The sequence below is a fragment of the Pseudomonas sp. BN414 genome (genome assembly GCF_029871275.1).
Lineage (GTDB): Bacteria > Pseudomonadota > Gammaproteobacteria > Pseudomonadales > Pseudomonadaceae > Metapseudomonas > Metapseudomonas resinovorans_C.
Map to the genome: position 1 here is coordinate 1 of NZ_SSOL01000050.1, position 56337 is coordinate 56337.

At 64.2% G+C, this 56337-nt stretch carries 52 protein-coding genes and 1 pseudogene (1 of these 53 only partly in view); 35 read left to right on the plus strand and 18 right to left on the minus strand.

Annotated features, from left to right (window positions below):
• The 5 genes from pqqE to E8E95_RS09725 form a co-directional block, all read left to right on the plus strand.
• A partial coding sequence (pqqE, locus tag E8E95_RS09705; protein WP_280349637.1) for a pyrroloquinoline quinone biosynthesis protein PqqE occupies nucleotides 1-1020 on the plus strand: 1020 nt, incomplete at its 5' end.
• Complete coding sequence (locus E8E95_RS09710; RefSeq protein WP_280349638.1) at nucleotides 986-2830, plus strand: prolyl oligopeptidase family serine peptidase; 1845 nt, start codon at nucleotides 986-988, stop codon at nucleotides 2828-2830. The genes pqqE and E8E95_RS09710, both read left to right, overlap by 35 nt.
• Nucleotides 2831-3207: 377 nt before the next feature.
• Entirely contained in the window at nucleotides 3208-4371 is a 1164-nt protein-coding gene (gene ercA, locus E8E95_RS09715) for an alcohol dehydrogenase-like regulatory protein ErcA (RefSeq protein WP_280349639.1), read from the plus strand.
• The gene (locus tag E8E95_RS09720; RefSeq protein ID WP_280349640.1) at nucleotides 4355-5692 is read left to right on the plus strand and encodes a hybrid sensor histidine kinase/response regulator; all 1338 of its coding nucleotides are present in this window, start codon (nucleotides 4355-4357) and stop codon (nucleotides 5690-5692) included. Before ercA ends, E8E95_RS09720 begins: the two co-directional genes overlap by 17 nt.
• Nucleotides 5693-6177: 485 nt before the next feature.
• On the plus strand, nucleotides 6178-7878 hold the full coding sequence (locus E8E95_RS09725; RefSeq protein WP_280349641.1) for an ABC transporter ATP-binding protein/permease: 1701 nt from the start codon (nucleotides 6178-6180) through the stop codon (nucleotides 7876-7878).
• Here E8E95_RS09725 and E8E95_RS09730 read toward each other — a convergent pair.
• The 7 genes from E8E95_RS09730 to E8E95_RS09760 all read right to left on the minus strand — a co-directional run bounded on the left by E8E95_RS09730 (nucleotide 7864) and on the right by E8E95_RS09760 (nucleotide 13205).
• Entirely contained in the window at nucleotides 7864-8991 is a 1128-nt protein-coding gene (locus E8E95_RS09730; RefSeq protein WP_280349642.1) for a cellulase family glycosylhydrolase, read from the minus strand. The genes E8E95_RS09725 and E8E95_RS09730 overlap by 15 nt on opposite strands.
• A 119-nt stretch (nucleotides 8992-9110) precedes the next feature.
• Complete coding sequence (locus tag E8E95_RS09735; RefSeq protein ID WP_280349643.1) at nucleotides 9111-9623, minus strand: DoxX family protein; 513 nt, start codon at nucleotides 9621-9623, stop codon at nucleotides 9111-9113.
• Complete coding sequence (locus E8E95_RS09740) at nucleotides 9620-10396, minus strand: DNA-binding domain-containing protein (RefSeq protein WP_280349644.1); 777 nt, start codon at nucleotides 10394-10396, stop codon at nucleotides 9620-9622. The genes E8E95_RS09735 and E8E95_RS09740 overlap by 4 nt, the downstream gene beginning before the upstream one ends.
• Nucleotides 10393-11256, minus strand: a complete 864-nt coding sequence (locus E8E95_RS09745) for a DUF692 domain-containing protein (RefSeq protein ID WP_280349645.1) — start codon at nucleotides 11254-11256, stop codon at nucleotides 10393-10395. Before E8E95_RS09745 ends, E8E95_RS09740 begins: the two co-directional genes overlap by 4 nt.
• A gap of 24 nt (nucleotides 11257-11280) precedes the next feature.
• The gene (locus tag E8E95_RS09750) at nucleotides 11281-11592 is read right to left on the minus strand and encodes a DUF2282 domain-containing protein (RefSeq protein WP_280349646.1); all 312 of its coding nucleotides are present in this window, start codon (nucleotides 11590-11592) and stop codon (nucleotides 11281-11283) included.
• A 183-nt stretch (nucleotides 11593-11775) separates the two neighbouring features.
• Nucleotides 11776-12411 carry an SCO family protein gene (locus E8E95_RS09755; RefSeq protein WP_280349647.1) on the minus strand — a complete coding sequence of 212 codons (636 nt, stop codon included), beginning with the start codon at nucleotides 12409-12411 and terminating at the stop codon, nucleotides 11776-11778.
• The gene (locus E8E95_RS09760; protein ID WP_280349648.1) at nucleotides 12408-13205 is read right to left on the minus strand and encodes a multicopper oxidase domain-containing protein; all 798 of its coding nucleotides are present in this window, start codon (nucleotides 13203-13205) and stop codon (nucleotides 12408-12410) included. Before E8E95_RS09760 ends, E8E95_RS09755 begins: the two co-directional genes overlap by 4 nt.
• A gap of 317 nt (nucleotides 13206-13522) precedes the next feature.
• Between E8E95_RS09760 and E8E95_RS09765 the strand changes: the two genes are divergently transcribed.
• The 3 genes from E8E95_RS09765 to E8E95_RS09775 all read left to right on the plus strand — a co-directional run bounded on the left by E8E95_RS09765 (nucleotide 13523) and on the right by E8E95_RS09775 (nucleotide 16739).
• The gene (locus tag E8E95_RS09765; RefSeq protein WP_280349649.1) at nucleotides 13523-13990 is read left to right on the plus strand and encodes a hypothetical protein; all 468 of its coding nucleotides are present in this window, start codon (nucleotides 13523-13525) and stop codon (nucleotides 13988-13990) included.
• Nucleotides 13991-14614: 624 nt separating this feature from the next.
• Nucleotides 14615-15061, plus strand: coding sequence for a hypothetical protein (locus E8E95_RS09770; RefSeq protein ID WP_280349650.1), 447 nt, complete (start codon nucleotides 14615-14617; stop codon nucleotides 15059-15061).
• Nucleotides 15062-15359: 298 nt separating this feature from the next.
• Nucleotides 15360-16739 carry an aldehyde dehydrogenase family protein gene (locus tag E8E95_RS09775; RefSeq protein WP_280349651.1) on the plus strand — a complete coding sequence of 460 codons (1380 nt, stop codon included), beginning with the start codon at nucleotides 15360-15362 and terminating at the stop codon, nucleotides 16737-16739.
• A gap of 199 nt (nucleotides 16740-16938) precedes the next feature.
• Here E8E95_RS09775 and E8E95_RS09780 read toward each other — a convergent pair whose 3' ends face one another.
• Entirely contained in the window at nucleotides 16939-18372 is a 1434-nt protein-coding gene (locus E8E95_RS09780; protein WP_280349652.1) for a PLP-dependent aminotransferase family protein, read from the minus strand.
• 301 nt (nucleotides 18373-18673) lie between these two features.
• Here E8E95_RS09780 and E8E95_RS09785 point away from each other — a divergent pair, with 301 nt between their 5' ends.
• On the plus strand, nucleotides 18674-18934 hold the full coding sequence (locus E8E95_RS09785) for a hypothetical protein (RefSeq protein WP_077527223.1): 261 nt from the start codon (nucleotides 18674-18676) through the stop codon (nucleotides 18932-18934).
• A 231-nt stretch (nucleotides 18935-19165) separates the two neighbouring features.
• On the opposite strand, the gene E8E95_RS09790 is transcribed toward E8E95_RS09785, so the two are convergent.
• Nucleotides 19166-19735, minus strand: coding sequence for a MarR family winged helix-turn-helix transcriptional regulator (locus tag E8E95_RS09790; RefSeq protein WP_280349653.1), 570 nt, complete (start codon nucleotides 19733-19735; stop codon nucleotides 19166-19168).
• Between the two features lie 106 nt (nucleotides 19736-19841).
• On the opposite strand from E8E95_RS09790, the gene E8E95_RS09795 reads away from it, so the two are divergent.
• From E8E95_RS09795 to E8E95_RS09835, 9 genes are all read left to right on the plus strand, one after another.
• Complete coding sequence (locus E8E95_RS09795; protein ID WP_120650993.1) at nucleotides 19842-20072, plus strand: glutaredoxin domain-containing protein; 231 nt, start codon at nucleotides 19842-19844, stop codon at nucleotides 20070-20072.
• A 13-nt stretch (nucleotides 20073-20085) separates the two neighbouring features.
• Nucleotides 20086-20340, plus strand: a complete 255-nt coding sequence (locus E8E95_RS09800) for a DUF2024 family protein (RefSeq protein WP_280349654.1) — start codon at nucleotides 20086-20088, stop codon at nucleotides 20338-20340.
• Between the two features lie 10 nt (nucleotides 20341-20350).
• Complete coding sequence (locus tag E8E95_RS09805; protein WP_280349655.1) at nucleotides 20351-20623, plus strand: Rho-binding antiterminator; 273 nt, start codon at nucleotides 20351-20353, stop codon at nucleotides 20621-20623.
• 182 nt (nucleotides 20624-20805) lie between these two features.
• A complete protein-coding gene (gene pcaQ, locus E8E95_RS09810; protein WP_280349656.1) occupies nucleotides 20806-21735 on the plus strand; it encodes a pca operon transcription factor PcaQ in 930 nt (309 codons plus the stop codon).
• Nucleotides 21736-21852: 117 nt separating this feature from the next.
• Complete coding sequence (gene pcaH, locus E8E95_RS09815; protein ID WP_280349657.1) at nucleotides 21853-22572, plus strand: protocatechuate 3,4-dioxygenase subunit beta; 720 nt, start codon at nucleotides 21853-21855, stop codon at nucleotides 22570-22572.
• Nucleotides 22573-22584: 12 nt separating this feature from the next.
• Nucleotides 22585-23190: a protocatechuate 3,4-dioxygenase subunit alpha gene (pcaG, locus tag E8E95_RS09820; RefSeq protein WP_280349658.1), complete on the plus strand. Its 606-nt coding sequence runs from the start codon at nucleotides 22585-22587 to the stop codon at nucleotides 23188-23190.
• A complete protein-coding gene (gene zapE / locus E8E95_RS09825; RefSeq protein ID WP_280349659.1) occupies nucleotides 23180-24280 on the plus strand; it encodes a cell division protein ZapE in 1101 nt (366 codons plus the stop codon). Before pcaG ends, zapE begins: the two co-directional genes overlap by 11 nt.
• A 14-nt stretch (nucleotides 24281-24294) precedes the next feature.
• The gene (locus E8E95_RS09830; RefSeq protein WP_280349660.1) at nucleotides 24295-25224 is read left to right on the plus strand and encodes an AEC family transporter; all 930 of its coding nucleotides are present in this window, start codon (nucleotides 24295-24297) and stop codon (nucleotides 25222-25224) included.
• A 604-nt stretch (nucleotides 25225-25828) separates the two neighbouring features.
• On the plus strand, nucleotides 25829-26461 hold the full coding sequence (locus E8E95_RS09835) for a malonic semialdehyde reductase (protein ID WP_179059578.1): 633 nt from the start codon (nucleotides 25829-25831) through the stop codon (nucleotides 26459-26461).
• Nucleotides 26462-26518: 57 nt separating this feature from the next.
• Here E8E95_RS09835 and E8E95_RS09840 read toward each other — a convergent pair whose 3' ends face one another.
• Nucleotides 26519-27868: an NHL repeat-containing protein gene (locus tag E8E95_RS09840; protein ID WP_280349661.1), complete on the minus strand. Its 1350-nt coding sequence runs from the start codon at nucleotides 27866-27868 to the stop codon at nucleotides 26519-26521.
• Between the two features lie 561 nt (nucleotides 27869-28429).
• On the opposite strand from E8E95_RS09840, the gene E8E95_RS09845 reads away from it, so the two are divergent.
• The 11 genes from E8E95_RS09845 to E8E95_RS09895 all read left to right on the plus strand — a co-directional run bounded on the left by E8E95_RS09845 (nucleotide 28430) and on the right by E8E95_RS09895 (nucleotide 41328).
• Nucleotides 28430-29272 (plus strand): IclR family transcriptional regulator C-terminal domain-containing protein, encoded by an 843-nt coding sequence (locus E8E95_RS09845; protein ID WP_077527236.1) that lies wholly within the window; start codon nucleotides 28430-28432, stop codon nucleotides 29270-29272.
• A 382-nt stretch (nucleotides 29273-29654) separates the two neighbouring features.
• Nucleotides 29655-31004 (plus strand): MFS transporter, encoded by a 1350-nt coding sequence (locus E8E95_RS09850; RefSeq protein WP_280349662.1) that lies wholly within the window; start codon nucleotides 29655-29657, stop codon nucleotides 31002-31004.
• 164 nt (nucleotides 31005-31168) lie between these two features.
• The gene (locus E8E95_RS09855) at nucleotides 31169-32131 is read left to right on the plus strand and encodes an AraC family transcriptional regulator (RefSeq protein ID WP_280349663.1); all 963 of its coding nucleotides are present in this window, start codon (nucleotides 31169-31171) and stop codon (nucleotides 32129-32131) included.
• A gap of 254 nt (nucleotides 32132-32385) precedes the next feature.
• On the plus strand, nucleotides 32386-33744 hold the full coding sequence (gene benA, locus E8E95_RS09860; RefSeq protein ID WP_077527239.1) for a benzoate 1,2-dioxygenase large subunit: 1359 nt from the start codon (nucleotides 32386-32388) through the stop codon (nucleotides 33742-33744).
• The gene (gene benB / locus E8E95_RS09865; protein WP_077527240.1) at nucleotides 33741-34229 is read left to right on the plus strand and encodes a benzoate 1,2-dioxygenase small subunit; all 489 of its coding nucleotides are present in this window, start codon (nucleotides 33741-33743) and stop codon (nucleotides 34227-34229) included. Before benA ends, benB begins: the two co-directional genes overlap by 4 nt.
• 10 nt (nucleotides 34230-34239) lie before the next feature.
• The gene (gene benC, locus E8E95_RS09870) at nucleotides 34240-35253 is read left to right on the plus strand and encodes a benzoate 1,2-dioxygenase electron transfer component BenC (protein WP_280349664.1); all 1014 of its coding nucleotides are present in this window, start codon (nucleotides 34240-34242) and stop codon (nucleotides 35251-35253) included.
• Between the two features lie 103 nt (nucleotides 35254-35356).
• Nucleotides 35357-36133 carry a 1,6-dihydroxycyclohexa-2,4-diene-1-carboxylate dehydrogenase gene (locus E8E95_RS09875; protein WP_280349665.1) on the plus strand — a complete coding sequence of 259 codons (777 nt, stop codon included), beginning with the start codon at nucleotides 35357-35359 and terminating at the stop codon, nucleotides 36131-36133.
• A gap of 179 nt (nucleotides 36134-36312) precedes the next feature.
• Nucleotides 36313-37644, plus strand: a complete 1332-nt coding sequence (locus E8E95_RS09880; protein ID WP_280349666.1) for an MFS transporter — start codon at nucleotides 36313-36315, stop codon at nucleotides 37642-37644.
• A 37-nt stretch (nucleotides 37645-37681) separates the two neighbouring features.
• Nucleotides 37682-38896: a benzoate/H(+) symporter BenE family transporter gene (locus E8E95_RS09885; protein WP_280349667.1), complete on the plus strand. Its 1215-nt coding sequence runs from the start codon at nucleotides 37682-37684 to the stop codon at nucleotides 38894-38896.
• A gap of 158 nt (nucleotides 38897-39054) precedes the next feature.
• Nucleotides 39055-40284 carry an OprD family porin gene (locus E8E95_RS09890; RefSeq protein ID WP_280349707.1) on the plus strand — a complete coding sequence of 410 codons (1230 nt, stop codon included), beginning with the start codon at nucleotides 39055-39057 and terminating at the stop codon, nucleotides 40282-40284.
• Nucleotides 40285-40464: 180 nt separating this feature from the next.
• Complete coding sequence (locus E8E95_RS09895; RefSeq protein WP_280349668.1) at nucleotides 40465-41328, plus strand: methyl-accepting chemotaxis protein; 864 nt, start codon at nucleotides 40465-40467, stop codon at nucleotides 41326-41328.
• A gap of 12 nt (nucleotides 41329-41340) precedes the next feature.
• Here E8E95_RS09895 and E8E95_RS09900 read toward each other — a convergent pair whose 3' ends face one another.
• The 4 genes from E8E95_RS09900 to E8E95_RS09915 form a co-directional block, all read right to left on the minus strand.
• Nucleotides 41341-42519, minus strand: coding sequence for an NAD(P)/FAD-dependent oxidoreductase (locus E8E95_RS09900; protein ID WP_280349669.1), 1179 nt, complete (start codon nucleotides 42517-42519; stop codon nucleotides 41341-41343).
• Nucleotides 42520-42693: 174 nt separating this feature from the next.
• On the minus strand, nucleotides 42694-43677 hold the full coding sequence (locus E8E95_RS09905) for an MDR family oxidoreductase (RefSeq protein WP_280349670.1): 984 nt from the start codon (nucleotides 43675-43677) through the stop codon (nucleotides 42694-42696).
• A 64-nt stretch (nucleotides 43678-43741) separates the two neighbouring features.
• A complete protein-coding gene (locus tag E8E95_RS09910; RefSeq protein ID WP_280349671.1) occupies nucleotides 43742-44374 on the minus strand; it encodes a TetR/AcrR family transcriptional regulator in 633 nt (210 codons plus the stop codon).
• A 190-nt stretch (nucleotides 44375-44564) separates the two neighbouring features.
• Nucleotides 44565-45452: an alpha/beta hydrolase gene (locus E8E95_RS09915; RefSeq protein ID WP_280349672.1), complete on the minus strand. Its 888-nt coding sequence runs from the start codon at nucleotides 45450-45452 to the stop codon at nucleotides 44565-44567.
• Nucleotides 45453-45629: 177 nt separating this feature from the next.
• On the opposite strand from E8E95_RS09915, the gene E8E95_RS09920 reads away from it, so the two are divergent.
• Entirely contained in the window at nucleotides 45630-46208 is a 579-nt protein-coding gene (locus E8E95_RS09920) for an ABATE domain-containing protein (protein WP_280349673.1), read from the plus strand.
• Nucleotides 46209-46448: 240 nt separating this feature from the next.
• On the opposite strand, the gene E8E95_RS09925 is transcribed toward E8E95_RS09920, so the two are convergent.
• Entirely contained in the window at nucleotides 46449-46982 is a 534-nt protein-coding gene (locus tag E8E95_RS09925; protein ID WP_077527252.1) for an Rrf2 family transcriptional regulator, read from the minus strand.
• A 331-nt stretch (nucleotides 46983-47313) separates the two neighbouring features.
• Here E8E95_RS09925 and E8E95_RS09930 point away from each other — a divergent pair, with 331 nt between their 5' ends.
• From E8E95_RS09930 to E8E95_RS09950, 5 genes and pseudogenes are all read left to right on the plus strand, one after another.
• Nucleotides 47314-48516, plus strand: coding sequence for an NAD(P)/FAD-dependent oxidoreductase (locus E8E95_RS09930; RefSeq protein ID WP_280349674.1), 1203 nt, complete (start codon nucleotides 47314-47316; stop codon nucleotides 48514-48516).
• A gap of 103 nt (nucleotides 48517-48619) precedes the next feature.
• Nucleotides 48620-48892 carry a hypothetical protein gene (locus tag E8E95_RS09935; protein ID WP_280349675.1) on the plus strand — a complete coding sequence of 91 codons (273 nt, stop codon included), beginning with the start codon at nucleotides 48620-48622 and terminating at the stop codon, nucleotides 48890-48892.
• Between the two features lie 139 nt (nucleotides 48893-49031).
• Nucleotides 49032-50558, plus strand: a complete 1527-nt coding sequence (locus E8E95_RS09940) for an NAD(P)/FAD-dependent oxidoreductase (protein WP_280349676.1) — start codon at nucleotides 49032-49034, stop codon at nucleotides 50556-50558.
• A 72-nt stretch (nucleotides 50559-50630) separates the two neighbouring features.
• Nucleotides 50631-51411, plus strand: a pseudogene (locus E8E95_RS09945) (SDR family NAD(P)-dependent oxidoreductase).
• 17 nt (nucleotides 51412-51428) lie between these two features.
• Nucleotides 51429-52187 carry an SDR family oxidoreductase gene (locus tag E8E95_RS09950; RefSeq protein WP_280349677.1) on the plus strand — a complete coding sequence of 253 codons (759 nt, stop codon included), beginning with the start codon at nucleotides 51429-51431 and terminating at the stop codon, nucleotides 52185-52187.
• A gap of 119 nt (nucleotides 52188-52306) precedes the next feature.
• Here the strand turns inward: E8E95_RS09950 and E8E95_RS09955 are convergent, their stop codons facing one another.
• The 3 genes in view from E8E95_RS09955 to E8E95_RS09965 are tightly spaced (each overlapping or abutting the next) and all read right to left on the minus strand, a layout consistent with a single transcriptional unit that may run on beyond the window.
• The gene (locus E8E95_RS09955; protein WP_280349708.1) at nucleotides 52307-54403 is read right to left on the minus strand and encodes an HlyD family efflux transporter periplasmic adaptor subunit; all 2097 of its coding nucleotides are present in this window, start codon (nucleotides 54401-54403) and stop codon (nucleotides 52307-52309) included.
• The gene (locus E8E95_RS09960) at nucleotides 54403-55743 is read right to left on the minus strand and encodes an HlyD family efflux transporter periplasmic adaptor subunit (protein ID WP_280349678.1); all 1341 of its coding nucleotides are present in this window, start codon (nucleotides 55741-55743) and stop codon (nucleotides 54403-54405) included. Before E8E95_RS09960 ends, E8E95_RS09955 begins: the two co-directional genes overlap by 1 nt.
• Nucleotides 55736-56337 carry the 3' portion of an efflux RND transporter periplasmic adaptor subunit gene (locus E8E95_RS09965; RefSeq protein WP_280349679.1) on the minus strand. It continues 178 nt past the right edge of the window, so 602 of the gene's 780 nt are visible here — the last part of the coding sequence; the start codon falls outside the window, past its right edge — the gene reads right to left on this strand; it ends in the stop codon at nucleotides 55736-55738. Before E8E95_RS09965 ends, E8E95_RS09960 begins: the two co-directional genes overlap by 8 nt.

The following is a 56337-nucleotide window of genomic DNA, read 5'->3' on the forward strand; positions in this document are numbered from 1 at the left end:
GGCGAGGAGCTCACGACGGCGCAGTGGATCGAGGTGTTCCGCCAGGGCCGCGAACTGGGCGCCGCGCAGCTGGGCTTTTCCGGCGGCGAGCCGCTGGTGCGCCAGGATCTTGAGGAATTGATCCGTGCCGCCCGCGAGCTGGGTTACTACACCAACCTGATCACCTCCGGCATCGGCCTCACCGAGGCGCGCATCGAAGCCTTCAAGGACGCCGGGCTGGACCATATCCAGATCAGCTTCCAGGCCGCCGACGAGGCGGTGAACAACCTGCTGGCCGGCTCGCGCAAGGCCTTCGCGCAGAAGCTGGCGATGGCCCGCGCGGTGAAGGCGCAGGGCTACCCGATGGTGCTGAACTTCGTCATCCACCGGCACAACATCGACCAGATCGAGCGGATCATCGAGCTGTGCCTGGAACTGCAGGCGGACTTCGTCGAACTCGCCATCTGCCAGTTCTATGGCTGGGCCGAACTAAACCGCGCCGGGCTGCTGCCGACGCGCGAACAATTGCAGCGCGCCGAGCGCATCACCAATGAGTATCGGGCCAGGCTGGCGGCGGAAAAGCACCCCTGCAAGCTGATCTTCGTCACCCCGGACTACTACGAGGAACGCCCCAAGGCCTGCATGAACGGCTGGGGCAGCCTGTTCCTCGATATCACCCCGGACGGCACCGCGCTGCCGTGCCACAGCGCGCGCCAGTTGCCGGTGCAGTTCCCCAATGTGAAGGAGCACTCGCTGCGGCACATCTGGTACGAGTCCTTCGGCTTCAACCGCTTTCGCGGCTATGACTGGATGCCCGAGCCGTGTCGCTCCTGCGACGAGAAAGAAAAGGACTTCGGCGGCTGCCGCTGCCAGGCCTTCCTGCTCACCGGTGACGCCAGCAATGCCGACCCGGTCTGTTCCAAGTCGCGCCACCATGGCCAGATACTGGCGGCCCGGGAAGAAGCGGAGCATGCTCCTCGGACCCTGGAGCAACTGACCTACCGCAATGAGCGAACCTCGAACATCATTTGTCGCGCCTGAAATCCGTCCCTTCGGCTTCTGGGACAGCCCCTGGAGCGCGGAATGTGCTGTCGCCGCAAGCCGCGACTTCGCTGAACTGCGCTGTAGCCCGGCGGGGCTGTTCTGGACGCTGTTCGACCCCGCTGATGGGCGCACCACGCTCTGGCGCTGGCAAGCGGGGGAGGCGAGTTGCATCACGCCCGATGGCCACTCGCTGCGCAGCCGGGTCTACGAATATGGTGGTGGTGCCTTCTGCCTGGTGCCGGGCGGGGTGGTGTTCGTCAATGAGACTGACCAGCAGCTCTACCTCCAGCCGTTCTCCGGGGCTCCGGCTGTCCTGACGCGAAATCCCGACGCTCGCTACGGCGATCTCTGGAGCGCGGAGCAGTGTGTGCTGGCGGTGGAGGAAGAACAGGGCACCCATCGGCTGGTGGCGATTGCTCTGGCTGACGGCGAACGTCAGGTGCTGGTCGAGGGCGCCGATTTCTATGCCGCGCCACGTCTCAGTCCGGATGGACAGACCCTCGCCTGGATCGACTGGAGCCGTCCTGCGCAGCCCTGGACGGAAACACGGCTTTGCCTGCGCCGGCGTAATGGGGATGCCTGGGGACCGATCAACGTTGTGGCAGGAGCGGATGGCAGTGAATCCCTGCAACAGCCACGCTTCGATACCGAGGGGCGCCTGCACTGCCTGAGCGATTGCAATGGCTGGTGGCAGCCCTGGGCGCTGGAGGGCGATCAACTGCGCCCCTTGCCGGCTGCCCACGCCGATCACGCCCCGGCGCCTTGGCAACTGGGTTTATGCAGCTACCTGCCAGAGGCGGGGCTGCGGAGTTGGTTGGCCGATGACCAGAGCGATCTGGTCGGCGACGACTGCCAGTTGCTGGCGACCGGATACAGTCGCTTTCGGCAGTTGGCTGCGGACGAAGGGCATTACTACTGCATTGCCGCCGGGCCGGAAAACGCCAGCGCCGTGCTGGCCATCGACCGCAAGGATGCGAGTGTCCAGGTGTTGGCTGGCGGCGGCACGGAACTGTCGGCCGACGAAATCGCTCGGCCCCGACCGTTGCAGTTCGCCGTGGGCGATGGAGAGAGTGCTCACGGTTTCTTCTATCCGCCCTGCAACACAACCCATCGCGGTCCGGAAGGCGAGTGTCCGCCATTGCTGGTGTTCTGCCACGGCGGCCCGACCTCCGCCTGCCAGCCCGTGTTCGACCCGCGCATCCAGTTCTGGACCCAGCGCGGCTTTGCGGTGGCCGACGTCAATTACCGGGGCAGCAGCGGTTTTGGTCGCGCTTATCGACAACGACTGGCTGGCGGTTGGGGCGAACTGGACGTGGAAGACGCCAAAGCGCTGCTGATGCACCTCGCCGGGCTGGGGCTGGTGGACCCTGAGCGGGCCTTCATTCGTGGCTCCAGCGCCGGTGGTTTCACCACGCTCCTGGCGTTGGTCGGGGACACGCCATTTCGCGGTGGCGCCAGTTACTACGGCGTGAGCGACCCGCTGGTTTTGCGCGAGAAGACTCACAAGTTCGAGGCCGACTATCTGGACTGGCTGATCGGCGATCCTGAACAGGACGCTGAGCGCTACCGGCAACGTACGCCGGTTTTACGGGCGGGCGAAATCGGTGCACCAGTGATCTTCTTTCAGGGCGGCCAGGACGCGGTAGTGGTGCCAGAGCAGACCGCCAGCATGGTTGCAGCCTTGAAGGAAGCGGGTCGGCAGGTGGAGTGCCATGTCTACCCGGAGGAGCGCCACGGATTCCGCCAGGCCACCAACCTGGCCCATGCGCTGGAGGCGGAGCTGGCGTTCTATCGGGGGCTGATGTAGGCCGTGATCGGTTTCCTGTGGGGGCGAATTCATTCGCCAAGGGCAGCGCAGCTGCCCCCTGGAAGGCGGAAGGGCGAACCTGCGGTCCGCTTAGCGATTGAAATCGCCCCCACAACTGAAATCGCCCCTACAACCGGTAGCGGAATGTCAGGGGGGGCCGAGCCCGCATTGGTTTTCCTGTAGGAGCGAATTCATTCGCGAAGCAGGCCGAAGGCCTGTCTATCGGCGTTAAAAGCAATCGCGAATGAATTCGCTCCCACAAAGGCAGGAATGGAGGATGTGGGGCCAAGGAAAGCTCCCAAGGTCTGATTGAAAAGCCCCGTGAATCCAGTAGGCTGGGTCCTACTCACCGCATAACTACAAGAAAGAGCCGTTTGATGCGTCACGATATCAGCTCGCTTCGCAAGTTCGTTTCTCCCGAGATCATTTTCGGCGCCGGCTGCCGGCACAATGTCGGCAACTACGCCAGTACCTTCGGCGCCCGCAAGGTGCTGGTGGTGTCCGACCCCGGCGTGCAAGCCGCGGGCTGGGTCGCTGATGTGGAGGCCAGCCTCCAGGCCCAGGGCATCGATCATTGCCTCTACACCCAGGTATCGCCCAACCCCCGCGTCGAAGAGGTGATGCAGGGGGCCGACTTCTACCGCACCATGGGCTGCAACGTGATCGTCGCCGTGGGGGGCGGCAGCCCGATGGATTGCGCCAAGGGCATCGGCATCGTGGTTGCCCATGGCCGCAGCATTCTCGAATTCGAGGGCGTGGACACCCTCACGGTGCCCAGCCCGCCGCTGATCCTGATCCCGACCACCGCCGGCACTTCGGCCGACGTTTCGCAGTTCGTGATCATTTCCAACCAGCAGGAGCGGATGAAGTTCTCCATCGTCAGCAAGGCGGTGGTGCCCGACGTGTCGCTGATCGACCCGGAAACGACCCTGAGCATGGACCCGTTCCTCTCGGCCTGTACCGGCATCGACGCCCTGGTTCATGCCATCGAGGCCTTCGTTTCCACGGGACACGGTCCGCTCACCGACCCCCATGCGCTGGAAGCCATGCGCCTGATCAACGGCAATCTGGTGGCGATGATCGCCAATCCCCAGGACATCGCCCTGCGCGAGAAGATCATGCTCGGCAGCATGCAGGCCGGGCTGGCCTTCTCCAACGCGATCCTCGGCGCCGTGCATGCCATGTCCCATAGCCTTGGCGGCTTCCTCGACCTGCCGCATGGCTTGTGCAACGCGGCTCTGGTCGAGCACGTGGTGGCCTTCAACTACAGCGCCGCACCGGAACGCTTCAAGGTGATCGCCGAGACCTTCGGCATCGATTGCCGGGGCATGACGCAGAACCAGGTACGCCAGCGCCTGGTGGAACACCTGGTGACGCTGAAGCGCGCGGTGGGCTTCCATGAGACCCTCAGCCTGCATGGCGTTGGCACATCGGACATTCCGTTCCTTTCGCGTCACGCCATGGACGACCCTTGCATCCTCACCAACCCGCGCGAATCCAGCCAGCGGGATGTCGAGGTGGTGTATGCCGAGGCCCTCTGACGACCCGCGCGATGCCCTGACCGGGCTGCTTGGCCTGGGCAGTCACTCCGCGCGCAAGAGCCATTACCCCGAACTGCTGGCACGCCTCGAAGAGCTTGAGGCCGAGCGCAACCGCTACCAGACCCTCAACGACGAACTTGAGCAACGCGTGCTGGACCGCACCCGCGAACTCCAGGCACTGAACGAACAGTTGCGCGAGGCCCGGGATGCGGCCGAGGCGGCCAACCTGAGCAAGGACAAGTACCTGGCCGCTGCCAGCCACGATCTGCTGCAACCGCTGAACGCTGCGCGCTTGCTGGTTTCCACCCTGCGCGAGCGCGAGCTGCCGGCGTCCGAGCACAAGCTGGTGGAGCGCACCCACCAGGCCCTGGAAGGGGCCGAGGACCTGCTGACCGACCTGCTGGATATTTCCAAGCTGGACCAGGCCGCGATCAAGCCGGATGTGGATGTCTACCAACTGGACGAGGTGCTGGGCCCGTTGGCCTCGGAGTTCGAGAGCGTCGCCGAAGCCGCCGGGTTGGGGCTGCGTGTGCGCATTCCGCACCTGAGCATCAGCACGGACTTCCGCCTGCTCACGCGCATCCTGCGTAATTTCCTCAGCAATGCCTGCCGCTACACCGAGCGCGGACGCGTCCTGATGGGCGCCCGTCGCCGTGGTGATCATCTGCGCCTGGAAGTCTGGGACAGTGGTCGTGGCATTCCGGAGGACAAGCTGCAGGCGATCTTCCTGGAGTTCAACCAGCTGGATGTCGGTCGTGCGGCGGAACGCAAGGGCGTTGGGCTCGGTCTGGCGATCGTCGACCGGATTGCCAGCATGCTGGCGTATCGCGTCGAGGTTAGATCGCAATTGGGGCGAGGCTCGGTGTTCAGTATCGAAGTGCCATTGGCCACGTCGCAGCCCGAGACGAGGGCCTTGGTGGAGCCACGCTCCGTAACCGGCGATCCACTGCCCGGTCAGCGCCTGTTGGTAGTGGATAACGAACCCGACATTCTCGAAAGCATGTCGGCGCTGCTGGGGCAGTGGGGCTGCGAAGTGCTGACCGCCACTGACCTGGCCACCGCCCAGGAGGTGCTGGAAGATCAGGCCCCGGACCTGATCCTGGTCGACTATCACCTGGACCACGGCATGGTCGGTTGCGATGTGATTCTGGCCCTTCGCCAACGCTTCGCGCGGCAAATACCGGCGGTGATCATCACCGCTGACCGCAGCGACCAGTGCCGACGAAAGCTGCAGAGCCTCGGCGTGCCATTGCTGAACAAGCCGGTCAAGCCGGGCAAGCTGAGGGCGGTGATCAGCCAACTGATCGGCAGTGCCGGCTGAAGCAACGGCCCATCCGGCAGGTCCGTCGATCCACCTTTTTTGGCCAGAGGCGCTCGACGGTCTGGAAAAAAACGGTGGATCAGATTCCGTGTGCTTGAATCAACCTTAACGGCGTTGCCATGCAACGAAGCGGACGAGCCGAGATCAGAGGCTCTGTCCTCGTCTGTCCCTGCGATGCAGCCACGCCCCGCGGCAGACCCTCGCCGAGAGCCAACCATCGGCAGGGCAGACAACGCGCTCCCCGGAGTTCGCTGAGTAACCTGAGGCTACGGCCTCGAGCAGCAGGGGGTCAGATGATGCTTCGTATGCTGAACAGGGCGGCAACACAGGCTCGCCCGCGATGGGGAAAAGGCTGCGTCGCCTGTGCGCAGCGCAAGGGGGGGGCTGACTCTTCCAGATCGCCTGTTCGTCCTTTCTCTGAATCGAGTGGCAGCTAGATGTTCCGGCCGGCGGCAAGGTCGCGCTGGCAGTTCCTGCATCTGGTCATGCCGTACTGGAACTCAGCCGAGAAATGGAAGGCGCGTGGCTACACCCTGGCGCTGCTGCTGCTCACCCTGGCCCAGGTCGGGCTGGTGATCTGGACCAACTACTGGAACCGCGCGCTGTTCGATGCCCTGGAGGCCCGGTCGCTGAATCGTCTGCTGATGCAGATCGGCACCTTCGTGGTGATCCTCCTGCTGACGGTAGGCGTCACGGCGATGCACATGCGGGTCAAGCGCTGGTTGCAGCTGGACTGGCGGCAGTGGCTGACGGAACGACTCATCGACAAGTGGATGGCGCGTGGGCATCACTACCAACTGCAGCAGACCCATGGCGAGCATGACAACCCCGACGGGCGCATCGCCGAAGACATCCACGTCGTGACCGAAAGCGCGATTTCGCTGACCCATTCGCTGGTTTACTCGCTGCTGATCCTAAGCACCTTCGCCAACATCCTGCTGACGGTCACCGGCAGCGTGCAGTTCCCCGGAACTGGCCTGATGGTTCCGGGCTACATGCTGATCCTGGCGGTGGCCTACGCCGGCGCCGGCACAGTGTTCGGCATGCTGCTCGGGCGCCCGCTGATCCGCGCCACCAACAAGTTGCAATCGGCGGAAGCGGACTTCCGTTTCGGACTGGCCCATGCGCGGGAAAGCTCCGAGTCCATTGCACTGATGCAGGGCGAGGAAGCGGAGCGCCGGAGTTCGGCGAGCCAGTTCGCTGAACTGGGGCACCGCTGGTATCGGCAGACCATGGCCTATCTCGGCATCGTGTCGTTCTCGTCGGGCTATGGTGTGCTGCTGCCGGTATTCCCGATCCTCGTCATGGCGCCCCAGTTCATTTCCGGCGCCATGACCCTGGGCGTCCTGATGCAGGCCGCGCAGGCATTCCACCAACTGACCTCGGCGCTCTCCTGGCCGATCGACAACCTGGCCGAACTGGCGCGTTGGCGAGCGTCGGCCGACCGTGTCATTAGCCTCTACAACGACCTGCAGGACCTGGAAGACCAGGCCGCCCAGCCGCAGCACCGGATTTGCCTGACGCAGTCGCAGCAGGCCGAAATCGTGCTGCGCGACCTGTGCATTGCCAACCCCGACGGGCAGGTCCTGATCGAGGGACTCAACGTCGTGATCCAACGTGGCGAGCGGGTGCTGATCTCGGGTGATCCGGCGGTCACTATCGGCCTGTTCAAGGTACTCGCGGGGTTGTGGCCATGGGGGCATGGGGAGGTCTGGCTGCCGGCGGGCGCGGCCATCTGCTTCCTGCCGCAACGTCCCTTCCTGCCGGTCGGCAGTCTGCGCGCGGTGTTGAGCTACCCGCAGCCCGTCGGCACTTTTGCCACTGGCGCCATGCTGCATGCCCTGGAAAGCGCGGGCATCGCCTGGCTGGCCAAGCGAATGGAGGAGGTCGACAACTGGCAGAGCGTGTTGCCGCTGCGTACGCAGCAGCGGTTGGCCATTGCCCGGTTGTTCCTGCAGCAGCCCACCTGGGTGTTCATCGAAGAGGCGAGCAGTGCCTTCGAGACCCGGGACGAGGAAGACTTCATGGATATGCTGCATCGCGAGCTGCCGGACTCGACGCTGCTGGCCATCAGCTTCCAGTCAGGGCTGGAGCGCAACTACCACCGCAGGCTCCTGCTCAATCACCTGCCGCAGGAGCCCCTGGTCGGATATGGCACGCCACTGCGGGCGCTAAGAAAAAGTTGAGGGCAGCCAGCCGCGCTGGACGCATTCACGGAAGCACCAGGCTGGCGTGGTCTCGGTCTTGTAGCTCCAGAAGAACCAGCCCAGGTACTTCTCATAGGTCAGCAACTGCGCGGCGGCATAGCCGCGATAGGCCACGTCTTTCTGGAAGCTGTCCATGTTTTCCAGCGCGTGGTTGAACGGCCCTTCGGCCCATAGCGAGACGACTTTCAGGTCCAGCCCCAGGCTCCACTCGCCGCAATAGGCCGGGATGCCGAGGCGCTGGATGATTCCGTCCGCCTCGGTTTTCCACTGGCCGCTGGCCTTGTGGATGTGGGTATAGATATCGCTGTCGATGTCGCCACGCTCGAAGCATTGGTAGCGATGGATGTCGAACACCACGTTGGCGAATTCCGGTGGTTGCATGAAGCCCAGGTACTGCTCGTAGTCGCGGAAGCCGTCATGGAACACCACGCTGACCTTGTCGGCACTGCAGTGCTGGCGAATGCGCTGGTAGGCGTCCAGGTTGTAGCCCTTGAGGTAGTCGGTCGGTACATCCCAACGGGGCTCGTTGAGGACCTCGATGGCATGCAGGGCACTCTGGTCACGATAGCGTTCGGCGAGGCGCTCCAGCACCTTCAGCGAGTGCTCGCGATACTGCGCGTCGGTGTGCCACTCGCAGACATCCTTGATCCCGCCGTTATCGAAGCCGTTCTGGCAGCCAGGCGCGGCGTGCAGGTCCAGGACGATCCTGATCTGGAGTTCCGCTGCCCAGGCGAAGGCCCGGTCCAGTACCTCGATACCGCCTTCGACGAAGGGGTGACGGCTCTCGCCGTACTTGGCGTGATAGGGGTAATCGGGACCGAAGATCCAGTGCCCTACGGGAATGCGCACCGCATTGATTCCGCGCTCATGCAGCCAGACGAAGTCTTCGCGGGTAATGAAACTGTTCCAGTGCTGCCGCAGCCTTTCCGGGGCGCGGGCCCCCATTTCGGCGCACCAGGTGGTTTCATCCGTCGCCTGCAGCCCTTCGAACAGGCTGGGGGTCATCCATTTTTCCAGGACCAGCCAACCGCCCAGGTTCACGCCGCGCAATTTCTGGTGGGGGTTGGTATTGACGGGATTCTGCTGCGCCATGACTGCACTCCTTGGGTCTGCAGGACCGACTTCCGATTCTTGTGAATCGCCCTTGCAAGCCTAGGTCATGAGCGGGAGGCCGCCAGGCGCACTCCTACGGGTATGGCTCGGCGGGAGATTCAATCCTGATACCGCCGCGCGATCAGGTGATCGATCGACAGCACGCCCGGCCCCTGGGTGACCAGCAGCAACAGGCAGGCAGCCCAGACTCCGTGGGTGGGATAGGCGTCGGGATAGACGAAGGTCTGGATCACCAGCGTCATGCCCAGCAGGGCCAGGGCGGAAAAACGTGTGGCCAGGCCGAACAGGATCAGCAGCGGGAAGAAGTGCTCCGCGAATGCCGCCAGGTGGGCGGCCAGCTCTGGCGAGAGAAAGGGCAGTTTGTACTCATCCGCGAACAGCGGGATGGCCGAAGCGGAGAGGTGCGGAATACCCAGCTGGAAGGTGCCGTCCACCAGGTCGATGGCCAGGCCTTCCACCTTGGTCTGTCCGGATTTCCAGAAGACCGCGGCGATGGAGAAGCGCGCGACGAAGGCCACCAGGCTGTAGGGAATCCGCTTGCACAGTTCGATGGCCTGGACCACCAGTTTGGCGGGCAGGTGGCTGTAGTGGATCTGGATGGTGGCGTTCATGGCATCTGACTCCCGCTGTGGAGGGTGAACCGGGTGATGGCACCGCCCGCCAGCAGGCGGGCGAGGGTGGAGCCGAGGTCGAAGGCGGTATCAACGGCGAGCGCGGCGCCTACGGCCGAACCGAGGGGACTGCCCGCGCCCAGTGCCTGGATGAAGGCAGTCGCACCGGAGCTGATGCGGTTGACCTGCACCTCCAGGCCATTGCGCAGCACCAGAGCACATTCAGGCTGGTTGGGGTCGACCACGGCGAGCTCGAGCAATCCCTGGTGGGCGGCCCAGAGCGAGGTGATGGCGAAGTCGGAGTTGATCACCGCCACTGATGGGTGCAGCCAGAGCTGCATGCCGGGCAGCATTCGTGGATCGGCCAGGACATCGGCAAGGCCGGCGTTGTCCAGGGGTGGCAGGTCGGCGGCGTGGTAGGCATGCACCTGAGCCAGTTCCAGTCGCGCCACGTCCGCCAGGTAAGGCAGGCTGGCCGCCGGTGGGAATGCCGCGATGAAGACAGGGAAGTCTTCACCGTAGAAGGCCAGAAGCGGTGAACGAGGGGGCGTGGCTTGCACATGCAGGCGCGCCATTCCGGCAAAGAACTCTTCTCCCACCAGTTGCTTCACCACTGGAAAGGTGTCCGCCAGCGAGTTGATCAGCGAAGCCAGCACGTTGTTGCGATAGACCGCGAAACGCCGCATCGGGTCAGAGCCGTTCCACGTCCGCAGGCCGGGTGGGCAGTCCGGTTCGGCGGTAAGCAGGGCGGAGGCGAAAACTTCGGTGTTCATGCAGGCAGCTCCCGTCTCAGCCGCCGCTCGGCACGATCTGCCTCGCAAACCAGCACGTCGAGGGCGGGAATGTCGTTATCCCGCTCGATCAGCGTCGGCACGGGGCCGAGGCGCTCCAGTGTTTCGTCATAGAGGGCCCAGACCGCGTCATCGACGGCCGATCCGTGATGGTCGATCAGCAGGCGCGCACCGTCGGCATCGCAATCCTCGGCGAACCCGGCCAGGTGGATTTCGCCGACCGCATGCAGGGGCAGGGCGTTGGCGTAAGCGCGGACGTCGCGATTGTGGTTGGTGCAGGACACATAGGCATTGTTCAGGTCCAGCAGCAGGCCGCAGCCCGTACGTTTCACGACTTCACTGATGAACTCGGCTTCGTCCAGGCAGGAATCGATGAACTCGAGGTAGGTGGCCGGATTCTCCAGCAACATCGGTCGTCGCAGATGCTCCTGAACCTGGTCGATGTGCGCGCAGACCCGTTCCATGCTGGCCTGGTCGTAGGCCAGTGGCAGTAGGTCGTTGAAAAAGAAATCGCCATGGGTCGACCAGGCCAGGTGTTCGGAGAACGAGGCCGGCTCATAGCGCCGGAGGAGCACGGCCAGGCGGTCGAGATGGGCTTTGTCCAGCGGCTGGTCGGCACCGATGGACAGGCCGACGCCGTGGATGGAGAGCGGATATTCCTCGCGGATCAACCCCAGGTAATGGTGGAAGGGGCCACCTTCCACCATGTAGTTCTCGGCATGGATTTCAAGGAAGCCGAGGGCCGGCCGGGATCTGAGCAGGTCCCGATGGTGCTGGGACTTCAGCCCAATCCCGGCCCGCGCCGGCAAGCGACCGGCGGGAGCCTGTGACGAGAGGGTCATGGTGCGCGCTCCTGCCGGCCGGGGTCAGCTCTGCTTCGCTTCCTTGAAGGCCTGCAACTGGCCATGGCCGGTGGGCGAAGAAGGGGACGCCGTCTTCTCGCAAGTGCCGCTGGGGACGTACTTCCAGGCGTTGCCCTGGTAATCCATCTTCGCGGTGCCCGCGCAGGACGTGCCGGCCCCGGCAGCACAGTCGTTCTTGCCTTTCATGGCGACGCCGAAGCATTTCTCGTTGTCGGCGGCCTGGGCAGTCATAGGCGCCATGGCCAGGCCAAGGGCAGTGCTCAGGGCAAGGGCGAGACCGGTTGCGGATACGACACTGGCAGTCGGGGTTTTCATCGTTGTTCTCTCCGTTTCTGATGGGTCGATGAGGGCTGAGCGCCCGAGATGACGGGTGTCCCGGACTTGCTGGGTGACCGGTATCACCGCCTTCGAAACAGGAGAGTGGGAATGACGAGCCGCGTTACATCCCCAGGCAAATTTTTTCGGGAACTGCACCCGGACCAGGTCGCTCCGCCGGAATCAGGCCGGTGACGCGATGTGCGTGTAGGCCGTCGCCACCATCGCCGTATCCACATGGTTGATGGTGGCAATGATGCGTTCTGCGTCGCACAGGGCCGGCGCCATGGCCCAGCGGTTGGTGCGGTCGTTGCCGATGCGGAGCATGCCGATGTGGCTGGCGAGGTTGCCGTCGACCTCAGGTACGGGGTCGTAGAAGCCCAGGCTGTAGCGCAGGCGACGGATATCCGCTTCCTTGCCGGTGAGGAACAGCCAACCGGGGCGAACGCTCTGGCGTTCGGCGTAGTCCCTGAGGACTTCGGCGGTATCCAGCGCTGGTTGCAGGCTGATGGAGTAGAGGAATACATCGCGCCCCAGGCGCTCGCCGAGGAGGATCTGGAGTCTGCGCAGGTTGGCGATCATGGCTGGGCAACTGCCTTCGCACTGGACGTACATCATGTTGATCGCCACCACCTTGCCGCGCACCAGGTCGTCGTAGAAACGCAGTTGCCGACCGTCATGGGCCTGCACAGGAACATTGGGGAAGCGGCCGTCGGACTTGCGCGCCGTCGATTGCGATGTCGGGGCAAGGCTGTAACCCAGGGCGCCGCCAAGCGCGGCCAGGCCCAGCCCGCCGATTACCATGCGTCGAGTGTTCATGTGCGGCCTCCCGGGGGCGGCGATTCATTGCGTGCCATGCCGCTGCCGCTGCTGGGCGATGGTCCACTGGTATCCAGCTCGATATCCCAGCGAGCCATCATGGCGTGGTCTTCGTGGATCAGGTTGTGGCAATGAAGGGCGTACTTGCCGAGGAAGTCGCGGAAGCGCAGGAACACTCGGACCGTCATGTCCTCGCCTATCACGTAGACATCCTTGCGCCCCTGCTCATGCAGCGGGATCGGCACGGCGCGGCCCAGCACCGTCTTGCTGATGATGCGACCTTCCTCGAAGTGGACATGGATGGGGTGGTCCCAGCCGTCCTCGGGGTTGATGAACTCCCAGATTTCGGCGCTGCCCTGGCGTATACGGGCGTTGATCTGGTTGGGGTCGAAGAAGCGCTCGTTGATGGACCACAGTCCCTTGTCGCGGTCGAACACCCAGCGTCGTATGCGGGCCGCGGCGATCTCCTCGGCAGTGACGGGGCGAAGCTCGCGGAGGCTGTCGGGTACCTGACTGATGTCGGCTTCGAGGGGCATGCGGTCGACGATGAACTTGAGCACCTGCACGCCGGGCCTGCGCACATCCTTGGGTTGCCGGGTGTCTTCGGCCTTGTGTGTGAGGCGGTTGACCAGATAGAGCTCGGTTCCCAGCGGGTAGGCGGAGAAGTCCACCACGATGTCGCCGCGCTCGGCCACCGCCAACCGGACCCGCGTTTGATCGCGCAAGGGCGCGGGCAGCAGGTTGCCGTCGTTGGCGATGTAGGTGAAGCGCTGGTCGCGACCGCGGCGGTCCACCAGGTAGAACTCGTAGAAACGGCTTGGTCCCGTGTTGAGCAGACGCAGGCGATATTTGCGGGCGGCGACGCGTAGTACGGGTTCGATGATGCCGTTGACGGTGATCTTGTCGCCCAGTACGCCCTCCGGGCTGACCTGGTTCCAGAACAGGGTGCCGTCGGGGGCGAAACGCTTGTCGCCAAAGGCCAGCGGATAGTCGTGGGGATGGCTGGGAAGACGCAGCGCGCCTGGGTTGGGATCGTGCTCGTCGCCGACAGCAGGTAGAAACCCAGCAGGCCCTTGTAGATGTTGGGCGCCGTGAAATCCATTGTGTGGTCATGGTAGAAGAGCGTGCCCAGCGCCTCACGCGGGTCGCCGACACCGTTCTGGAGCTCATCGAAGCCGGCGCAGATGTTGCCGTAGAGGTGGTCGAGGAATTCCCCCGGGGCGGACAACGTCGGCCCCGCTTTTGTCAGGCTGTAGAAATCGCTGGGGAAACCATCGCTTTCCGATCCTGTGTGGGCGTTGTGCAGGTGGGTGGCGATTTCCGGCGAACCGAAGCCCTGGTGGTCGGCGGGCAAGCCATTGCGGATACGCACAACGATAGGCTCGCCATAGCGCGCGAAGATCACCGGTCCTGGCGTCATGGCTTCCGCCTCATTGCCCTGGAATCCCCAGATCGGCTGGCGCGGGTAGGCTTCATTGAAGAGCCATTGCGGGTTTTCCCGTGCCGTCAGTTCGTAGGTCGTCCCGTAGGCCAGTTCGGCCCAGCGCTGATGCGCCGCTCGGCCGGCCTCTCCGGCTGAACCATTGGCCTGCTCGGTGGGGGCGGGAGACAGGAGTACGGGGGTGAGCGGAGTGATCCGTTCCGGTAGTTCGATGGTCCAGGGAATGGTGGGCGGGCTGGGCGGGATGACCGGAAGGACCTCTTCGCCTTCATCGTCGCTGGCCAGGCTGCCAAGCGGACGCCCGATGAAGGGCACCGTCACTGCCGCTGTAGCGAACTTGAGGAAGGTTCTGCGGGAATCGCCGGACGCCGGGTGGATGGGGTAGGGCCTGCTCATGAGACGCCTCCTCCCGCAGGGATTCATTTTTGGGTCGGGACAGAAGATCCGAGTGGGCTTCCGAGTCGGTAGAAAGGGGCGGGATCTCCGTCAAAGCCCTGGCAATCCATGACGATATCACCGTGAAATCGCTCACAGTCAAAATAATGACAATCGGCTGGGCAGGCGTTGTGGATCGCGGCCTGAATGCGCTTCGTCGCGTCTCTGGCCCTCCTGTCAAAGCCAGGCTGGCGGCGTCTTGACTCCTGTTCCCCGGTCACGAAACTCAGGCGGCAGGGGTGGGAAAAAATACCGAGATGCCAACAACCGACCCCGAACCAGCATTCCTGGAAACGATGACAATTGCTTCGGCTAGGGGAGGCAGTCATGTGTCATTCAGTGGAAGTCAGTGGGCTCTTCACGGCCGAAGGGAGCCGGCAACTCATCAACTACCCCGATGCCGATGCGGCATTGCCCATCCGTGACCCGCAGCGTGGCGTGGTGTGGATTCCCTGGGGACGTCGGATCCAGGAACACGGCGAACTCCCGGCCACAGGCTGGTTGCAGGGCGAGGGCGTGCTGCCCGAAGGCTGGGATCGTTTCAATCCGGCTTCGGTGCTCGCGCGGGTGGAGCGTTTCATGGAGATGACCCACGACGGCGAGCCGCGCTGGTTCGACATGGAGGACGGCAAACTGCTGCAATGCGTGTTGCTGCGCCATGGCCACGAACAGCGGGTATACGTGGTCACCACCGAGTCGCCGGACGAACAGCACCGCAGCTGGCCACTGACGCGCGGTCACAGGGGCAAGGGACGGTTGGCCGCGCTCATGTAGGGTGGATGGCGCTTTTCTCCATCCACCTTTCGGCGTTGGTCCACGTGCCGAAGGGTGGTTGGTGTAGGGTTAAGCAGACGGGGTTCGGTGGGACAGAGCTTTCGCGAGCAAGCTCGCTCCTACCTGCAATCCGCAAGTATTTCAGTCCCCAAGCGGGGCGAATGCCGTCGGACATCCATTCTCTTTTTGTGAATACTTTCTTCTGGATTATTCGTTTTACGTGAATCGGTCGCTGCCTTAACGTCGCCGCATGACTGATCGCGAGCCCTGACCGGCTCTCACGTAGAACGAGGACAACATGACTCAGCCTGCCGCCATCTCCCGCAACCCCGCCACCGGCGAAGAAATTGCCCGTTATCCCTACCAGGATGCCGCCGCCCTGGAAGCCAGCCTGGTGTCCGCCCAGCGTGGTTTCGAGGCCTGGAGCCGGTTCAGCGTGGAAGAACGCAGCGCGGCGCTGCTGCGCATGGCCAAGGCCCTGCGTGCCAACGCCGAAACCATGGCGCGGATGACCACCACCGAAATGGGCATGCCGATCAGCCAGTCCCGTGGCGAGATCGAGAAATGCGCCAAGCTCTGCGAGTGGTACGCCGAGCACGGTCCCGCCATGGTGGCCGACGAGCCGACCCTGGTAGAGGACGACAAAGCCGTGGTCGCCTACCTGCCGCTGGGCCCGGTGCTGGCCGTGATGCCCTGGAACTTCCCGGTGTGGCAGGTCATGCGCGGCGCGGTACCGATCATCTTCGGCGGCAACAGCTATGTGCTCAAACACGCCCCCAACGTCATGGGCTGCGCACGTCTGCTGGGCGCCGCCTGGGCCGAAGCCGGCCTGCCGGAAGGTGTGTTCGAGGTGATCAACGTCGAGCCGCCGCTGGTTTCGGTGGCCATCGCCGACCCGCGCATCGCCATGGTGGCGGTGACCGGTAGCGTGGGTGCCGGTGCGGCCATCGCTTCCCAGGCCGGTGCTGCACTGAAGAAATGCGTACTGGAGCTGGGTGGTTCCGACCCCTTCATCGTCCTGGCCGACGCCGACCTGGATCAGGCCGTGAAGGCGGCGGTCACCAGCCGCTTCAACAACGCTGGACAGGTGTGCATAGCCGCCAAGCGCATCATCCTCGAAGCACCCATTGCCGAAGCCTTCACCGAGCGCTTCGTGGCGGCGGTCGAGGCACTGAAGATCGGTGATCCGCAGGCCGATTCCACCTTCGTCGGACCGATGGCCCGCTTCGATCTGCGCGATGAGCTCGATGGTCAGGTCCAGGCCACGCTGGCCGAGGGTGCGACCCTGCTGCTCGGCGGCCACAAGCTGGAAGGTGATGGCAACTACTACGCGCCGACCATCCTGGCCGATGTAACCCCGGACATGACCGCATTCCGTAAGGAAATCTTCGGCCCGGTGGCATCCCTGATCGTCGCCCGTGACGCCGAGCACGCCGTGGAGCTGGCCAACGACAGCGAGTTCGGCCTGGGTGGTGCGCTCTGGACCACCGATGCCGCCAAGGCACAAAAGCTGGCTCGTCGCATCGTCAGCGGCGCGGTGTTCATCAACGGCTTCACCGCCTCCGACCCGCGCGTGCCGATCGGTGGCGTGAAGAAGAGCGGTTACGGCCGCGAGCTGTCCCACTTCGGCCTGCGCGAATTCCTCAATGTGCAGACCATCTGGCGCGATCGCGGCTGACGGTTGGGTTGAGTGAAAAAGGGGCTGCCAGGTGCAGCCCCTTTTTCATTCTGAGAACGGAACTTGGGGGCGCTGCCTTTGTGGGGGCGAATTCATTCGCTATGCAGACCGAAGGTCTGCCCACGCATCCCAGGGGCAACTGCGTTGCCCTCCAGCGAATGAATTCGCCCCCACAGGAAAAGCGGATGGGCGTTTGAAACTATGCAATCTGCTCCAGAATGTCCCGCACCCGATCCAGCGCCGGGTCGATGTCCAGGGTCTCGATACCGCCATAGCCCAGCATCAGGCCGCTGCGTGGCGGCATCTGGTAAGAGAAGCTGGCCAGCGGATAAATGCCGACGTCCACCTTGCGGGCCAGTTCCACCAGCAGCGCGATGTCCACCGGCACCTTCGCCAGGACCGCAAGGTGGAAGCCTGCCACCGAAGGCACCAGCTCGAACCAGCGTCCGAGGTCGCCGTTGAAGCGCTCGTGGATACGCTCGCGCCGGCTGGTGTAGAGCGGGTGGCAGCGACGGATATGTTTGAGCAGGCAGCCTTCATCGATGAACTTGGCCAGGGTCCACTGCATCAGGGTCGAGCAGTGGCAGTCGGCGAGCTGCTTGGCGGCGGTAATGGCGGCGATCAGCGCGGGCGGCAGGATGCAGTAGCCCAGGCGAAGCTCTGGCTGCAGGGACTTGGAGAAGGTGCCGACGTAAGCCACGGCACCCTGGCTGTCCAGGCTCTGCAGGGTTTCGGTGGGGCGGCCTTCGTAGCGGAATTCGCAGTCGTAGTCGTCTTCGATGATCACCGCACCGATGCGCAGGGCTTTCTCCAGCAGCGCTTCGCGTCGGGCCTGGCTCATGGGCATGCCGAGGGGGAACTGGTGCGACGGAGTCACGTAGATCAGTCGCACATCTTCGGGAATGGCGTCGACGTAGATACCTTCCGCATCCACTGGAATGCCTATCACCTTGGCGCCCTGGGCGGCGAACAGTTGGCGCGCCGGCGGGTAGCCAGGGTCCTCCACGGCCACGCTGCAGCCCGGCTCGATCAGCACACGGGCGAGCAGGTCCAGCGCCTGCTGTGCGCCATTGCACACCACGACATCCTCGGCGTTGCAGCGCACGCCGCGGGAAAAGGCCACGTGGCGGGCAATGGCATCGCGCAGGGCGGGCAAGCCGGCTGCCTCGCTGTAGAGGCCTCGGGATTTCGCGGTCTGGCGCAGGGCGTGCTGGGTGCAGCGGCGCCAGTCGTCCTGGGGGAACTGGTTGCGGGTGGTGGCGCCGCCGAGGAAGTCGTAGCGCAACAACGCATCAGGGGACGGATGGCTCAGGCTGCTGGAGATATTGCGCCACCTGGAGATGATCGCCGCACTGGCCAGTGATTCGTGTCCCTGCTTGCGCCCCTGGCCGGCGGACTGCGCATTGACGAAGGTGCCCGAGCCCACCTTGCCGATGAGCAGGTTGTCGTAGGTGAGCAGGGCATAGGTATCGGATACCGTCTTGCGCGAGATACCCAGCTGTTCGGCGAGCAGGCGGCTCGGTGGCAGCCGGGTGCCGGCCTTCAGGCGGCCGGACTCGATGGCCTCGCGCAACTGGCGATACAGCTGACCGGACAGGTCCTTGCTGCCCTGGATGACGATGTGCAGTTCCATGCATGGCTCCGGCGAGGGACTGGCTGGAAAAATACCGCATTGCCGGTGGTTGTGGTTGGCGTCCCGCCAGGGGCGCGGAGGGCGCTACGTTAGTCCGCAGGCCATGCGAGCCAAATAGCCAATCTGCGCATTTCCCGGAAGGCCAATGGCATGACCCCCGGTCAGCTGAAACGTCCCGAAGTGCCCCCTGTGCTATATCCGGATGAGAGCAAGGCATGCGCCAACCTTCAGTTGAACTTCACTCACGCCTGCCGGACTGGGCGACCCATTGCGCCGGGCATTCAACAAAGAGGTAGACCCCATGAGCACCCTGCAATGCGTTCACCGCGACCACACCGTAGTTGCCGATGTGTTTGAGCATCCGGGCATTCCGACCCCCTGGGCTGCCGGTTGCCACATCATCGCGCCTGACGGGCAAACCACCCGCCGCATTGCGCTTCCGGTTCGCTATTCCTTCCTGGCTGAACTGGGCAAGGCCCAGCAGGCATCACTGGCCCATGGCAGGTGGCTGGTGGATCAGTGCCTGGACGAGGGGCGCGAGCTGTTCCAGAAAAGCGCTTGAGGAAAGCAGGGCAGGGATGCCCTTGCCTGATACCTTTGCGCGTCCGTCTTGAGCGGGCGCGCGGTTAGTGCCTGCGGCTTCCACTTCCCATTGCCTTCCATCCTCCCCAATTGGCCCAGGCTGGCGTCATGTAGCCTCGAAAGGGTTCTTTTGGATTAGTAGCCTTTTCAGGCTACTTTCTCGGCCTCCGTCCCCATTTCCGGTTTACCTATGGCCAGCCAGCCGGGCTGATCAGGCCGCATCTTCACGCGGCTGGTGCTCACGGCAGATCAGCTCGATGGAAGCGCGGGCCAGGGGTTCCCGGGTCAACCCGCAGAAGGGGTCGCCGTCCCGCTGCTGATGAAAGCGGCAGCTCTTGCAGAGGCCGAATCCGGGTACATCCACCTGGCGCTGTACGGTGCGCAGCAGTTCAGCCAGCAGCCGTTCCAGTTGCTCCGCGTCCGCCCCCATTGCCGCTTCGGCGTTCGCCAGGAATTCCGGTGGTGTCACCGCAGCCAGCAGTTCACGCGCGGCCGGCGTCAGCTCCAGGTGCACGCTGCGTTTGTCCTGCAGGTCCTGGCGCTTCTCGATCAGCCCCTTGGCTTCCAGCGCTTTCAGCGATTGCGACACCGTGCCCTTGGTCAGCCCCAGGTAGTCGGTCACCGCCAGCGGCGTGTCCGAGTAGTGGTTGCAGCGCGCCAGGTATTCCAGTGCGCTGAGCTGCACTGGCTGGAGATCGGCCAGCAGTGGGTGCTCGCGGTGCCAGATGCGCATCAGGCTGGTCAGTCGTTCGAACAGATCGAAAAGGGTGGTCATATTCACCTCCGTCGATAAATAGTATCGAGTAAAAACTATATTGACAAAGGGTGTTCTCCGGGTAACCTGATTGCCGTATCGAATCGATACCAAATTAATCAGGAGACTGAAAATGACTACCGCCCGTTACTACCACGCCGGCTGCCCGGTTTGCGTTTCCGCTGAACAGACCCTCCTCAACCTGCTCGCCCCTGAAGTGAAGGTGGAAGTGGTGCACCTGGGCGAAGCCCCGGCCCGCGTCGCCGAAGCCGAGGCCGCTGGTGTGAAATCGGTGCCCGCCCTGGTGGTGGACGACCAGGTGCTGCACATCAACTTCGGCGCCGCAATTGCGGACCTGAAGTAAGGAGGGCATCGAAATGCAGGTGAAAGTCTTCGATACCCATGTCCGTACCCGCGATGGCCGTTACCTGCACTTCGACGTGCTTACCGACGGCGGCGACAAGCTCCAGGCGGGGCGCTTCGCCGCCGAGTGGCTGGCCAGCCGGGGTGTGCAGGACGCCGACATCGCCGCCAGCGAATGCCTGTTCTGCCACAGCGAGATCGCCAACCCGCAGGTGGCCGAAGCCATCGGCCGACACGGCTACTCCATCATTCCGCTGCAAGGCTGCTGAGGAGACCGCCATGTATCAGCCCCTGGATTGCGACCTGCACGATTTCCTGGAAATCGCCTGCCTCTATCGCTACCTGCTGAAGGTCGAGTTGGTGGACGGCGGCGGGTTCGAGGCCAGGGCGTTGACCACCCACACCAGCGCGGAGAAGGAAGAATTCTTCGTGCTGGAAGTGGAGGACGGTCCCTGTTCCGTACGCATGGATCGCCTGTTGGCCATTACGCCGCTGGAGGCCGGTGCACGTTTCGGCCGTGTGGAGTTGGCCGGAAAGGTATGTGCGGTGTAAGCGCGCTCGTCACTGTAGGAGCGAGCTCTGCTCGCGAACAGTCCGAGCGCTATCCTTCGCGAGCAAGCTCGCTCCTACACGAGTTCGGTCCAGGCATGGTTTTCCCAGGTTCAAATAGGAGTTGGCTGTGGGTCCGGTCCTTGCGCTAGCCTTCGCAGGCCAGCCGCAACAGGATCTCGCCGTTGAACATCGATACCCGCATCAAATTCCGTCACCTGCTGTGCTTCCTCGAAGTGGCGCGCCAGGGCAGCCTGGCCCGCGCGGCGGACCAGTTGGCGGTAAGCCAGCCGGCTATCTCCAAGACCCTCAAGGAACTGGAGGAAGTGCTCGATGCCAGCCTGTTCGAGCGCAGCAAGAGCGGCGTCAGCCTGACCGAGGCCGGCCTGGCCTTCATGCGCTATGCCGGCCCTTGTGTGCAGGCCCTGCGTGACGGGGTGAACAGCCTGCGCGAAGGCGAATATGCCGCCGGTACGGTGCGCCTTGGCGTGCTCTCCACGGTGGAGGGGCTGCTGGTGCCGGAAGTCGTGCGCCGTCTGCATCACAGCCATCCGTCCCTGGTGGTCAGCGTATTGACCGGCCCGGGCGCCTATCTGCTGTCGCAGTTACGGGTAGGCGAACTGGACTTGGTGGTCGGACGCGTGACCGACAACCCGGAAATCCACGGCCTGACCTTCGAGCACCTGTACAGCGAATCCATGACCCTGGTGGTCCGTGCCGGCCATCCGCTGCTGGAGGAGGGCGCTGATCGCCGCTCCCTGGACGGTTTCCCCCTGGTGCTGCCGCTGGCCGGCACCACCATTCGCAAGCATGCCGATGGCTTCTTCGTGCAAAGCGGCATCAGCCCGCCACGCCAGCGTCTGGAAACCCTGTCCCTGGCCCTGAGCCGGCGCTATGTACAGAGCGGCGATGCGGTGTGGATCGCCCCGCTGGATGCCGTGCGCCTGGACCTGGCCAGTGGCGAACTGGCAGAGCTGGACCTTGGCTTCAAGGAACCCGGCGGTTCCGTGGGCATCTGCAGCAACGCGTCCCTACCACTTTCCCTGGCGGGGCAATGGGCGGTGGAGACCCTGCGCGAGGTGGCGCTGGACTATCGTGAGGGGCGCCTGACATAACCAGACGGTTATGGATGGCTGGAAGGATTTCAATTTTCTGCTGGCCTCTACTGGATGAAACTGCGCTCCACGGCCCACAGCCTGACTGCCCATAAATCCAAGAAAGAGGAAACCGTCATGTCCGATGCGGAAAACAGCCGCTTCGTCATTCGTGACCGAAATTGGCACCCGAAAGCCTTCACGCCCGACTACAAGACGTCCATCGCCCGGTCCCCGCGCCAGGCACTGGTGAGCATTCCGCAGTCCGTTTCCGAGACCAGCGGCCCGGACTTCTCGCATCTGAAGATGGGACAGCACGACAACGACCTGCTGCTCAACTTCAACAACGGCGGCCTGCCGATTGGCGAGCGCATCATCGTTTCCGGGCGGGTGGTCGACCAGTACGGCAAGCCAGTTCCTCACACCCTGGTCGAGATGTGGCAGGCAAACGCTGGCGGCCGCTATCGCCACAAGAATGACCGTTACCTGGCTCCGCTCGACCCGAACTTCGGTGGCGTCGGCCGTGCGCTGACCGACCGCGACGGCTACTACCAATTCCGCACCATCAAGCCGGGTCCGTACCCCTGGCGCAACGGCCCGAACGACTGGCGCCCGGCGCACATCCACTTCTCCATCAGCGGGCCGTCGATCTCCACCCGCCTGATCACCCAGCTGTATTTCGAAGGCGATCCGATGATCCCGATGTGCCCCATCGTCAAGAGCATCGCCAACCCCGACGCGGTACAGACGCTGATCGCCAAGCTCGACATGAGCAACGCCATCCCCATGGATTGCCTGGCGTACCGCTTCGACATCGTCCTGCGCGGCCAGCGCAAGACCCACTTCGAAAACCGCTGAGGAGGCACGCGCATGCCTATCGAACTGCTGCCGGAAACCCCCTCGCAGACCGCCGGCCCCTACGTGCACATCGGCCTGGCCCTGGAAGCGGCCGGCAACCCGACCCGCGACCAGGAAATCTGGAACCAGATGGCCAAGGCCGATGCGCCCGGCCAGCACATCCTGCTGCTCGGCAACGTCTACGACGGCAATGGCCACCTGGTGCGCGACTCCTTCCTGGAGTTCTGGCAGGCCAATCATGAAGGCGTCTACGACACTGCCTTCGACCTTGAAAAACCGTTCAACAGCTTCGGCCGAACCGCCACCACCTTCGATGCCGGCGAGTGGACCCTGCACACCATCAAGCCGGGCGTGGTGAAGAACGCCGCCGGTGTGCCCATGGCGCCACACATCAACGTGTCGCTGTTCGCCCGTGGCATCAACATCCACCTGCAGACCCGCATCTACTTCGACGACGAAGCCAGCGCCAACGCCGTCGATCCGGTGCTGAACCTGATCGAGCAGCCACAGCGCCGCGAAACCCTGGTGGCTAGCCGCTGCGAAGTGGACGGCAAACTGGCCTATCGTTTCGACATCCGTATCCAGGGAGAAGGGGAAACGGTGTTCTTTGACTTCTAGGGAGCGGGAGCCCGCATTCGCTGCGCCGGCTGAAACGGTCGGCCAGCGCATCGAACGGCATTTCGATGCACTGCTGGAGGCCCGGGGCTACCGGGCCGACGCGGCGCAACGCACAGCCATTACCCATCTCGGGCAATGGCTGGAGTCGTTCATGGCCGGGAAAAAGGGCTGGTTGCGGCGTCCCGTCGCCGGCCTGTACCTCTGGGGCGGAGTAGGGCGCGGCAAGAGCTTCGTGATGGACGCCTTCTTCGCCGCCGCGCCGCTTGCCGCCAAGCGTCGCGTGCACTTCCATGCGTTCCTCCAGGAATTGCAGGAACGCATGCGCACCTTCACCGGCCAGCCCGATCCGCTGGCACTGGCGGCCAGGGCATTGGCAGCGGATACGCGACTGCTCTGCTTCGACGAATTCCACGTCCACGACATCGGCGACGCGGTGCTCCTCGGGCGTCTGCTCAAGGTGCTGGTGGAGGAGGGCGTGGGCATGGTCTGCACCTCCAACTACGATCCCGACGGCCTCTGCCCGAACCCGCTGTACCGCGAACGCTTCCAGCCGGCCATCGCCTTGATCGAAAAACGCTTCGACGTGCTCAACCTCGACGGCGGCGAAGACTACCGCCTACGGCGCGGAGGACTTGAAGCCTGGGGCACCTATTGCTGGCCGCTTTCCGCCACCGATGCGCCCTGGATCGAAGATCAGCTGGGTCTGAGCGCGGCGGCCGAACGGGATGTGGTGGTGGCGGTCAACCACCATTCGCTGCGGTTGCGGGCCATGGATACCGAACGGGCCTGGCTGGATTTCGACGAGCTGTGCCGGCGCCCCCATTCCAGCGCCGATTTCCTCTGGCTGAGCAGGCGCTTCCTGCATCTCGCCATCAGCGGCGTGCCCTGCCTCGGTGAGGAAGCCATCGATGTGCAACAGCGTTTCGTCAACCTGATCGACATCGCCTACGACGCGGGCATCCAACTCCTGCTGGCCAGCGAAGCCAGCCTGGACGACCTGTGTCGGGGCAATCCCCATATGGACTTTTCCCGTACCCGCAGCCGGTTGCAGCAATTGAAACCGGTCCAGCCCGGGGAAAGGAGCCGCTGACCGCAGAGCCTCCAATGCTTCAGATACTTGGCATTACCGCGCCCATCTTCATCCTGATCGGCATCGGCTACCTGTCCGCCCGCGGGCGGCTGGTCAGTCCGGAGCAGGTGCTGGGCATGGGCAAGTTCGTCATCACCTTCGCCTTGCCGGCCCTGGTCATACGCGCACTGCTGGAAAAGCCGCTGGACGAGGTGTTCGACGCCACCTACCTGCTGGCCTACGGCATCGGGTCCCAGGTGGTGTTCTGGGGCGGTTTCCTGTTCTCCCGGATGGTGCGCAAGGACAGCCTCAGCGGCAGCGCGTTGGCGGGCCTTGGCATGTCGGTGTCGAACAGCGGCTTCATCGGTTATCCCATCGTGGCCATGGTCCTCGGTTCACCGGCGGCCGTGGCGCTGGCCCTCGGAATGCTGGTGGAGAACCTGCTGATGATTCCGCTGGCGCTGGCCCTGGCCGAAATGGGTCGGCAGAACGGCAGCGGATTGCGTGCGGCGCTGCTGGATACCTTCCTGCGCCTGCTGCGCAATCCGGTGATCATCTCCATCAGCATCGGCCTGGGATTGGCCCTGCTCGGCGTTCGCCTGCCCAGCGTGCCGGCCAAGGTGGTGGAGATGCTGGCGACGGCCTCGGCGCCTGTGGCGCTCTTCGTCATCGGCGCCAGCCTCAACGGATTGCGAGCCGGTGGCCTGGTCAAGGACGTGGCCCAGCTCAGCCTCGGCAAGCTGCTCCTGCACCCGCTGGCGGTCCTGCTCAGCTTCCAGCTGCTGCCCCCGGTCGACCCGGCATTGCGAGTCGCGGGCGTGCTCTTCGCTTGCTCGCCGATGATGAGCATCTACCCGATCCTCGGTCAGCGCTTCGGACTCGAAGGGCGCTGCGCCGCGGCGCTGGTGGTCTGCACCGTGCTGGCCTTCGTCAGCATCAGCATGTTCATAGGTTTGCTGACCTGAGGCACGGGCTGCTTGTCTGTAGGGGCGATTTCAATCGCCAAGCAGGCCGCAGGTCTGCCCTTTAGATCTCTTGGGGCTGCTTCGCCACCCTTGGCGAATGAATTCGCCCCCACAAGTGGAGCCCTGCGCTGGCTATCCTCTCCAGATCATCCGCGCGAGCGTGCGACCACCGTCAGCGTCAGCTTGTTCATCGGATTGCTGACCTGAGGCGCGGGCTGCTTTTCTGTAGGGGCGATTTCAATCGCCAAGCAGGCCGCAGGTCTGCCCTTGAGATACTCTGGGGCGGCTTCGCCGCCCTTGGCGAATGAATTCGCCCCCCACAGGTGGAGCGCTGCTCTGGCTATCCTCTCTAGATCACGCGCACGAGCGTGCGACCACGGTCAGCGCCAGCTTGTTCATAGGATTGCTGACCTGAGGCGCGGGTTGCTTTCTGTAGGGGCGATTTCAATCGCCAAGCAGGCCGCAGGTCTGCCCTTGAGATCCTCTGGGGCGGCTTCGCCACCCTTGGCGAATGAGTTCGCCCCCACAGGTGGAGCGCTGCGCTGACTATCCTCTCTAGATCATCCGCACGAGCGTGCGGCCACCCTGGCAAGAGGAGGCAGCGATGAGCAAGCGATTGAGCGAAGAAGGCATGGACCTGCTGTTCCGTCAGGCACGTACCTACAGTGCCTGGCTGGAAAAACCGGTAAGCGACGATACGTTGCGCGAACTGTACGACCTCATGAAGTGGGGCCCCACCAGCGCCAACTGCTGTCCGGCACGGATCCTTTTCCTGCGCACGCCCGAGGCCAAACAGCGCCTGTTACCCGCACTGGCGCCGGGCAACATCGACAAGACCATGGCGGCTCCGGTCACCGCTATCGTTGCCTACGACCTCAAGTTCTATGAGCAGCTGCCCACGCTCTTCCCGCACACCGATGCGCGCGCCTGGTTCGCCAACACGCCAGAACTGGCGGGGCTCACTGCGCGGCGCAACAGCTCGTTGCAGGGGGCCTATTTCATGCTGGCGGCGCGGGCGGTGGGGCTGGATTGCGGGCCGATGTCGGGGTTCGACAATGCCCTGGTTGACCACGAATTCTTCCCCGCCGACGGGCGCGCGGACGCCTTCCAGCTGGAGCACTTCCCGGATAGCCAGGTGAAGTCCAGCTTCCTCGTCAACCTGGGCTATGGCGATCCGTCGAAGCTGCACGCGCGCGGGCCGCGCCTGGACTTCGACGAGGTGTGCAAGCTGCTTTAGGAGGGGCAAGGAATGGGACGGCGAAACCGCCCCATTCTTCGAACCGTTGCACGGGCATCACTTCAGCATCAGTGGTGCCGGCTGACGGAGCCCGGTGGGCGTAGCGGCAGGACAGCGGTTGTCCAACGGGAAGCAGGCTGTACCGGTCTCACCTCCGCGTGGAGCACAGCCGGGGCCGCAGATCGCGTCCTGCTCCGGGCTGGAGAAGCAGTCCAGTGCGGCACAGAAATCGACCACCGCTCCGTTGCCACAGAAGCAGCGCACCAGGTTCGGCCCGCTCCCCTGTGGACCCGACTCCACGTAGCTCAGGGTTGCGGGGTCGGTTTGACCGAAGGTCATGTACCAGGGCTCTTTCAGTGCCCCGCCCGTTGCCGTGGTCGGGACGAAGGATGTGTACGCTTTGGTGGCCACATCGTAGCTCCGCACCTCGCCGGTGCTGGTCACTGCCACGAAGAGTCGCCCGCCCGGACCGAAGAGCAGGGCCTGGGCGAATGCCCGGGTCTCTCCAAGGAGGTTGAGGGGGATCTTGTCGACGAACGTTCCCTGGGCGTCATAGATACGAATGGAATCGGTGTCCTGCGGGTTCGCCTGGAAGCTGGTGACATAAAGACGTCCGTCAGGGCCGAAGACCAATCCTTCGGGTCGATTGAGTCTTCCCACACCGCCCGTGTCCTCAATGAATACACCGGCAAAGGTGCCGGCAGCGGTGAAACGCACCACATGGCCGCCCAGGCCGTCGTTCTTCAGATTGCGCAGCGAGACATAGAGGAAACCGTCCGGGCCGAACACCACGGAGCGCGGATTCCGATCTGCGGCCGGGAAGCGAGCAAAGGTCAGGTCCCGAATGAAGGCGCCGTTTGCAGCATAGGTAGGCAACCTGCCGGGCGACCTGCCGTTGGCCGTGGTGAGCTCGGCCACATAGAGCACGTCGTTGCCATCGCGGACGATTCCACGCGGTACGAATGGCGCGTTCTTGTTCCCGGAGGAGACCAGCTTGCCCAGGAAGGCCCCGGTCAGGCTGTCGTACCGCAATACCTCGCCAGGTATGCCGAGATTGACGTTCTGGTTCACCACCAGGAGATTCCCATCGAGCAGTATCCCGCGCGGCCCTGCCAGTCCGCCGCTGCCGGGGCGGACAAAGGCATCCGGGTCATTGGCAGGATTCAAGTCCACATCCAGGAACCTGCCCGTAACAGCATCGAATCGTTTTACGGAATTGTCGCCGGAGTCGCCGACATAAAGTATGTCCTCGCCGTAACTAGAGCTATTTACAACCAGACCAAGAATTGAAATTGCGGCCAAGACTATGATGCGCATTAACTTCAAGCCGCACTCAAGTCTCACGCTTATTATTCTCATGGCGCGATCCTCAGGTTTCGTTTCAGTCATATGCTCGATCTGTTCCATGCTCGACCTTATCCCCAGAGGACAGGTCAGGGAGGCCGAGGACGCGACGAATGCGCGAGCGGTACCGCCGGGAGTTCGCCTGGCGGCAGAAATGAATATGGGGTCTATTTGATGCGCTTCGGTGAAGGGTATGGATGGGGATGAAAGAAGAACCAGAACAGTGTTGTTATTGTTTTCCCGATTACGCTAGCAACGAGTCGAGTTGTTTTCCAAGTTCGAGCAATACGAAATGGCGATATCACTCTGCGCCCGTAATCGAGAGTCAATATTTCCGTTCATCCATGAATTGAAGTTCGGAATAGATACTGCTGCCCGAACTGGGGAATTGCCAGCCCCGAACGCGCGGGTAGCGCGCCGGGGTGATGGCGTCTGCGTAGGGGATGGCGGCTGCGCCTCTTGAGCGGAGCCGTTGCCGGGCGCCGAGGTACCTGATCAAACCGGGGCGCTGGTTGGCGGCGGCAAAAGTAAGAGTCGAACGCATCAGGGTCAATTGCGATTATCGAACTTTGGTTCGATAATCGGCCGACTTGCCGCGACCGCGATCCACCAAGGACAAGAAGAATGACCGAAGAACTGCGTGCCCCTCTGCCGCCACTGGCTCCCCCGATCATCGCCTCGCCGGCCAAGCGCATCGAAGCTTTCACCGGCGATCCCAACTTCATGACCTCACTGGCTCGCGGCCTGGCGGTGATCCATGCGTTCCAGGAGCGCAAGCGCCACCTGACCATCGCCCAGATCAGCCATCGCACCGAGATTCCCCGCGCCGCCGTGCGTCGCTGCCTGCACACCCTGATGAAGCTGGGCTACGTCACGACGGACGGGCGCACCTACTCGCTGCTGCCGAAAGTCCTGACCCTCGGCCACGCCTACCTGTCGTCGACGCCGCTGGCGGTCACCGCCCAGCCGATCCTCGACCGCCTCAGCGACCAGCTCCACGAGGCCTGCTCCATGGCCACCCTGGAAGGCGACGAGATTCTCTACATCGCCCGTTCGGCCACGCCCAATCGGCTGATCTCGGTGGACCTGAGCGTCGGCAGCCGGCTGCCGGCCTATTGCACGTCCATGGGCCGTATCCTCCTGGCCGCCCTGGATGACGCCGCGCTGGACGACTACCTCGAACATGCCGACCTGCAGGTCAAGACGAGCCGCACCGTGCACACCGTCGACGGGCTGCGCGCCAGCATTGCGGAAATCCGTCGCCAGGGCTGGGTGATCATCGACCAGGAACTGGAGATGGGCCTGCGCTCAGTGGCGGTTCCGGTGCGCGATTCCGCCGGCCAGGTGCTCGCTGCATTGAACGTTGGCACCCACGTGGGCCGCGTTAGCCGGCAGGAACTGGAAACCCGATTCCTCCCGGCGTTGATCGAGGCGAGCAAGGATCTGAGTACGCGGTTGTTCCATTGAACGGCGGTGACGCTTTTCCTGTGGGGGCGAATTCATTCGCTATGCAGGCCGCAGGCCTGCCTTGTGGTGTTCTTCGGGGCAGCTGCGCTGCCCTTAGCGAATGAATTCGCCCCCACAGAAGAGCAGCAAGAGCAATGCCTGCAGGATGCGTTCGATATTCGAACGCTTTGCCGATTATCGAATTGAACCGACAATCGTCTCTTCGTAAGGTCTGCACAGCCGCGCCACCAGCCAGCGCGGCCAATAACAACAATGAGAGTCCGATCCGGTGACACCAGAAGCACCGGGCACGCCCTCATTCCTGTCCAGTCCGAGTCTTCCCCGTCAGAGACCGCAGAGAACGGTCCGCATGCGGAGGAGGGCCAATAGCAGGAATTCTTGCATGACCAGCCCAGCCCACCTGCCCGCCACGGGCACGCTCGACGTTCAATCCTTCATCAACACCCAGCCGCTATCCGCCTATCAATGGCGCGTCGTGTTGCTGTGTTTCCTCATCGTGTTCCTCGACGGCCTGGATACCGCCGCCATGGGCTTCATCGCCCCGGCGCTGACCCAGGACTGGGGCATCGACCGTGCCAGCCTTGGCCCCGTGATGAGCGCCGCGCTCATCGGCATGGTCTTCGGCGCCCTCGGTTCCGGTCCCATGGCCGACCGCTTCGGGCGCAAGGTTGTGCTGGTGACAGCAGTGTTCCTGTTCGGGCTGTTCAGCCTGATCTCCGCGTTCAGCGCCAACCTCGAACAACTCCTGATTCTCCGTTTCCTCACCGGCCTCGGCCTGGGCGCTGCCATGCCCAACGCCACGACGCTGCTCTCCGAATACACCCCCGAACGCCTCAAGTCGCTGCTGGTCACCAGCATGTTCTGCGGCTTCAACCTCGGCATGGCCTCCGGTGGCTTCGTTTCCGCCTCGATGATCCCGGCCTTCGGCTGGCACAGCCTGCTGCTCCTCGGCGGCATCCTGCCGCTGGCGCTCGCCGTGGTGCTGCTGATCTGGCTGCCGGAATCGGCACGCTTCCTGGTGGTGCGCAACAAGGGCAATGAGAAGGTGCGCAAGGCGCTGGCGCCCATAGCGCCTGCTGAAGTGGCGACCGCCAGCGGCTTCAGCGTGCCGGAACAGAAGACCGTGCAGAGCCGCAACGTCTTCAAGGTGATCTTCTCCGGCACCTACAGCGCCGGCACCCTGTTGCTCTGGCTGACCTATTTCATGGGCCTGGTCATCGTCTACCTGCTCACCAGTTGGCTACCCACCTTGATGCGCGACAGCGGCGCCAGCATGGAGCAGGCCGCGTTCATCGGCGCGCTGTTCCAGTTCGGCGGCGTGCTCAGCGCCGTTGGCGTGGGCTGGGCCATGGACCGTTTCAACCCGCACAAGGTGATCGGCGCGTTCTACCTGATGGCCGGTGTCTTCGCCTATTTTGTCGGCCAGAGCCTGGGTGAAGTGACCCTGCTGGCCACCCTGGTCCTGCTTGCCGGCATGTGCGTCAACGGCGCGCAATCGGCCATGCCGTCCCTGGCGGCGCGTTTCTACCCGACCCAGGGTCGCGCCACCGGTGTGTCCTGGATGCTTGGTATCGGCCGCTTCGGCGCCATCCTGGGTGCCTGGATCGGCGCGACCCTGTTGGGTCTGGGCTGGAACTTTGAACAAGTGTTGACCGCGTTGGTGGTGCCTGCCGCCATCGCTACTACAGCGGTGATCATCAAGGGGCTGGTAAGTCACGCCGACGCGACCTGAGTCGGCTCGCGACCGGTTGTTACAACCGGTCGTACTTATCTTCAACCGTTTATCCCTGGCCACAGCATGTAGGAAAAGCCTCACATAGAATCGCGTAATGATGATCGCGGGTGCTTGCCAACCGGCATGACGCCCGCGACTTACAACAACTAGAAAGAGTGCCTGTGATGGATAGTCGCCTGCTGAGTGAACGCAGTAAGGTGTTCGAGCGTGCGGACCCCTATGCCGTGTCCGGATATGTGAACCAGCATGTCGGGTCGCACTGCATTCGCCTGCCCGCCGCAGGCCATCCCGAGGCCAGCCTCAACCATCGCAAGTTCGCCAACCTCGACCTCTGCCGCATCAGCTATGGCGGTGCCGTGCGCGTCACCTCACCGGCGCTGGAAACCATCTACCACCTGCAGATTCTCCTCAGCGGCCATTGCCTCTGGCGCGGCCACAAGCAGGAGCACTACCTGGCCCCCGGCGAGCTGCTGCTGATCAATCCCGATGACCCGGTGGACCTGACGTATTCGGACGACTGCGAGAAGTTCATCCTGAAGATGCCGACCACGCTGCTGGAAAGCATCTGTGACGAGCAGCGCTGGCAGCGGCCAAGCCTTGGCGTGCGTTTCCTGCAGAACAACTACCGGCTCGATGAGCTGGAAGGCTTCGTCAACCTGCTGGCCATGGTCTGCCAGGAGGCCGAAGCCAGCGACGCGCTGCCGAGGGTGCAGGAGCACTACGCGCAAATTGTCGCGAGCAAGATGCTCAGCTTGATGAAGACCAACATCAGTCGCGAAAGCCTGGGCTGCCAGGAGGCTTCGTTCGATCGCATCCTGGCCTACATCGAGCACAACCTGAAGCAGGACATCAGCAGCGAATTCCTCGCCCGCCAGGCCAGCATGAGCCTGCGCTCCCTCTACGCGCTGTTCGAGCGCCACCTGGGCACCACGCCCAAGCACTACATCCGCCAGAAGAAGCTGGAACGCATCCGCGCTTGTCTCGCCGACCCCAGCTGCAACGTGCGCAACGTCACCGAGCTGGCGCTGGACTATGGCTTCCTGCACCTGGGTCGCTTCTCCGAGAGCTACAAGAGTCTGTTTGGCGAGCTGCCGTCGGACACCTTGAAGCGGCGCGGACTGTAGCCGCTCCTGCTTTTCTGTGGGGGCGAATTCATTCGCTATGCAGACCGCAGGTCTGCCCTGAGACCTTGATGGGGGCAGCTGCGCTGCCCTCAGCGAATGAATTCGCCCCCACAAGCTGCGCTCATACAAACCTTTCCTGACATCCACCACCGCTTTGCAAAAAACGGATAGCGATCTGCACAAAGCGGATATTGCCGTTTGCCCCGCCTCCCTAACCTGACCTGGCCTGAACAATAACAACGGAGGCCCTGGCCATGTCCCTGGGATTCGATTTCCTGCACTCGCTGCTTGAGGATGACAAAGAGAAGGGCGTCTACCGCTGCAAGCGGGAGATGTTCACCGACCCGCGCCTGTTCGAACTCGAGATGAAGCACATCTTCGAAGGCAACTGGATCTATCTCGCCCACGAGAGCCAGATTCCCGAGAAGAACGACTACCTCACCCTCAACATGGGGCGCCAGCCGATCTTCATCGCGCGCAACAAGGATGGGGTACTCAACGCTTTCCTGAACGCTTGCAGCCATCGTGGCGCGCAGCTGTGCCGGCACAAGAGCGGCAACCGTTCCTCCTATACCTGCCCGTTCCACGGCTGGACCTTCAACAACTCCGGCAAGCTGCTGAAGGTGAAGGACCCGGCTGAAGCCGGCTATCCCTCCAGCTTCAACTGCGAAGGCTCCCACGACCTGACCAAAGTGGCTCGCTTCGAGTCCTATCGCGGCTTCCTCTTCGGCAGCCTGAATGCCGACGTGAAGCCCCTGGTCGAGCACCTGGGCGAGTCCGCCAAGATCATCGACATGATCGTCGACCAGTCCCCCGAGGGCCTGGAAGTCCTGCGCGGTTCCTCCAGCTACATCTACGAAGGCAACTGGAAGCTGACCGCCGAGAACGGCGCCGACGGCTACCACGTGAGCTCCGTGCACTGGAACTACGCCGCCACCCAGAACCAGCGCAAGCAGCGCGAAGCGGGTGAAGAGATCAAGACCATGAGCGCCGGCAGCTGGGCCAAGAACGGCGGCGGCTTCTACTCCTTCGATCACGGTCACCTGCTGCTCTGGACCCGTTGGGCCAACCCGGAAGACCGTCCGCTCTACGAGCGTCGTGACGAACTCGCCCAGGACTTCGGCAAGGCCCGCGCCGACTGGATGATCGAGAACTCGCGCAACCTCTGCCTGTACCCGAACGTCTACCTGATGGATCAGTTCAGCTCGCAGATCCGTATCGCCCGGCCGATCTCCGTCAACCAGACCGAAATCACCATCTACTGCATCGCACCGAAAGGCGAGAGCGCGGACGCCCGCGCCAAGCGCATCCGCCAGTACGAAGACTTCTTCAACGTCAGCGGCATGGCCACTCCGGACGACCTGGAAGAATTCCGCTCCTGCCAGCTGGGCTACCAGGGCAGCCGTGGCTGGAACGACATGTCCCGTGGTGCCGAGCACTGGGTCGAAGGCGCTGACGCCGCCGCCCAGGAAATCGACCTGCATCCGCTGCTCTCCGGCGTACGCACCGAAGACGAAGGCCTGTTCGTGCTGCAGCACAAGTACTGGCAGGAAACCATGCTCAAGGCCGCCGCAGCCGAGCAACAACTGATCCCCGTGGAGGCCGTGCAATGAGCATCTCTTACGACGCCGTGCGCGACTTCCTCTACCGCGAAGCGCGCTACCTGGACGACAAGGATTGGGACAACTGGCTGGAGCTGTACGCGGCCGACGCCAGCTTCTGGATGCCGTCCTGGGACGACCGCGACGAGCTGACCGAAGACCCGCAGACCGAAATCTCGCTGATCTGGTACGGCACCCGTGGCGGCCTGGAAGACCGCGTCTTCCGCATCAAGACCGACCGTTCCAGCGCGACCATGCCGGACACCCGCACCTCCCACAACATCAGCAACATCGAGATTCTCGAAGTGGCCGACGGGCAGTGCAAGGTGCGCTTCAACTGGCACACCCTGAGCTTCCGCTACAAGACCGTGGACAGCTATTTCGGCACCAGCTTCTACACCCTCGACGTGCGCGGCGAGAGCCCGCTGATCAAGGCGAAGAAGGTGGTTCTGAAAAACGATTACGTACGTCAAGTCATCGACGTCTACCACATCTAGGGTGCCTGCCATGACTCACAAGATCGCACTGACTTTCGAAGACGGCGTCACCCGTTTCATCGACGCCACCCCCAGCGAAACCGTGGCCGATGCGGCCTATCGCCAGGGCATCAACATCCCGCTGGATTGCCGTGACGGCGCCTGCGGCACTTGCAAGTGCTTCGCCGAAGCCGGCCGCTATGACCTGGGCCAGGACTACATTGAAGACGCACTGAGCGAGGAGGAGGCCGAACAGGGTTATGTACTCACCTGCCAAATGCGCGCCGAGAGCGATTGCGTGGTGCGTGTGCCGGCGTCCTCCGATGTCTGCAAGACCCAGCAGGCCAGTTTCGAGGCCAGCATCAGTGCGGTTCGCCAGCTGTCCGACAGCACCATCGCGCTGTCCATCAAGGGCGAGTCCCTGAGCAAGCTGGCCTTCCTGCCGGGCCAGTACGTCAACCTCAAGGTGCCGGGCAGCGAGCAGACCCGCGCCTATTCCTTCAGCTCCCTGCAGAAGGACGGCGAAGTCAGCTTCCTGATCCGCAACGTCCCGGGCGGTCTGATGAGCAGCTTCCTCACCGGTCTGGCCAAGGCGGGCGACAACATGTCCCTGGCCGGTCCTCTGGGCAGCTTCTACCTGCGCGACATCCGCCGCCCGCTGCTGCTGCTGGCCGGCGGCACTGGCCTGGCGCCTTTCACCGCGATGCTGGAAAAGATCGCGGAAGAGGGCAGCGAGCACCCGCTGCACCTGATCTACGGCGTGACCAACGACTTCGATCTGGTGGAGATGGACAAGCTGGAAGCCTTCGCCGCGCGCATCCCTAACTTCACCTACAGCGCCTGCGTGGCCAACCCGGAAAGCAGCTACCCGCAGAAGGGCTACGTGACCCAGCACATCGCGCCGAAGCACCTCAACGACGGCGACGTGGATGTCTACCTGTGCGGCCCGCCGCCCATGGTCGAGGCGGTCAGCCACTACATCCGCGAACAGGGCATCTCGCCCGCGAATTTCTACTACGAGAAGTTCGCTGCCAGCGCGGCCTGATCCCGCACGACTCTCTGTAGGAGCGAGCTTGCTCGCGAAAGGATTTGCACCGAGCCGTTCGCGAGCAAGCTCGCTCCTACAAAAGCCATCTGAAGAGGCTGTCATGAACAAGAGATTCCAAGACAAGGTCGCGCTGGTCACCGGCGCGGCGCAGGGCATCGGCCGCCGTGTGGTCGAGCGGCTGGTGGAGGAGGGCGCGCACGTCGTGGCCGTGGACCGCTCCGAGCTGGTCTTCGAGCTACAGGACGAATTGGGTTCCGGCGCCTCGATGCTGGCCCTGACCGCCGACCTCGAACAGTTCGCCGAGTGCCACCGCGTGGCTGCTGCGGCAGTTGAGCGTTTCGGCCGGCTGGACATCCTGATCAACAACGTGGGCGGGACCATCTGGGCCAAGCCCTACGAGCACTACCAGGAACACGAGATCGAGGCCGAAGTGCGCCGCTCGTTGTTCCCCACCCTCTGGTGCTGCCATGCCGCGCTGCCCCACATGCTGGAGCAGGGCGCGGGCGCCATCGTCAACGTCTCGTCCATTGCCACCCGCGGGGTGAACCGTGTGCCCTACGGCGCGGCCAAGGGCGGGGTGAACGCACTCACCGCCTGCCTGGCTTTCGAGAACGCTGAGCGCGGTATCCGCGTCAACGCCACCGCACCGGGCGGCACCGAAGCGCCGCCACGCCGGATTCCGCGCAACACGGCGCAGCAGAGCGAACAGGAAAAGGTCTGGTACCAGCAGATCGTCGACCAGACGATCGACAGCAGCCTGATGAAACGCTACGGCACCATCGACGAACAGGCCGGCGCCATCCTCTTCCTGGCCTCCGATGACGCCTCCTACATCACCGGCGTAACCCTGCCGGTGGGCGGAGGTGACCTCGGTTAACAGAAATACACCGTGGTGATGGGTTTCGCAGGCTCTACCCATCCTACGTAGAGGGTCATTCGTAGGATGGGTAGAGCGGAGCGAAACCCATCAGGCCCACACAAGCGTATCTACCGGTCGGGCACCGTCACGCGCCCGACCAAGCGGTTTCTCGACAATTACAACAAGAGACAGATGCCATGCGAAAACTCGACGTACACGAGATCATCGATAACGCGCGCTTCACGCCCTTCCACTGGATGGTGATGTGCTGGTGCGCACTCCTGCTCATCTTCGACGGCTATGACCTGTTCATCTATGGCGTGGTCCTGCCGGTACTCATGAAGGAATGGGGCCTGACCCCGCTGGAAGCTGGTGCCCTGGGCAGCTACGCGCTGTTCGGGATGATGTTCGGCGCGCTGTTCTTCGGCCCCCTGGCCGACAAGATCGGCCGCAAGAAGGGCATCGCCATCTGTTTCGTGCTCTTCTCCGGTTTCACCGTCCTCAACGGCTTCACCAGCAGCCCCACCGAGTTCGGCATCTGCCGCTTCATGGCAGGCCTGGGCATCGGCGGGCTGATGCCCAACGTGGTAGCGCTGATGAACGAGTACGCGCCGAAGAAACTGCGCAGCACCCTGGTCGCCATCATGTTCAGCGGCTACTCCTTGGGCGGCATGCTGTCCGCCGGCGTGGGTATCTACATGCTCCCGCGCTTCGGCTGGGAGGCCATGTTCTTCGCGGCCGCCGTGCCGCTGCTGATGCTGCCGTTGATCCTCTGGTACCTGCCGGAATCGGTCGGCTTCCTGCTGCGCCAGGGCCGTGTCGAGCAGGCCCGCGCGATTCTCAAGCGCGTCAACCCGGAACTGGAACTGCGTGACGACGACCACCTGGAACTCATCGAAGCGAAGAAGCAGGGTGCCCCGGTGCTGGAACTGTTCCGCGAAGGCCGTGCGCTGCGCACCGTGATGATCTGGGTGGCGTTCTTCTGCTGCCTGCTGATGGTCTATGCCCTGAGCTCCTGGCTGCCGAAGCTGATGGCCAACGCCGGTTACAGCCTGGGTTCCAGCCTGTCGTTCCTGCTCGCCCTGAACTTCGGCGGCATGTTCGGCGCCATTGCGGGCGGCTTCCTGGGTGACCGCTTCAACCTGCCGAAAGTAGTCGCGGCCTTCTTCATCGTCGCGGCCATCTCCATCAGCCTGCTGGGCTTCAAGAGCCCGACGCCGGTGCTCTACCTGCTGATCGGCATCGCCGGCGCCACCACCATCGGTACGCAGATCCTGCTGTATGCCACCGCCGCACAGTTCTACGGCCTGGCGATTCGTTCCACCGGTCTCGGCTGGGCCTCGGGCATCGGCCGCAACGGCGCCATCGTCGGCCCGCTGCTGGGTGGCGCGCTGCTGGGTATCAACCTGCCGCTGCAACTGAACTTCATGGCCTTCGCCATCCCCGGTGCCATTGCTGCCCTGGCCATGTGCTTCGTCCACCTGCAGCAAACCCGCGCTGCACCGCTGGCGACGGCAGCACAGGGCTGAGACTGACCACGCGTCGCACCACTGGCCGGGAGGCAGCATGCGCACCTTGTTCAAGGACTGTTCATTGTCCGCTGTGGTGGCGGGATTCATCGCCACCATGATTTCCTACGCGGGCCCCCTGGTGATCGTGTTCCAGGCGGCCGAGAGCGGCGGCATGCCGGCCGAGCTGCTGTCCTCCTGGGTGTGGGCGATCTCCATCGGTAGCGGGGTGCTGGGGATTGTCCTCAGCCTGCGCTACCGGGTGCCGGTGATCATCGCCTGGTCGGCGCCGGGCTCGGCACTGCTGGTGTCGATGTTGCCGGGCATCAGCGCCGCCGAGGCGGTGGGGGCCTATGTGATGGCCAACGCCATCATCCTGCTGGTGGGCCTGTCCGGCGCCTTCGACCGCATCGTCGGCAAGCTGCCGGCCGCCATCTCGGCGGCGATGCTGGCGGGCATCCTGTTCAGCTTCGGCACGCGACTGTTTACCTCCCTCAAGGACGAACCGCTGATGGTGATGGCCATGTTCATCACCTACCTGCTGGTGCGGCGCCTGTCGCCGCGATACGCGGTGATGGCCGTGCTGCTGGTGGGTTGCAGCATCGCCGCCGGTAGCGGCCAGCTCAACACTTCGGCCCTGGTGATCGGCTTCGCCACCCCGGAATGGGTGACGCCGGCATTCACCTGGCACGGTCTGTTCAATATCGCCTTGCCGCTGGTGATGGTGGCGCTTACCGGCCAGTTCGTGCCCGGCGTGGCCGTGCTGCGCAATGCCGGTTACCCGACCCCGGCGAGCCCGATCATCTCCGCCAGCGGCCTGGGCAGCCTGCTGCTGGCGCCCTTCGGTTGCCACGGACTGACGCTCGCCGCCATCACCGCGGCCATCTGTACCGGCCGGGAGGCCCACGAGGACCCGGCCCGGCGCTACGTTTCCGGGGTGGTGGGTGGGGTGTTCTACCTGTTGCTGGGCATCTTCGGCGCAACCCTGGTTTCGATCTTCACCGCACTGCCCAAGGAACTGATCGCGGCACTGGCGGGCCTGGCGCTGTTCGGCGCCATCGCCGGTGCGCTGGCCGGTTCCATGGCCGTGCCGGAGGACCGCGAGGCGGCCCTGATCACATTCCTGGTCACTGCATCGGGGATGTCCTTCCTCGGTCTGTCGGCTGCGTTCTGGGGGCTGATCTTCGGCATCTTCGCCCACCTGCTGCTGGCGGCCCGCCGCGTCCCCAAGACCGCGCCGGAACGGGAGGAGGTGCTCGAACCCAATCCCTGACCTGACCCGGTGATGGAACCACTGCGGGAGCTGTCCGCGGCCATCGCCACACCTTCCCCGACTTGCGTGCATGGCCCCGAAAGAGGGTCGCGGGGAAGTTTTGTCCCAATAAAAACAAGAGCGACGAAATGACCAACACCACGAGCAAGCTTTCCGTAATGCTTTGCGCCGGCGTAAGCGCTGGCTTCGCCCAGGCCGCCGAGTCCGGTTTCATCAAGGACTCCACCGCGACCTTGCAGGCGCGCAACTACTACTTCAGCCGTGACTATTCCGACATCGTCGGCGCCAACCAGCAGTCCAAGGCCGAGGAATGGGCCCAGGGCTTCATCCTCAACTTCAAGTCCGGCTATACGCCGGGCCCGGTGGGTTTCGGCCTCGACGCTATCGGCACCCTCGGCATCAAGCTCGACAGCAGCCCTGACCGGGTCAACACCGGCCTGCTGCCGGTGAAGGAAGACGGCAGGGCGGCCGATGATTACAGCCGCCTGGGCGTGGCTGGAAAGATGCGCTTCTCGAAGACCGAGCTGAAAGTCGGGGAGCTGCAACCCAACCTGCCGGTGCTGGTATTCAGCGACATTCGCCTGCTGCCACCCAGCTACCAGGGCGCCAGTGTCACGTCCAACGAGATCGCCGGGCTGACCGTGCAGGGCGGCCATCTCACCAGCACCAGCCTGCGCAACGAGGCCGGTGACGACAAGATGCAGGCCATGCTCGGCCATGTGCCGCAGCGCCAGGCCTCCAGCGACGCCTTCAACTACGCCGGCGCCGATTACGCCTTCAATTCGAACCGCACCACGCTCAGTGCCTGGTATGCGCAGCTGGAAGACATCTACGACCAGCGCTTCTTCGGCCTCAAGCACAGTGAGCCGGTGGGCAACTGGGTGCTGGGGGCCAACGTCGGTTACTTCGACTCCAGCGAGGATGGCAGGAAGCTCATCGGCGAGATCGACAACCAGGCCTTCTTCTCGCTGCTGTCGGCCAAGCGTGGCGGGCATACCTTCTACATCGGCTACCAGGCCATGTACGGCGACAGTTCCTTCCCGCGTGTGTTCGCGAACGTCAGCCCGCTGGGTAACGAGGTGCCCACCTACGAGTTCGCCTTCGCCGATGAGCGCTCGTGGCAGGCGCGCTACGACTACGACTTCGCCGCCCTCGGCATCCCCGGCCTGGTGGCCAGCACCCGCTACATCACCGGCGACAACGTGGATACCGGCAAGGGCTTCGAAGGCAAGGACCGCGAGCGCGACCTGGATGTCAGCTATGTCGTCCAGAGCGGCAGCCTCAAGGGGCTTGGCGTGCGCGTACGCAACGTCACCGCACGCTCCAACTATCGCACCGACATAGACGAGAACCGCCTGATCCTGAGTTACACCTGGACGCTGTTCTGATACCGAGTGCCGTTGCCCGGCATGGGCACGGCCTGCTTTCCCTGTGGGGGCGATTTCAATCGCCAAGCGGGCTGAAGGCCCGCCATGTTCAGGCCCAGTTGGGGTAGCTGCGCTGCCCTTGGCGAATGAATTCGCCCCCACAGGATCTTGTATTCCGCGATGCACAAGGAGTTTTCATCCATGCCCCGCAAACCCCTCGCCGCACTGCTGCTAATCAGCGGCGGCGTGCTTTGCCTGGTCGCCTTCCTGCTGGCCAGCGGATGGCTGCTGGCCGTGGCGCTGATCGCCATCGTTGCCGCCGGTCTGCTGTATCACCTCCAGCCTCCGGTGGTGGTCGAAGTGCGCGTGGAAGTACCGGTCGAGCCGGCCATCCAGGTGATCGCCGCTGCCGAGCCGCAGTCGGTGCCCATCCCGTCCAATACCCACCTGCAAGCGCCCTTGAGCGAGTTGCTCGATGCCATCGTCCATTGCGAGGCGGACATGCAGTACGCCAACTCGCTGGCGCGCGCGGCCGGGGAAAAGGTCCAGCTGGGCGCGGAGAGCATGCAGGCCACGGCCGGCGCCATCGGTGAGCTGGACGCCTACATGGCGCATATCGGTCAGGTATTCAACGAGCTGGGCAGCCAGTCCATGCGCATCGGAGCCATCGTCGGCAGCATCCAGGACATCGCAAAGCAGACCAACTTGCTGGCGCTCAATGCCGCCATCGAGGCCGCACGGGCGGGCAGCCACGGGCGCGGTTTCGCCGTGGTGGCGGACGAGGTGCGCAACCTGTCATTGCGCGCCAATGAGTCCAGCGGGCAGATTCGCCTGATCGCAGAGGGTTTGCAGAAGGCCGCCCTTGATGCGAGGGCGGGGATGGAGCATGTCAGCGGTTCAACCCGCGCCGGGCTGGAAAAGTCTGCCGCGGCCCTCAACGCCATGGGCGAGATGCGGGCGGGCGCGGCGGCGCGGGTGGAGATCGTCGAGAGGATAGTCCAGCGCCTCGCGGGTCAACGAGGGCTGGCAGAGCGCATGGCGGGCTTGCTGGAAGAGGGCGCCTGACCGGAAACCGGCTCAGGCGTACTGGCCGGCAGCGTAGCCGGATGCCCAGGCCCACTGGAAGTTGAAACCGCCGAGGTGGCCGGTCACATCCAGTACTTCGCCAATGAAGTACAACCCCGGCGAGCGCTGCGATTCCAGGGTCTTTGACGACACCTCATCGGTGCTCACGCCGCCCAGGGTCACTTCGGCAGTGCGATACCCCTCGGTGCCGGACGGGGTCAGTCGCCAGGCGGACAGTTGCTCGGCAATCGCCGACAGCTCGGACGGGGTGTACTGCTTCATCGGCTTGGACTCGAACCACAGATCGGCGAGCAGGCCGGCGAGCTTCTTGGTGAATAGCTCGGCGAGCAGAGTCTTGAGTTCGCTGTTGGGGCGTTCCCGCTGCTGTTGCGCCAGCCATTCGTTGGCGTCGTGATCGGGCAGCAGGTCGATTTCCAGAGTGTCGCCCGGATGCCAGTAGGAGGAAATCTGCAGCATGGCCGGGCCGCTGAGGCCACGGTGGGTGAACAGCAGGTTCTCGCGGAAGACCTGGCCGTTGCAGCTGACGCGGCAATCCACCGAAGTACCGGAGAGCTCGGTGCACAGGTCCTTCAACTGGTCGGTGATGGTGAAGGGCACGAGTCCAGCGCGGGTCGGCAGCACTTCGTGGCCGAACTGGCGAGCCACCTGGTAGCCGAAACCGGTGGCACCCAGCGTCGGGATCGACAGGCCGCCACTGGCGATCACCAGCGATTCGCAGTGCATCATCCCGGCGCTGGTCTGCAACTGATAGCCGCTGTCGTGACGGGCGATCTCGATGATCGAGGTCTCCAGCATGATCTCCACGCCAGCGTCGTCGCATTCGCTCAGCAACATGTTGAGGATGTCGCTGGATTTTCTATCGCAGAACAGTTGGCCGAGTTTCTTCTCGTGGTACGGCACTTCGTGCTTGGCGACGAGGCCGATGAAGTCCCACTGGGTGTAACGGGCCAGTGCCGACTTGCAGAAGTGCGGATTGCGCGAGAGGAAGTTGGCCGGCTCGGTGTACATGTTGGTGAAGTTGCAGCGACCGCCGCCGGACATGAGGATCTTCTTCCCGGCCTTGTTCGCATGGTCGACCACGCGCACACGACGTCCACGCCCGGCCGCCGTTATCGCACACATCAGTCCGGCTGCGCCGGCGCCAATGATCACCACCTCAGTACTCGACACTGTCCACTCCGCTATTCGAAAACGGCGCGCATCTTACCCGAATGCCAGACGGGCCGCCGAACCTCCCGACGCAGTACGTTTTTCCGCGAACGTGGCGCTGAGTGCAACGAGGCCCAACAACCTGCTCGGATTACGGCTTCGCAGGCTTGGCGCCAACCTGCGAAGCCCGTGGCATCACGCGTTGACGTTCACCACCACGCGGCCGCGTACCTTGCCGTCCAGCAGGTCACCGGCCACGGCAATGGCATCACCCAGGCCGATCTCGCGGGTGATGGCGTCCAGTTGGGTGATATCCAGGTCCCGTGCCAGGCGGTCCCAGGCTTCGATGCGCTCGGCGCGCGGGCGGGTGACGCTGTTGATCCCCAGCAGGCTCACGCCGCGCAGGATGAAAGGCGCCACGCTGGCGGGGAAATCCATGCCCTGGGCCAGGCCACACGCGGCAACGGCGCCATCGGCGCGCAGGCCGGCGCAGACGTTGGCCAGGGTATGGCTGCCCACCGAGTCGATGGCCGCGACCCAGCGTTCCTTGGCCAGCGGGCGGCCCGGTTCGGAGAGTTCGCTGCGGTCGATGATCTCGGCGGCGCCCAGCCCCTTCAGATAGTCCGCTTCACGGGTACGCCCGGTGGCTGCGACAACGCGGTAGCCCAGGCGGGCGAGCAGGGCAATGGCGAAGCTGCCCACGCCGCCGTTGGCGCCGGTGACCAGTACATCGCCCTGGCCGGGTTTCAGACCGTGGCGCTCCAGCGCCAGCAGGCAGAGCATGGCGGTGTAGCCGGCGGTGCCGATGGCCATGGCCTGGCGGGAGCTGAAGGCGGTGGGCAGCGGAATCAGCCAGTCACCTTTCAGTCGCGCTTTCTGCGCCAGCCCACCCCAATGGGTCTCCCCCACGCCCCAACCGTTGAGCAGCACCGCGTCGCCCGCCTTGTAGTCCGGGTGGCTGCTGGCTTCCACCGTGCCGGCCAGGTCGATGCCCGGCACCATGGGGAACTGCCGCACCACCGGGTTCTTGCCGGTAATGGCCAGGCCGTCCTTGTAGTTCAGCGTGCTGTAGTCCACGCGGATCGTCACATCGCCTTCGGGCAGTTGCGCCTCGTCCAGCTGGGTATTGCGGGCGCGGTAACCGGCCTCGTCTTTCTCGATCAGGATTGCGTTGAACATGCTCACACCTCCAATTAGACCAGTCGTCTATAAATGGGCCTGAAAAACCGCGCGCGCTCATAGGCTAGCGCGGCAAACCGGCCAGGAATCCTTTGAAGAAAACATCCAGCGGAACGTTGTCCCGCGTCAGCCGGGCACGCAATACGGCGCCTTCCCAGCCGATCCAGAAGAACGCCGCCAGTCCATCGCAATCCGCCTTCGTCGACAGCTCGCCGGCAGTGCAGGCTTCGCGCAGGCATGCGGCCAGGCGGTCCTGCCAACTGCACAGGATGGCCTCCAGTTCCAGCCGGAAACCCTCCGGCAGGATGGCCACTTCCTGGCCCAGGTTGCCCACCAGGCAGCCCCGGCAGAACTGGTGCTTGACCATGCCGACCTTGGCGTCCTCGACGAAGTTGCAGAGGCGCTGCAGCGGGGAAACGTCGTCCTGTAGCAGGTAGCGGTTCAACTTGTGGGCGAAGTAGCCGGCGTAGCTCTCCAGCACCGCCTGGCCGAAGGCTTCCTTGCTGTCGAAGTAGTGATAGAAGGAGCCCTTGGGCACGCCCACGCGCTTGAGCACCGCGTCGATGCCGGTGGACATGAAACCCTGCTCGGTAAGGATTTCCATGCCGCAGCGAATCAGCGCGGCACGGGTATCGTCGAAATCGCGCTCGACCTTGGGCGGGCGGCCGCGACGGGGTTTGGGTTGGGTGTCGGTCATGGGAAGGGAATTTTAGACTGATCGTCTAGAAGGTCAACCGCGACGAAGGTCGAAAATTTGGGGCCGCACTACTGTGGGGGCGAATTCATTCGCTGAGGGCTGCGTAGCAGCCCCTGGCATGGTTGGCAGGCCTTCGGCCTGCTTCGCGAATGAATTCGCCCCCACACAAAAGCCAGACCGCGTCAAAAGGTCAGGCTGGAATGTTCGCCAACACCTCACGTATCCGCTGGGCGATCTCGCCGACATGGGTTTCCAGGGCGAAGTGCCCGGTATCCAGCAACCCCACCACTGCATTGGGGTTATCGCGCTTGAAGGCCTCGGCGCCTGGCGGGATGAAGAAGGGATCGTGCTCGCCCCAGATCACCAGGGTTGGCAAGTGGGTATCGCGGAAGAAGGCCTGGAACGCCGGGTAGAGCTTCAGGTTGTTGGCGTAGTCGAGGAACAGGTCGAGCTGGATGTCCTTGTTGCCGGGGCGTTCCAGCAGCAGCGCATCCAGGTAGTACGACTCGGGTGCCACCAGCGTCACGTCCTTCACGCCATGCACGTACTGCCAGCGCGTGCCGGCCAGGTTCAGCACGGCATCGTGTACCACCTTGCGACGTTCCGGGTTGCCCGGCTCGGCCCAGTAGGCGCGGATCGGCTCCCAGGCATCACCCAGACCTTCCAGGTAGGCATTGCCATTCTGCGAAACCAACCCCGTGATCCGTTCCGGATGAGCCAAGGCCAGGCGCAGGCCGGTGGGGGCGCCGTAGTCGAACACATAGAGGGCGTAGCGTTCGAGGCCCATCTTCTCGACGAAGGCCCCGAGGGTGACTGCCAGGGCATCGAAGCTGTAACGGTATTCGCGTTCTGCGGGGACTTCAGTGAAGCCAAACCCCGGCAGGTCCGGCGCGACGATGTGGAACTTGTCGGCCAGCAGGGGGATCAGGTCACGGAACTGGTGTGACGAGCTGGGATAGCCGTGCACCAGCAGCAACGTGGGTGCGGCGGGGTCGCCGGCTTCACGGTAGAAGACACGAACACCGTCGGCTTCGACGAACTGGTGGCGCACCGGGGTATGCACGATGGGCGAGGTCATGGCGATCACTCCGTAACTTGTAAAGGTGATATTGAGGGTTACTTCTGGGGCTGAGTATGAACGCGCAATGTAACCTGTCAATAAGATAAATACAGGTTACTTAAGCCGTTCGTCGTAACTGTTCATTCGCCGTTTATGGGGTTACTCTTTCGTTAATCACTTCTCCGGAGCGCCATCGTGACCACCGCCGTTTCCTCGCCACCCCTCGAACCCTTCGTACTGGCTGACCACCCCGTGCTGGACATGCTCAACACTCTGGCCGCGATGGATGGCGCGCCCCTGGAGTTCTGGCACAGCGATGAGGATGTCCAGGCCTGGCTGGCCCGCACGGGCTGGGACCTGCCAGCGGTGCGCTTCGCCAGGGGCGAATTGCTGAAGGCGGCGCTGACTCTGCGTGAAGCGGTGCGCGGGCTGGTGGAGCAGCGCAAGGCGGGCGGCCAAGGTTCGCCGGATGTCCTCAATCGCTTCCTGGCGACCCCCAGCCACCCGCGACTGGACTGGTCGGCAGGCGGACCACCGCGACTGGAGAAAGTGTGGGGAACGGCGACTGCCGAGCAGTACCTGGCGCCCCTGGCCGAAGCGGCGGCGGAGCTGCTGGTGGAAGGCGACTTCAACCTGGTGCGCGAATGCGAGCACCCGGACTGCGTGCTCTGGTTCTACGACCGCACCAAGTCCCATCGGCGCCGCTGGTGCAGCATGGCGCTGTGCGGCAACCGGCATAAGGTGGCCGAGTTCCGCAAGCGCAAGCAGCAGTGACAAAGCGTTGTCGCGCTTTTCCCTGTGGGGGCGAATTCATTCGCTATGGGCAGCACAGCTGCCCCCTTGTCCACCATAGGGCGAACCTTCGGTCCGCTCAGCGATTGAAATCGCCCCCACAGGTTTCGCGCCGATCTCCTGTAGGTTGGGCAGAGCGCAGCGAAGCCCAACGCAGCGGGGTTCCGTTCCCAGGCGATGGGTTTCGTTCCTCTACCCATCCTACGATCTGGTCGGGCGGCCTCAGAGCGGCCCGATCTCAACCTTGCCGTCGTGACGCTCGTTCATCCAGCGCAGAATCTGTTCGCCGAATTCGGGCGGGGCCTTGCGGGCGACGCGGCGCACGAGGTCGAGAATGGTCTGCTGGGCGAGGGCTTCTTCCATGCGTTGCTGCGCCTGCTGCATCACGGCGTGGATGGAGCAGGGGTCGGCGACGGCCCAGTTCGGCGCCGGGCATTCACTTCCGAAGATCGCGCAGCGCTCGCGCACGCCACGGCATTCGAATATCTGCTTGTCGCCATCGATGGCGCGAACGATATCCAGCACGCTGATCTGGTCCGCCGGCCGTGCCAGGCGGAAGCCGCCGCGTACGCCTTCCGTCGCCGCTACCAGGCCCGCCCGCGCCAGGCGGGTGAAGACCTTGGCCAGCAGTTCCGGCGGCACGCCCTGCAATTCGGCCAGGGTGCGCACGCTGGCTTCGCGGCCGTCGCCTTTCTCGTCTGCCAGGTATAGGAGGCAATGGATGCCGTACTCCACGCCCGCACTGTACAAAGCCATGCTTAACTCCGACTAATAATGTCGCCAGTGTGGCGGCCATTCTCTATTACGTTTCCCGTGTTTCCAGCTTCCAAGGGAAGCCTTCTTTCACTTCAGGCGCCTCAATCCTAATGGATTGAAGTCTTAACGCCCATATTTGTCGCGGCTTGGAGGGAATGATGGCGACGAGCGGCCGGAGCCGGCAAGAAAAAATGCTTGCTGAAAATAACTACGATAAATACAGTCGCAGTTAGCCGGTGTGGTTAGGGGCGATGACCTCACAGCCCGGCATGCAGATGTCGGGCGCATCCGCCCGGAACTAACCTGACTTTTCGCCTTGTGGAGAGAACCCATGAAACAACGCATCCTGATCGTCGGCGCCGGCTTCGGTGGTATGTGGAGCGCACTGAGCGCCACTCGACTGCTGGACCAGCATGGCCGTGACGACATCGAAGTGGTGGTGCTCGCACCCCAGGCCGAGCTGCGCGTACGTCCGCGCTTCTATGAACCCGAGGTGCACAAGATGGTGGCGCCGCTGGGCGATCTGTTCGACGCGGTGAGCGTGACCTTCATCAAGGGCTTCGCGGAGCGCATCGATGTCGAAGGCAAACGCGTGGGCTATCGCGGTGTCGATGGCCAGTTCGCCGACCTGAGCTACGATCGCCTGGTTCTGGCCACCGGTAGCCAGGTGGTGCGCCCGGCGATGGCCGGCGTCGAACATGCCTTCGATGTGGACCAGCTGGAGGAGGCCGTGCGCCTGGATCGTCATATCCAGTCCCTGGCCGAGCGTCCCGCTTCCACCCGCCGCAACACCGTGGTCGTCGCCGGTGGCGGCTTTACCGGGATCGAGACCGCCGCCGAAATGCCGGCCCGCCTGCGTGCAGTACTGGGTCAGGAGGCCGATGTACGGGTGATCGTCGTCGACCGCGGCACTGAGATCGGTGCCGCCCTGGGCGAAGGTCCGCGTGGGGCCATCGTCGAGGCGTCCACTGAGCTGGGTATCGAGTGGCGCCTGAACAGCGGCGTGGCGTCGGTGGATGCCGCTGGCGTGACCCTGTTCAGTGGTGAGCGTATCGAGGCGGATACTGTCATCTGGACCGTTGGCGTACGCGCCAGCTCGCTGACCGAGCAGGTTCCGGCCGAACGCGATGGCCAGGGTCGCCTGCATGTCGACGCCAACCTGCAGGTACACGGACATGACGGTGTGTTCGCCACCGGCGACGTCGCCCGCGCGGCATGCGATGACCAGGGCAACCATGCGCTGATGTCCTGCCAGCATGCGATCGCCCTGGGGCGCTCCGCCGGCAACAACGTGGCGGCCAGTCTGCTGGGCGTGGCGTCGATCCCCTACAGCCAGCCCAAGTACGTCACCTGCCTGGATCTCGGTGCCTGGGGTGCAGTGTTCACCGAAGGCTGGGATCGTCAGATCAAGTTCGAGCGTCAGGAAGGCAAGTCCATCAAGCAGCAGATCAACTCCGTGTGGATCTACCCGCCGGCGGCTGATCGTGCTGCAGCACTGGCTGCCGCCGACCCGATGATTCCGGTCGTTGCCTGATACCCCCCCGTCGCCAGCCAATAGCCGGCGCTAGCCCATCGCCTGGGTCGCCCGTCCTGTGACGGGTGGCCCCAGGCCCCGATTTCCATGCCCGGAGCCTGCCATGAGCCTGACGGTCATGATTTCCACCCGCCCCCTGGCTGCCGCAGCCATCGAACAGATCATCAGCCAGTGCCTGCCCGGCGTCGCCTGGACCCTCCAGTCGATATCGGCCGAAGGCAGTTCCTGGCGCCTCCACCTCGCCATCGATCCGTGCTCCGAACCGGTGTCCGGCATGTTCTCGTCGATCCTCGCCAACGAGTGGCTGACCGGCATCGAATTCCTGTCACCTACATCTACTGTCTGTGCGCCGGCGAAGACGTCAGCTATCCAGTAACGGTCTCGTGGGTGGTCGAGCGTCACGATTCCATGCTTTTGGATGGTGCCGATCGGTGCTTGTTGGAACGATAGTCCGGCTCTAGCCTCAAGCATGGCATTGCCACGCGTGGTCCCGACAACAAGCACAAGGAACCGCCATGACCGCCCAATCGAACCCCTCGCAGGAACTGCTCGATGTGCTGATCGTCGGTGCCGGCCTGTCCGGTATCGGCGCCGCCTGTTACCTGAAGCGGGATCAACCCAGCAAACGCTTCCAGATACTCGAAGCACGCAACGACCTGGGTGGGACCTGGGACCTGTTCCGCTACCCCGGCATCCGTTCCGACTCCGACCTCTACACCTTCGGTTTCGAGTTCAAGCCCTGGAAGGACGAGAAGGCGATCGCCGACGCCAGCGTGATCATGAGCTACCTGCGCGAAACCGTGGCCGAGCATCGCCTCGAACAGAACATCCGCTATGGCCAGAAGGTGGTAGCGGCGGACTGGCGCAGCGAACGCGCCTGCTGGGAAGTACTGGTGGAGGGCGTTGCTTCAGGGCAGCGCAGCATCGTGCGCAGCCGCTGGCTGTTCTCCGCTGGCGGCTACTACCGCTACGACCAGGGTTTCGCCCCGGCTTTCGAGGGTGTCGAGCGATTCCGTGGGCAACTGATCCATCCGCAGCACTGGCCGGAAAACCTGGATTACAGCGGCAAGCGCGTCGTGGTGATCGGCAGCGGCGCCACCGCCGTGACCCTGGTGCCGGCGATGGCCGACAAGGCCGCCCACGTGACCATGCTGCAACGTACGCCCAGCTATGTGATCCCGCTGCCGGCCAAGGACCCCATCGCGCTGCTGCTGCGCAAGCTGCTCCCGGAGCAGACGGCCTATTCCATCGTCCGCTACAAGAACGCCAAGGTGGCGTTGGCCATGTGGCGCTTCTGCCAGCGCTTTCCCAATGCCGCGCGGCGCATCATCCGTTTCGTCAATCGACGTGCGCTGCCCAAGGGCTATCCGGTGGACGTGCACTTCAACCCGCCCTACAACCCTTGGGACCAGCGCCTGTGCGTGGTGCCTGATAGCGACCTGTTCAAGGCACTGCGCAGCGGCAAGGCATCCATCGTTACCGACCACGTCGAGACTTTCACCGAGCAGGGCGTGCGCTTAGCGTCCGGCACCGTGCTGGAGGCGGATATCGTCATCACCGCAACTGGGCTCAACGTGCAGGTATTCGGTGGCGTGCAACTGTCCCGCGACGGCCAGCCCATCGCCTGGAACGAGACGGTCGCCTACAAGGGCATGATGCTTTCCGGCATCCCCAACTTCGCCTTCGCAGTGGGTTATACCAACGCTTCCTGGACACTCAAGGTGAGCCTGCTCTGCGAGCACTTCTGCCGGCTGCTGGGCTACATGGATGAGCGCGGCATGGAGGTGTGCGAAGCCCAGGCCCCGGCTGGCATGCCGACCCGGCCGCTGCTGGATTTCGGTGCCGGTTACGTGCAGCGCGTGCTGGCCAATCTGCCGCGCCAGGGACCGGGCATGCCCTGGGTGATGTCCATGGATTACTTCAGCGATGTGAAGCTGCTGCGCAAGGGCCCGGTCGCCGACGCCTGCCTGCAATTTTCCGCTGCGCCGGTCGTTCATTCGACTGCTACAACTGAAGCGGCGGCGCTCAACGGCGTGTCTTGATGCTGTCTCACCGGGCGGGTAGTCCCGCTCGCATTTCTACTCCAGCGATGAAACCCGCATGAGGAGCGTGAGATGACCCAAACGAATTGGCAGGGCCAGGTCGCGCTGGTCAGCGGGGCCGGCAGCGAAGCGGGAATCGGCATGGCTATTGCCCGCAGGCTCGGCGCTGCCGGGGTGAGGTTGATTGTCACGGCCAGCAGCGCACGCATTGCCGAACGGGTGGCGGAACTTCGCGCCGAAGGCGTCGAGGCCGAAGGGCGGGCGGCGGACCTCACCGATGAATCCCAGGTCCACGAGCTGGCGACCTGGGCCGAATCGCTCTGGGGGCCGCATCGACATCCTGGTGAACAATGCCGGCATGGCCATGCAGGGCAGCCCCGAACCCTTCGCCGAAGTCGCCGGCATGGACCTCGCCACCTGGAATCTCTCCATTGCACGCAACTTGACCACCGCCTTCCTGCTGACCCGTGCCGTGCTGCCGGGCATGCAGGCGCGGGGGTATGGACGCATCGTGCAGATCAGCTCGACAACCGGCACCCGTGGCAGCAATCCGGGCGAGGCTGCGTACAGCGCTGCCAAGGCTGGCATGGTCGGGATGAACATGGGCCTCGCGCTGGAAGTGGCGCGCCAGGGCATCACCGTCAACTGCGTTGCGCCGGGCTGGATCGGCACCGGTTCCAGTACGGACGAGGAGCGCCATGCGGCCAGCTACGTTCCCATGGGCCGGGCAGGACGTCCAGAAGAGGTTGCGGCGGCGGTGGCGTTCCTCGCTTCGCCGGAAGCCAGCTACATCACCGGGGAGCTGCTGGTCGTGGATGGCGGCAATTGTCTGATCGAGAACAAGGCGCCCTGAGCCGGAGGCCCCAGCCTATGAACACCTCCGTGGTCCTTGTCACCGGCGCGGCTGGCGGCGTCGGCCGTGCCTTGGTCAAACGCTTCATCCAGGGCGGCTGGCAGGTCTTTGCTACCGACCTTTCGGCCGAGGGCCTGGCGCGGCTGCACGCGGAGCATCCCGCCTGCGGGATCTTCGCCGGCGATATCCGCCAGCCCTCGACCTGCACCGCAGCGGTTGCCGCGGCCCTGGCGTCCTTTGGCCGGCTGGACGCGCTGGTCAATGCCGCTGGCGTGTGGCGGGAAGGTCCGGTGGAATCCTTCAGCGAGGAAGATTTCGACCTGGTCCTCGATGTGAACCTGAAAGCCACCTTCTTCATGTGCTCGGCCGCGATTCCGTCGCTCAAGGAAACTGCCGGCGCCATCGTCAACATCTCCAGCGATGCCGGCCGTCAGGGCAACCGCAATGCGGCGGCTTACTGCGCCAGCAAGGGCGGAGTGACGCTGCTGACCAAGACCCTGGCCCTGGACCTCGCGCCATTCGGCGTGCGCTGCAACGCCGTGTCGCCGGGCGATATCGAAACGCCGATGCTGAAGTTCCAGGCCGAACACTACGGCCAGGGCGACCCCGAAGGGTATTACCGCGAGCTGCTGGCGAAGTACCCGCAAGGCGACCAGGCCTGCTTCATCCAGCCTGAAGAAGTGGCTGAGCTGGCCTACTTCCTCTGCCAGCCCGGCGCGCGTTCGATCACCGGTGCGGACATGGCGATCGATAGGGGTGTGTCGGCGGGGAATTGAACCTGTTGAGCACGGCGGGCCTGCGGCCCGCTTAGCGAATGAATTCGCCCCCACAGGAAGGGAGCGGAATTCGTAGGTTGTGGCTGAGCGACGCGAAGCCCAACGAAGCGAGCACGCGCCTAGAACCCGCTTTCCCTGAGCAACACCGCCGCCACATGGGTGAGGCCCTCGGCCAGGAGGCTGCGGCGGTTGCCGTCGATCTGCAGGTGGCCACGGGTTTCGCGCAGGGTGTGCGGGGCGGTTTCCAGTTGCACCAGCACGTGGAACAGCGGCGGTGTCGGCACCAGTTCCTTGCTCTGGCTGGCCACGGTCAGGGGGCCGCCATAGCGGGAGGCGAGCATCGCGTGTTCCAGCTTGCTGACGCGGGTGCTGCCGATGGCGACCACCTTGCCCGCGATGGGTGTCGGCTGGCCTTCGGGATAGAACTGAACCGCACTGCCTTGCACCAGGCGCTGTACGTCGTCCTGGTCGACGTAGGCATCCACCTGCCAGCGGCTCGGGTCCACCAGCATGCCGATGGGCTCGCGGCTGTGCACCCATTGGCCGGCACGCCAGTCGGGGTCGAGGTCCAGCCAACGGCCGGCGAAGGGCGCCTGGAGTTTGAGCCGGGCGATTTCCGAACGGGCGGCGCGGGCCTCTTCGAACTGCACGCGCAGGCGCTGGCGGGTAGCAAGAGCCTGGTCGGCGCCGCCGGGGTCTGCGATCAGTCCGCCCAGGCGCGCCTCGTAGCTCTTCACGCTGGCTTCGCTGCTGGTCACACGCGAAGAGATGTCCGGCTCCTCCAGCGTGACCAGGGTCGTTCCGGCCTCGACGTTCCCCGCTGCGTGAATGGCCTGCAAGCGCGCGGGGTAGGGCGCGAAGACGCGCAACTGCTGTTCGGCACGGGCCACGCCAAGGGCGTGGATCTGGCTGCGCCAGGGCACTGCCAGGAGCAGCAGGAGCACGGCCAGAGCGCTCCACCAGAAGTACCGGCGACTGTTGCGGATGGCGGCTCGATTGGCCCACCAGTGTTTCAGTTCGCGCGCTATCGGCATGAGGATGAACCAGGAGATTTCCACGACGAACAGCAGTATCCCGAGCAGTTTGAAGAAAAGCAGGTAAACCGCGACGGCAATACCCAGGAATAGCACCAGTCGATAGACCCAGGTGACCATGGCGAAGGCCACCAGGGCGCGGCGCTTGCCGGGGCTGAAGGCTTCCGGCCAGTCCTCGTCCAGGCCTAGCAGAACGCGCCGCAGGGTGGTCCGCGCCAGCGCCGAGGAACGTTCGTGGAGGTTGGGGAAGTCCAGCAGGTCGGACAGGATGAAGTAGCCGTCGAAGCGCATGAACGGGCTGGCGTTCAAGGCCAGCGACAGGACCCAGCTGGTGGTGGCGAGGTAGAGCAGGGCGTTGCGCAACGGGCCGGGATCGGACAGGGCCCAGCCGAGGGTCGCCAGGCCGGCCAGGGCCAGTTCGGTGAGGATGCCCGCCGAGGCGATGGCCAGACGCTGCCGGGAGCTGCGTAGCTTCCAGCTCTCGCCGGTGTCGGTGTAGAGCATTGGCCAGAGCACGACGAAGGCGATGCCCATGTGCCCGACGCGAAGCCCCAGGCGCGTCGCCACCAGGGCGTGGCCGAGTTCATGGAGGGTCTTGGCCAGGGCCAGTGCCAGGGCGAAGCTGACCAGCCCGGAGGCGGAGAAGGATTCCACCACCGCCGTGGTGAAGGCGTCCCACTGCTGCAGGACCAGCAGCACGCCGATCACCCCCAGGGTCACCACCAGCACCCCGGTCAGCGGGCGGAACAACCAATCCAGATGGCTCGCCAGGCGTTCCAGGTGCCTCTGCGGGCGCAGCAGCGGGATGCGGAAGAACAGATAGTGGTGCAGCCACCATTTCCAGTTGAGCCAGGCATTGCCTTCACTGCGCGAAGCCATGCGGGCTGCGGCATCGGGCGTCGGGCGCAACAGCTGGTGCTGGGCGAGGAACTCACGGAATTCCAGCACCTGCTCCACGTCCGGGCGCAGCGGCGTCTGCTCCTGGATGGCGCTGCAGATCTGCTGCGGGGTCCGCTCCCAGCGCAGCAGGCACTCGAACTCCAGCCAGCCAATGCGATAGAAGCGATTGACCACCGTGTCCTGGATCACCCAGGCGGGCTCGCCATCGTTGCCGGGCGCGGTCTCCAGCAGTCGCAGATCCTCGCGCAACGGCGGCAGCGGCAGTTGTGCCGCGTCGACGATCACAGCCCGGTCCAGGCACGCAGCGCGGCAAAGGGCCGGCGCAGCAGGTAGTAGCCCAGCACCACCCTTTCGCCGTAGAGCTTGGCGGTGCCGTGCAGGCCGAGGCGGGCATGTTCCGGCTGACCTTCGACGCTGGCCAGCAACCGGTAGGCGACTACGCCTTCTTCATTGGCGCGGGCCTGGTAGCTGGTTTCCAGCACCTCTCCCTTGAGCGGCGAGAGCGGGTAGGCGGTGAGGAACAGGGTGACCTCGGCACCCGGTTCCAGGGCGATGGCGTCAGCCACTGGCAGTTGGATCAACATGGCCGGCTGTGCGGGATCGGCCACCTGGAGGATGCGCTCGCCGGTCGCCACCGGTTTGCCCAGCCAGTCGTTGGGGTCGCTGAACACCGCCACGCCGGCGCGCGGTGAGCGCACACGGGTACGCTGCAACTGCGCCTGTACCGCCGCCAATTCGGCGCGACGCTGCTGGGCGCGGCCGTTGAGCAGGGTCAGCTCGCTCTTGCTCTGCGGGTTGTCGAACGCGCGCTGGCTGGCCGCCATCAACTCCGCATCGGCCACAGCCACTTCCTTGCCGAGCACTTCGGCGCGGCTTCTCAGGGTGGTTTCGTCGAGGGTGAAGAGCAGGGTGCCGGCTTCCACCGGCTGGTTAGGCCGAACCTGCATGCGCTCGATCACCCCATCGATGGGGGAGCTGATGACCTCCGCTTGGCGCGAGACAATCTCGGCCGGTGCCAGTGCTGTCTGCCGCACCGGTATCAGCATCAGCGCAGCGGCCACCGCCAGCGCGGCCAGGAGCTGGCGCTTGCTCGGGCGCCAGCCGAACAGGCGGCGCCGAGTCGTAAAGGCGGCCCAGCAATGGGCCCAGGTCTGCCAGAGGCCACCGGCCAGCGGCGCCAGGGAGTCGGCCGGCGGCGCATCCAGGAGAAACAGCACTAACCCCAGACGCGTTCCTTCCCGGTCGTGCAGGGGAATGCACCAGAGTCCGGATGGCCACCACTCGGCCCAGCCTTCGGCGATGTCTTCGGGCGGTTCCACGGTGTCGCGGGCCAGCCAGCGTGGCTGGGCGTCGGGCAGTTGGGTGCTGAGCCAACGGCTGGCGCGACGCAGCCAGACCAGGTAGGGCGAATCTTCGCTGGGGCGGGCGAGGCCGGAAACGCAGAGCAGTTCCAGGTCCGCGCCACGCTGGGCGAGCACCAGCGCCTGGTGGTAGCGCAGCAACGCATAGGGATCGTTGGCAATGGAGAAGGCCAGGGCGTTGAGCGAGTCGGCGGCGAGGGCGCGATCGCGCAGCGCGGCCAGCGCCAGCAGCAACTGCGGGTGTGGCAGGCGGTCATTCATGGGCTTGCGGGAAGCGTGCGGTGCCGCTCATGCCGGCGATCAGTTCAGGGTGCTCGGCGTCGAGCCGCGCCTCCAGTTCCACGGTCTGGGCCACGGCGTCGACCCGTGAGTTGATGGCGCTGATGTGGGCGCCATAGGACTTCCCTGTTTCCAGGATGCTGACCTCCAGCGCCAGGCCGGGCTTGAGCTGCGGCAACAGGCTCGACGGCACGTTCAGGCGCACCTTGAGGGCACCGTCGCTGACCAGGTCGAACAGTGGCGTACCGGCCGCCACGGTCTGGTAAGGCTTCACGTGTACCTTGGCGACGCGGCCGGAGAAGGGCGCCTGTACCCGACAGTAGCCGCTCTGGGCCTGGGCCAGGGAGCGGGCGCCTTCCGCCTTCTGGACCTCGGTGTTGGCCATGGCCACTTCCAGGTCGCCTACCGCATCCAGCTTGCGCAGGTTGCGTTTGGCATCGAGGTTCTGCCGGGCCATGGTCAGCTCGGCAGCGGCGACTTTGGCACGGGCCTGGGCCTCTTCGCAGTTGAGCTGGGCCAGCAGGGCGTCTTTCGCCACCTGCTGGCCGAGGGACGCCTTGAGTTCGCCGAGGGTGC

What these genes read in the sequence shown, in the direction of transcription:
- E8E95_RS09755 (WP_280349647.1), bottom strand. Translation starts at nt 12,411, where the DNA reads ATGAACACTCGACGCATGGTAATCGGCGGGCTGGGCCTGGCCGCGCTT.
- E8E95_RS09720 (WP_280349640.1), top strand. Translation starts at nt 4,355, where the DNA reads ATGCCGAGGCCCTCTGACGACCCGCGCGATGCCCTGACCGGGCTGCTT.
- E8E95_RS09745 (WP_280349645.1), bottom strand. Translation starts at nt 11,256, where the DNA reads ATGACCCTCTCGTCACAGGCTCCCGCCGGTCGCTTGCCGGCGCGGGCC.
- E8E95_RS09960 (WP_280349678.1), bottom strand. Translation starts at nt 55,743, where the DNA reads ATGAATGACCGCCTGCCACACCCGCAGTTGCTGCTGGCGCTGGCCGCG.
- E8E95_RS09925 (WP_077527252.1), bottom strand. Translation starts at nt 46,982, where the DNA reads ATGGCTTTGTACAGTGCGGGCGTGGAGTACGGCATCCATTGCCTCCTA.
- E8E95_RS09940 (WP_280349676.1), top strand. Translation starts at nt 49,032, where the DNA reads ATGACCGCCCAATCGAACCCCTCGCAGGAACTGCTCGATGTGCTGATC.
- pcaG (WP_280349658.1), top strand. Translation starts at nt 22,585, where the DNA reads ATGCCTATCGAACTGCTGCCGGAAACCCCCTCGCAGACCGCCGGCCCC.
- E8E95_RS09875 (WP_280349665.1), top strand. Translation starts at nt 35,357, where the DNA reads ATGAACAAGAGATTCCAAGACAAGGTCGCGCTGGTCACCGGCGCGGCG.
- E8E95_RS09735 (WP_280349643.1), bottom strand. Translation starts at nt 9,623, where the DNA reads ATGAACGCCACCATCCAGATCCACTACAGCCACCTGCCCGCCAAACTG.
- benC (WP_280349664.1), top strand. Translation starts at nt 34,240, where the DNA reads ATGACTCACAAGATCGCACTGACTTTCGAAGACGGCGTCACCCGTTTC.
- E8E95_RS09880 (WP_280349666.1), top strand. Translation starts at nt 36,313, where the DNA reads ATGCGAAAACTCGACGTACACGAGATCATCGATAACGCGCGCTTCACG.
- E8E95_RS09800 (WP_280349654.1), top strand. Translation starts at nt 20,086, where the DNA reads ATGCAGGTGAAAGTCTTCGATACCCATGTCCGTACCCGCGATGGCCGT.
- E8E95_RS09935 (WP_280349675.1), top strand. Translation starts at nt 48,620, where the DNA reads ATGAGCCTGACGGTCATGATTTCCACCCGCCCCCTGGCTGCCGCAGCC.
- E8E95_RS09725 (WP_280349641.1), top strand. Translation starts at nt 6,178, where the DNA reads ATGCCGTACTGGAACTCAGCCGAGAAATGGAAGGCGCGTGGCTACACC.
- E8E95_RS09905 (WP_280349670.1), bottom strand. Translation starts at nt 43,677, where the DNA reads ATGTTCAACGCAATCCTGATCGAGAAAGACGAGGCCGGTTACCGCGCC.
- E8E95_RS09835 (WP_179059578.1), top strand. Translation starts at nt 25,829, where the DNA reads ATGAGCAAGCGATTGAGCGAAGAAGGCATGGACCTGCTGTTCCGTCAG.
- E8E95_RS09770 (WP_280349650.1), top strand. Translation starts at nt 14,615, where the DNA reads ATGTGTCATTCAGTGGAAGTCAGTGGGCTCTTCACGGCCGAAGGGAGC.
- benA (WP_077527239.1), top strand. Translation starts at nt 32,386, where the DNA reads ATGTCCCTGGGATTCGATTTCCTGCACTCGCTGCTTGAGGATGACAAA.
- E8E95_RS09795 (WP_120650993.1), top strand. Translation starts at nt 19,842, where the DNA reads ATGACTACCGCCCGTTACTACCACGCCGGCTGCCCGGTTTGCGTTTCC.
- E8E95_RS09950 (WP_280349677.1), top strand. Translation starts at nt 51,429, where the DNA reads ATGAACACCTCCGTGGTCCTTGTCACCGGCGCGGCTGGCGGCGTCGGC.
- E8E95_RS09740 (WP_280349644.1), bottom strand. Translation starts at nt 10,396, where the DNA reads ATGAACACCGAAGTTTTCGCCTCCGCCCTGCTTACCGCCGAACCGGAC.
- E8E95_RS09785 (WP_077527223.1), top strand. Translation starts at nt 18,674, where the DNA reads ATGAGCACCCTGCAATGCGTTCACCGCGACCACACCGTAGTTGCCGAT.
- E8E95_RS09890 (WP_280349707.1), top strand. Translation starts at nt 39,055, where the DNA reads ATGCTTTGCGCCGGCGTAAGCGCTGGCTTCGCCCAGGCCGCCGAGTCC.
- E8E95_RS09895 (WP_280349668.1), top strand. Translation starts at nt 40,465, where the DNA reads ATGCCCCGCAAACCCCTCGCCGCACTGCTGCTAATCAGCGGCGGCGTG.
- E8E95_RS09775 (WP_280349651.1), top strand. Translation starts at nt 15,360, where the DNA reads ATGACTCAGCCTGCCGCCATCTCCCGCAACCCCGCCACCGGCGAAGAA.
- benB (WP_077527240.1), top strand. Translation starts at nt 33,741, where the DNA reads ATGAGCATCTCTTACGACGCCGTGCGCGACTTCCTCTACCGCGAAGCG.
- E8E95_RS09850 (WP_280349662.1), top strand. Translation starts at nt 29,655, where the DNA reads ATGACCAGCCCAGCCCACCTGCCCGCCACGGGCACGCTCGACGTTCAA.
- E8E95_RS09830 (WP_280349660.1), top strand. Translation starts at nt 24,295, where the DNA reads ATGCTTCAGATACTTGGCATTACCGCGCCCATCTTCATCCTGATCGGC.
- E8E95_RS09840 (WP_280349661.1), bottom strand. Translation starts at nt 27,868, where the DNA reads ATGGAACAGATCGAGCATATGACTGAAACGAAACCTGAGGATCGCGCC.
- E8E95_RS09780 (WP_280349652.1), bottom strand. Translation starts at nt 18,372, where the DNA reads ATGGAACTGCACATCGTCATCCAGGGCAGCAAGGACCTGTCCGGTCAG.
- E8E95_RS09805 (WP_280349655.1), top strand. Translation starts at nt 20,351, where the DNA reads ATGTATCAGCCCCTGGATTGCGACCTGCACGATTTCCTGGAAATCGCC.
- E8E95_RS09845 (WP_077527236.1), top strand. Translation starts at nt 28,430, where the DNA reads ATGACCGAAGAACTGCGTGCCCCTCTGCCGCCACTGGCTCCCCCGATC.
- E8E95_RS09885 (WP_280349667.1), top strand. Translation starts at nt 37,682, where the DNA reads ATGCGCACCTTGTTCAAGGACTGTTCATTGTCCGCTGTGGTGGCGGGA.
- pcaH (WP_280349657.1), top strand. Translation starts at nt 21,853, where the DNA reads ATGTCCGATGCGGAAAACAGCCGCTTCGTCATTCGTGACCGAAATTGG.
- E8E95_RS09910 (WP_280349671.1), bottom strand. Translation starts at nt 44,374, where the DNA reads ATGACCGACACCCAACCCAAACCCCGTCGCGGCCGCCCGCCCAAGGTC.
- E8E95_RS09915 (WP_280349672.1), bottom strand. Translation starts at nt 45,452, where the DNA reads ATGACCTCGCCCATCGTGCATACCCCGGTGCGCCACCAGTTCGTCGAA.
- E8E95_RS09930 (WP_280349674.1), top strand. Translation starts at nt 47,314, where the DNA reads ATGAAACAACGCATCCTGATCGTCGGCGCCGGCTTCGGTGGTATGTGG.
- E8E95_RS09765 (WP_280349649.1), top strand. Translation starts at nt 13,523, where the DNA reads ATGGTAGAAGAGCGTGCCCAGCGCCTCACGCGGGTCGCCGACACCGTT.
- E8E95_RS09730 (WP_280349642.1), bottom strand. Translation starts at nt 8,991, where the DNA reads ATGGCGCAGCAGAATCCCGTCAATACCAACCCCCACCAGAAATTGCGC.
- ercA (WP_280349639.1), top strand. Translation starts at nt 3,208, where the DNA reads ATGCGTCACGATATCAGCTCGCTTCGCAAGTTCGTTTCTCCCGAGATC.
- E8E95_RS09710 (WP_280349638.1), top strand. Translation starts at nt 986, where the DNA reads ATGAGCGAACCTCGAACATCATTTGTCGCGCCTGAAATCCGTCCCTTC.
- E8E95_RS09750 (WP_280349646.1), bottom strand. Translation starts at nt 11,592, where the DNA reads ATGAAAACCCCGACTGCCAGTGTCGTATCCGCAACCGGTCTCGCCCTT.